This window comes from Streptomyces poonensis (assembly GCF_014650915.1).
Lineage (GTDB): Bacteria > Actinomycetota > Actinomycetes > Streptomycetales > Streptomycetaceae > Streptomyces > Streptomyces poonensis.
This window is the reverse complement of the sequence record NZ_BMVW01000030.1, coordinates 1-44,713: the sequence shown is the minus strand read 5'-3', so window position 1 is coordinate 44,713 and position 44,713 is coordinate 1. Positions and strand designations below refer to the sequence as shown.

The 44,713-nt window shown below is 72.4% G+C and carries 41 protein-coding genes and 3 pseudogenes; 17 read left to right on the top strand and 27 right to left on the bottom strand.

Annotated elements, in window-relative coordinates; genetic code table 11:
* Positions 1–960 precede the first annotated feature (960 nt).
* Entirely contained in the window at positions 961–2,427 is a 1,467-nt protein-coding gene (locus IE242_RS36770) for a non-reducing end alpha-L-arabinofuranosidase family hydrolase (RefSeq protein WP_189867328.1), read from the top strand.
* Between the two features lie 54 nt (positions 2,428–2,481).
* A complete protein-coding gene (locus IE242_RS38750) occupies positions 2,482–2,682 on the top strand; it encodes a non-reducing end alpha-L-arabinofuranosidase family hydrolase (RefSeq protein WP_268249546.1) in 201 nt (66 codons plus the stop codon).
* 69 nt (positions 2,683–2,751) lie between these two features.
* On the opposite strand, the gene IE242_RS36760 is transcribed toward IE242_RS38750, so the two are convergent.
* The 4 genes from IE242_RS36760 to IE242_RS36745 form a co-directional block, all read right to left on the bottom strand.
* Positions 2,752–2,922 (bottom strand): hypothetical protein, encoded by a 171-nt coding sequence (locus IE242_RS36760; protein WP_189867326.1) that lies wholly within the window; start codon positions 2,920–2,922, stop codon positions 2,752–2,754.
* A 146-nt stretch (positions 2,923–3,068) separates the two neighbouring features.
* Positions 3,069–3,206 carry a hypothetical protein gene (locus IE242_RS36755; protein WP_189867324.1) on the bottom strand — a complete coding sequence of 46 codons (138 nt, stop codon included), beginning with the start codon at positions 3,204–3,206 and terminating at the stop codon, positions 3,069–3,071.
* A gap of 171 nt (positions 3,207–3,377) precedes the next feature.
* On the bottom strand, positions 3,378–4,271 hold the full coding sequence (locus IE242_RS36750) for an alpha/beta hydrolase (RefSeq protein WP_189867322.1): 894 nt from the start codon (positions 4,269–4,271) through the stop codon (positions 3,378–3,380).
* A 42-nt stretch (positions 4,272–4,313) separates the two neighbouring features.
* Positions 4,314–5,537 (bottom strand): FAD-dependent oxidoreductase, encoded by a 1,224-nt coding sequence (locus IE242_RS36745; RefSeq protein ID WP_189867320.1) that lies wholly within the window; start codon positions 5,535–5,537, stop codon positions 4,314–4,316.
* A gap of 195 nt (positions 5,538–5,732) precedes the next feature.
* Here IE242_RS36745 and IE242_RS36740 point away from each other — a divergent pair, with 195 nt between their 5' ends.
* The 3 genes from IE242_RS36740 to IE242_RS36730 all read left to right on the top strand — a co-directional run bounded on the left by IE242_RS36740 (position 5,733) and on the right by IE242_RS36730 (position 9,504).
* Positions 5,733–6,632, top strand: a complete 900-nt coding sequence (locus IE242_RS36740; protein ID WP_229859981.1) for a LysR family transcriptional regulator — start codon at positions 5,733–5,735, stop codon at positions 6,630–6,632.
* A gap of 114 nt (positions 6,633–6,746) precedes the next feature.
* Entirely contained in the window at positions 6,747–7,346 is a 600-nt protein-coding gene (locus tag IE242_RS36735) for a TetR/AcrR family transcriptional regulator (protein ID WP_229859978.1), read from the top strand.
* Between the two features lie 667 nt (positions 7,347–8,013).
* Complete coding sequence (locus IE242_RS36730; protein WP_229859975.1) at positions 8,014–9,504, top strand: MFS transporter; 1,491 nt, start codon at positions 8,014–8,016, stop codon at positions 9,502–9,504.
* A gap of 268 nt (positions 9,505–9,772) precedes the next feature.
* Here the strand turns inward: IE242_RS36730 and IE242_RS36725 are convergent, their stop codons facing one another.
* The 14 genes from IE242_RS36725 to IE242_RS36665 all read right to left on the bottom strand — a co-directional run bounded on the left by IE242_RS36725 (position 9,773) and on the right by IE242_RS36665 (position 23,640).
* A complete protein-coding gene (locus IE242_RS36725; RefSeq protein ID WP_189867316.1) occupies positions 9,773–10,000 on the bottom strand; it encodes a carbohydrate-binding module family 20 domain-containing protein in 228 nt (75 codons plus the stop codon).
* Between the two features lie 213 nt (positions 10,001–10,213).
* The gene (locus IE242_RS36720; RefSeq protein WP_189867337.1) at positions 10,214–10,597 is read right to left on the bottom strand and encodes a TIGR03618 family F420-dependent PPOX class oxidoreductase; all 384 of its coding nucleotides are present in this window, start codon (positions 10,595–10,597) and stop codon (positions 10,214–10,216) included.
* 231 nt (positions 10,598–10,828) lie between these two features.
* Positions 10,829–10,966, bottom strand: a complete 138-nt coding sequence (locus IE242_RS36715) for a hypothetical protein (RefSeq protein WP_189867314.1) — start codon at positions 10,964–10,966, stop codon at positions 10,829–10,831.
* 40 nt (positions 10,967–11,006) lie between these two features.
* The gene (locus tag IE242_RS36710) at positions 11,007–12,764 is read right to left on the bottom strand and encodes an ABC transporter ATP-binding protein (RefSeq protein WP_189867312.1); all 1,758 of its coding nucleotides are present in this window, start codon (positions 12,762–12,764) and stop codon (positions 11,007–11,009) included.
* A complete protein-coding gene (locus IE242_RS36705) occupies positions 12,761–14,500 on the bottom strand; it encodes an ABC transporter ATP-binding protein/permease (RefSeq protein ID WP_189867310.1) in 1,740 nt (579 codons plus the stop codon). Before IE242_RS36705 ends, IE242_RS36710 begins: the two co-directional genes overlap by 4 nt.
* The gene (locus IE242_RS36700; RefSeq protein ID WP_189867301.1) at positions 14,497–15,621 is read right to left on the bottom strand and encodes a nitroreductase family protein; all 1,125 of its coding nucleotides are present in this window, start codon (positions 15,619–15,621) and stop codon (positions 14,497–14,499) included. The genes IE242_RS36705 and IE242_RS36700 overlap by 4 nt, the downstream gene beginning before the upstream one ends.
* Positions 15,622–15,659: 38 nt before the next feature.
* On the bottom strand, positions 15,660–17,042 hold the full coding sequence (locus IE242_RS36695; protein ID WP_189867299.1) for a YcaO-like family protein: 1,383 nt from the start codon (positions 17,040–17,042) through the stop codon (positions 15,660–15,662).
* Positions 17,039–18,529, bottom strand: coding sequence for a CocE/NonD family hydrolase (locus IE242_RS36690; protein ID WP_189867297.1), 1,491 nt, complete (start codon positions 18,527–18,529; stop codon positions 17,039–17,041). Before IE242_RS36690 ends, IE242_RS36695 begins: the two co-directional genes overlap by 4 nt.
* Complete coding sequence (locus tag IE242_RS36685) at positions 18,526–19,413, bottom strand: hypothetical protein (RefSeq protein WP_189867295.1); 888 nt, start codon at positions 19,411–19,413, stop codon at positions 18,526–18,528. Before IE242_RS36685 ends, IE242_RS36690 begins: the two co-directional genes overlap by 4 nt.
* Positions 19,414–19,506: 93 nt before the next feature.
* A complete protein-coding gene (gene amiA, locus IE242_RS38745; RefSeq protein ID WP_240661371.1) occupies positions 19,507–19,620 on the bottom strand; it encodes a streptamidine family RiPP in 114 nt (37 codons plus the stop codon).
* A gap of 57 nt (positions 19,621–19,677) precedes the next feature.
* A complete protein-coding gene (locus IE242_RS36680; RefSeq protein ID WP_189867293.1) occupies positions 19,678–20,499 on the bottom strand; it encodes an ABC transporter ATP-binding protein in 822 nt (273 codons plus the stop codon).
* Positions 20,500–20,519: 20 nt separating this feature from the next.
* On the bottom strand, positions 20,520–21,527 hold the full coding sequence (locus IE242_RS36675; protein WP_189867291.1) for a FecCD family ABC transporter permease: 1,008 nt from the start codon (positions 21,525–21,527) through the stop codon (positions 20,520–20,522).
* Complete coding sequence (locus IE242_RS36670; protein WP_268249542.1) at positions 21,524–22,561, bottom strand: FecCD family ABC transporter permease; 1,038 nt, start codon at positions 22,559–22,561, stop codon at positions 21,524–21,526. Before IE242_RS36670 ends, IE242_RS36675 begins: the two co-directional genes overlap by 4 nt.
* 101 nt (positions 22,562–22,662) lie before the next feature.
* Positions 22,663–23,640: an ABC transporter substrate-binding protein gene (locus IE242_RS36665; protein ID WP_189867289.1), complete on the bottom strand. Its 978-nt coding sequence runs from the start codon at positions 23,638–23,640 to the stop codon at positions 22,663–22,665.
* Between the two features lie 86 nt (positions 23,641–23,726).
* Between IE242_RS36665 and IE242_RS36660 the strand changes: the two genes are divergently transcribed.
* The 9 genes and pseudogenes from IE242_RS36660 to IE242_RS36620 all read left to right on the top strand — a co-directional run bounded on the left by IE242_RS36660 (position 23,727) and on the right by IE242_RS36620 (position 32,241).
* On the top strand, positions 23,727–24,944 hold the full coding sequence (locus tag IE242_RS36660) for a YncE family protein (RefSeq protein WP_189867287.1): 1,218 nt from the start codon (positions 23,727–23,729) through the stop codon (positions 24,942–24,944).
* Positions 24,945–25,166: 222 nt separating this feature from the next.
* On the top strand, positions 25,167–25,997 hold the full coding sequence (locus tag IE242_RS36655) for a class I SAM-dependent methyltransferase (protein ID WP_229859973.1): 831 nt from the start codon (positions 25,167–25,169) through the stop codon (positions 25,995–25,997).
* 51 nt (positions 25,998–26,048) lie between these two features.
* A complete protein-coding gene (gene rpmF / locus IE242_RS36650; protein ID WP_189867285.1) occupies positions 26,049–26,219 on the top strand; it encodes a 50S ribosomal protein L32 in 171 nt (56 codons plus the stop codon).
* Positions 26,216–26,705, top strand: a pseudogene (locus tag IE242_RS36645) (CobW family GTP-binding protein); the annotation flags it as partial. The gene rpmF and the pseudogene IE242_RS36645, both read left to right, overlap by 4 nt.
* 56 nt (positions 26,706–26,761) lie before the next feature.
* Positions 26,762–27,070: pseudogene (locus IE242_RS39415) on the top strand (Fur family transcriptional regulator); the annotation flags it as partial.
* Positions 27,071–27,166: 96 nt separating this feature from the next.
* Positions 27,167–28,663 (top strand): ABC transporter substrate-binding protein, encoded by a 1,497-nt coding sequence (locus IE242_RS36635; RefSeq protein ID WP_189867332.1) that lies wholly within the window; start codon positions 27,167–27,169, stop codon positions 28,661–28,663.
* Entirely contained in the window at positions 28,660–30,507 is a 1,848-nt protein-coding gene (locus tag IE242_RS36630; protein ID WP_189867283.1) for an ABC transporter permease subunit, read from the top strand. The genes IE242_RS36635 and IE242_RS36630 overlap by 4 nt, the downstream gene beginning before the upstream one ends.
* Positions 30,488–31,528 carry an ABC transporter ATP-binding protein gene (locus IE242_RS36625; protein ID WP_189867282.1) on the top strand — a complete coding sequence of 347 codons (1,041 nt, stop codon included), beginning with the start codon at positions 30,488–30,490 and terminating at the stop codon, positions 31,526–31,528. The genes IE242_RS36630 and IE242_RS36625 overlap by 20 nt, the downstream gene beginning before the upstream one ends.
* On the top strand, positions 31,525–32,241 hold the full coding sequence (locus IE242_RS36620) for an ATP-binding cassette domain-containing protein (protein WP_189867281.1): 717 nt from the start codon (positions 31,525–31,527) through the stop codon (positions 32,239–32,241). The genes IE242_RS36625 and IE242_RS36620 overlap by 4 nt, the downstream gene beginning before the upstream one ends.
* Before the next feature lie 262 nt (positions 32,242–32,503).
* Here the strand turns inward: IE242_RS36620 and IE242_RS36615 are convergent, their stop codons facing one another.
* Positions 32,504–33,352: an alpha/beta fold hydrolase gene (locus IE242_RS36615; protein ID WP_189867280.1), complete on the bottom strand. Its 849-nt coding sequence runs from the start codon at positions 33,350–33,352 to the stop codon at positions 32,504–32,506.
* 46 nt (positions 33,353–33,398) lie between these two features.
* Between IE242_RS36615 and IE242_RS36610 the strand changes: the two genes are divergently transcribed.
* Complete coding sequence (locus tag IE242_RS36610; protein WP_189867279.1) at positions 33,399–33,680, top strand: type 2 periplasmic-binding domain-containing protein; 282 nt, start codon at positions 33,399–33,401, stop codon at positions 33,678–33,680.
* 365 nt (positions 33,681–34,045) lie between these two features.
* On the opposite strand, the gene IE242_RS36605 is transcribed toward IE242_RS36610, so the two are convergent.
* The 6 genes from IE242_RS36605 to IE242_RS36580 all read right to left on the bottom strand — a co-directional run bounded on the left by IE242_RS36605 (position 34,046) and on the right by IE242_RS36580 (position 40,988).
* Positions 34,046–37,414 (bottom strand): MFS transporter, encoded by a 3,369-nt coding sequence (locus IE242_RS36605; protein ID WP_189867278.1) that lies wholly within the window; start codon positions 37,412–37,414, stop codon positions 34,046–34,048.
* Positions 37,407–38,150: a trehalase-like domain-containing protein gene (locus IE242_RS36600; RefSeq protein ID WP_308436813.1), complete on the bottom strand. Its 744-nt coding sequence runs from the start codon at positions 38,148–38,150 to the stop codon at positions 37,407–37,409. Before IE242_RS36600 ends, IE242_RS36605 begins: the two co-directional genes overlap by 8 nt.
* A 118-nt stretch (positions 38,151–38,268) precedes the next feature.
* Complete coding sequence (locus tag IE242_RS36595) at positions 38,269–38,739, bottom strand: cation-transporting P-type ATPase (RefSeq protein ID WP_189867330.1); 471 nt, start codon at positions 38,737–38,739, stop codon at positions 38,269–38,271.
* A gap of 19 nt (positions 38,740–38,758) precedes the next feature.
* The gene (locus tag IE242_RS36590) at positions 38,759–39,787 is read right to left on the bottom strand and encodes a polyphosphate kinase 2 family protein (RefSeq protein ID WP_189867277.1); all 1,029 of its coding nucleotides are present in this window, start codon (positions 39,785–39,787) and stop codon (positions 38,759–38,761) included.
* 99 nt (positions 39,788–39,886) lie between these two features.
* Positions 39,887–40,348: a DUF7144 family membrane protein gene (locus IE242_RS36585; RefSeq protein ID WP_189867275.1), complete on the bottom strand. Its 462-nt coding sequence runs from the start codon at positions 40,346–40,348 to the stop codon at positions 39,887–39,889.
* 85 nt (positions 40,349–40,433) lie between these two features.
* Positions 40,434–40,988: a DUF1269 domain-containing protein gene (locus IE242_RS36580; protein ID WP_189867273.1), complete on the bottom strand. Its 555-nt coding sequence runs from the start codon at positions 40,986–40,988 to the stop codon at positions 40,434–40,436.
* A gap of 646 nt (positions 40,989–41,634) precedes the next feature.
* Here IE242_RS36580 and IE242_RS36575 point away from each other — a divergent pair.
* Together IE242_RS36575 and IE242_RS36570 are read left to right on the top strand one after the other, a co-directional pair.
* Positions 41,635–41,898, top strand: a complete 264-nt coding sequence (locus tag IE242_RS36575) for a hypothetical protein (protein ID WP_189867271.1) — start codon at positions 41,635–41,637, stop codon at positions 41,896–41,898.
* A 251-nt stretch (positions 41,899–42,149) separates the two neighbouring features.
* Positions 42,150–42,821 carry a CPBP family intramembrane glutamic endopeptidase gene (locus tag IE242_RS36570; protein ID WP_189867269.1) on the top strand — a complete coding sequence of 224 codons (672 nt, stop codon included), beginning with the start codon at positions 42,150–42,152 and terminating at the stop codon, positions 42,819–42,821.
* A 360-nt stretch (positions 42,822–43,181) separates the two neighbouring features.
* Here IE242_RS36570 and IE242_RS39410 read toward each other — a convergent pair whose 3' ends face one another.
* Positions 43,182–44,165: a transposase gene (locus tag IE242_RS39410; RefSeq protein WP_189867267.1), complete on the bottom strand. Its 984-nt coding sequence runs from the start codon at positions 44,163–44,165 to the stop codon at positions 43,182–43,184.
* A gap of 134 nt (positions 44,166–44,299) precedes the next feature.
* Positions 44,300–44,713, bottom strand: a pseudogene (locus IE242_RS36560) (MFS transporter); the annotation flags it as partial.

Here is a 44,713-nt window from a genome sequence, read left to right as displayed (position 1 = left end):
AGCAGACCGCGGACCTTCGGGCGCATAGCGGGTCCGGGAAGGGCGTACAAGCCCATGACTGTGCCTCCAAGGTAGGAATTACGGAATGACTGAAGCGCAGGGGGCAGCGTCGTCCGCTCCCACTCGGCAGACGGACGGGGCAGGCCGGAACCTGGGCAGCAGGGAATCACCCGACACCGCGGTCATGGGACCGGCAGGATCGCAACTGGCACGGACGGCACCCGGTCGGCCGCCGGGGTGACGTACGGCGGACGGCCACGGTCTTTGGGCACAGGCACGGAAGTACTCCATCGCGGCTCAGCCGGGGGACCGTCACGCGGCGTCGCGTACCTCTCCGACTGCACGGACAGCCAGGATGCGCCGGGGCGAACCTCACCGGAACGAAACGGGGTGACGCAGGTGCTTCGGTGCACGGATCTGTCGTGCAGCCGATGCGTGGATCTGCCGTGCAGCACAGTCCACTCAAGACCAACGCGTTCGAAATTTCGATCTGTAGTCGGTACTCCAGACAGGGATGATTGAGGGATTGACGGTGGCCCGTCAATACTCCTCGCAGGAAAAGTTTCCGTTCACGTCCCGAAACATTCGAAGCCCGTCGAGCCGGACGGTGCATTTGCACCCGCCGCCGTCGGCGGATGCCGTAGGGCCCGAGGCCGGGACCGGGGCGAGTGTGCGGACGCCGCTCACGCGCCTTCCTCGCCGACGCAGACCCTTGGATGGCGAGCCGCACCGCGAACTTCCGGAGTGTTCCCGGTCGGCGCGACAGCTTGTCAAGCCCGAAGGGGAGAAACCGTTTGCGGACAGATCTGCGACAGATCTTGACCGGGGGGCCTCACATTCCTAGCTTGTGACGTCGAAGGATTCGGAGACCGTTCGAAAGTTTCGAGATCGTCTCTGTCCCGGCCCGGCCGCTCCGCGGTTCATCGGCGCCACCTCCCCCGCCCCCAAGGAGGCCCTCTGATGTGGTTTAGTCACGCGTCCCCAGTCCGTCCAAGACGCTTGCTCGCCGTCCTTTCGCCCTTGCTGCTCCTGGCCGCCTTCCTCGGTGCCCAGCCCGCCGCCGCGGCGACCGTAGACCCCAACGCCTCGTATGTGCTGGTCAACCGCAACAGCGGCAAAGCCCTGGACGTCTACAACATGGCGACCGGCGACGGCGCCCGCATCACCCAGTGGACCAGGAACGATCAGAACCAGCAGCAGTGGCAGTTCGTCGATTCCGGGGACGGCTACTACCGCATCAAGTCCCGCCACTCGGGCAAGGTGCTGGACGTCTACAACTGGTCCAGCGCGAACGGCGGCTCGATCGTCCAGTGGGCCGATCTGAACGCCACCAACCAGCAGTGGCGGCTGGCCGACAGCTCGGACGGCTACGTGAGGCTGATCTCGCGCCACAGCAACAAGGCTCTCGAAGTACAAGGCGCCTCCACCGCGGACAACGCGAACATCGTCCAGTACGACGACTGGGGCGGCACCAACCAGCAGTGGCAGCTCGTCAAGGTCGGCGCCGACACCCCCGGCTCGTGCGCTCTTCCGTCGACCTACCGCTGGTCGTCGACGGGCGCGCTGGCGCAGCCCAAGCAGGGGTGGGCCTCGCTCAAGGACTTCACCGTCGCCCCCTACAACGGCAGGCAACTCGTCTATGCGACCACGCACGACACGGGGACGAGGTGGGGTTCGATGAACTTCGGCCTGTTCACCGACTGGTCGGAGATGGCCTCGGCCAGCCAGAACACCATGTCCCATTCCACCGTCGCACCCACGCTCTTCTACTTCGCGCCGAAGAACATCTGGGTGCTCGCCTACCAGTGGGGCGGGACCGCCTTCTCCTACCGGACGTCGAGCGACCCCACCAACCCGAATGGCTGGTCATCCGAACAGGTGCTCTTCTCCGGAAGCATCTCCGGCTCCGGAACAGGACCCATCGACCAGACGCTCATCGGTGACGGGACGAACATGTACCTGTTCTTCGCCGGCGACAACGGCAAGATCTACCGGGCCAGTATGCCGATCGGGAACTTCCCGGGCAGCTTCGGCTCGACCTCGACCGTGGTCATGAGCGATACGACGAACAACCTGTTCGAAGCCCCCCAGGTCTACAAGCTGCAGGGCCAGAACCGCTACCTCATGATCGTCGAGGCGATCGGCTCGCAGGGCCGCTACTTCCGCTCGTTCACGGCCACCAGCCTGAACGGCTCATGGACACCCCAGGCCGCGACCGAGAGCAACCCCTTCGCAGGCAAGGCCAACAGTGGCGCCACCTGGACCAACGACATCAGCCATGGCGAACTGATCCGCACCAGTGCCGATCAAACCATGACCGTCGATCCCTGCAATCTGCAGTTGCTCTACCAGGGGCGCAGCCCCAACTCAGGCGGCGACTACGGACTCCTGCCCTACCGTCCGGGCCTGCTGACACTGCGGCGCTGACGGCATGAAACGGGCCGGCTCCGGTATGGAGCCGACCTGGGCGGGCTCGGCGGAGTGCCGAGCCCGCCCGGGTCGGGCGACAACGTCTCCCACCACGCCCTGTTCGAAGCGAGCGACGTCCACAAGGTGCGGGAAGCCAACCAGCATCTGCTGCTCGTCGAGACCGTCGGACCGGGCGGCAGGCGCTGCTTCTGCTCATGGACCTCAACCAGCCTGGTGGGTTCTGGGAGATCGCCCACGCGGGCGATGCCGTGACCCGGACTCGGCGGGAGGCGCCCCGCTGACCGACTGCGGGCCCCCGACGAGCCGGGGGCCCGCAGTCGGTCAGCGAGTCGACCTGCTCCGGCGCGGCGAGGCGACGGGCAGCAACTCGCTCACGTCCTGTGTTGCCTGCTCGCCGAGCCGCTCGTTCGTCCCGGCCTCGCCGACCCGCACGTTCGTCCCGGCCCCGCCGGCCCGCTCATCCGACTCGGCCTCGCCAGTCCTCTCGCTCATCGCAGGACCGCCTTTTGGTACACCGGGTCCGACGCGGCGAGTTGGGTGTGGGTGCCGGTGCGTGTCGCGCGCCCGCCTTCGATCACGACCACCCGGTCGGCGCGGGCCAGCAGCGCGGCTGATCAAGCAGCAGTACGACCAGACGGTCAAGTACGCCACCGCGGTCCGGCTCGAAGAACGACCCTGTCGCGGGCGAGCTGTCGAGCCACGTAGCGAACGGCGACGCTGAGGATCGTCTCGTTGAGCACGACGAGGAACGCACCGCCGGCCAGCGGCAGCAGCACCTTCCTCCACTCCCCCGGTGTGGGAGCCGGCTGAGCGGGCTGGGACACGTCCTGGGGTCCTCCCGGCGGGTCGACCGCCCGGTGGCGGATGGACGCACGGGGCGGAACCGCACGCCCGGCCGGGGTACGGGCCGGGCGTGCGGCGGCGGTAACGGTGTGCGGTGCCCGGTGCTACCTGGCGAGCGTCTCGGCCATCCACTTCGCCGAACGGGCGATGATCTCGCCGAAGTGGTGGGAGAGGATCTCGTAGTGCTGGCCCGGATACTCGATGAGTTCCTTCGGCTCGGGGATGCGCTCGAACATCTCCCGCGCCTCCTCCACCGGCGCCACGGTGTCCTCGCCGGCGAGGATCATCAGCGTGGGCTGGGTGATGCGCTCGGCGTAGGCGCGGACCTCCACTTCGAAGAGGTGGTCCAGGGTCGAGATGGTGATGGCGTTCCTGAAGCTCGGAAGGTTGTGGATCATGTTCTCGACGAACTCCAGGCCCTCCTCGTCGCTGAACATGACCGGGTCGCCGGGCGCGGGCTCACCGTGCAGCCGGATGGTCCTCGCCGGCTCGCCCTTGGCCTGGGCCTGACGGTCGACGGGGATCAGCGCCTCCAGCTCCGCGAGGGTGTCGGCGGGCTGGAGCTTACGGGCGCTCCAGCCGCTGACCGGCGGGATGACGGCGGAGACGGCCTTGACGCGGGTGTCGGTCGCGGCGACGAACATCGAGTTGGCACCGCCGATGCTCACCCCCCACAGGCCGATGCGGTCGCCGTCGATGTCGTCGCGCAGGGTCAGGTGGGTGATGATGTGCCGCAGGTCGCGGCACTGCTGCCAGGGATCGAACAGCTGGCGGGGCTCGCCGCCGCTGTATCCGGTACAGCGGTGGTCGTACGCCAGACAGACCAGGCCCTGCTCGGCGAAGCCCTGGGCCTGGAACTTCATCGACTCGGCCGGGCCGCCGAGACCGCCCTGGAGGATGACGACGGGCAGCGGGCCCTCGGCGTCGTCCGGGCGGGTCAGCCAGCCGCGCAGGGTGATGCCGTCAACGGTGAACTCGATGTCCTCGACCACGGGCATGGTGCTCTCCAGAAGTTGTGTGTGTGCGGGGTTCGGGGAGGGTCAGCGGCCGGCGACGGGAACGTAGTCCGGCAGGAAGTCGGCCTGGTCGAAGGAGCGCGGGTCGGCCGAGGCGCGGAAGATCGGCCAGACCTCGGCGCGCATGCCTTTCTCGTAGGCGGCGATCTCCTGCAGCAGGTCGCCGTCGCCGTTGACCGCATGGTTGAGGGCGGCGGCCAGGGACGCCGCGTCGCGCAGGGCGGTGTTGGCACCGGAGCCGAACGAGGGCGGCATCGCGTGAATGGCGTCGCCGAGGAAGGTGACGCGGCCGGTCTCCCAGGTGTCGACGGGCTCCAGGCGGCGTACCGACATCGGCGCGAGGGTGGACATGTCGACGCGCTCGACCAGCTCGACCACGCCGGGGTGCCAGCCGCGGACGGCCTCGCGCATCACGGGACGCAGTTCCTCGGCAGTGGCGTTCCACAGGTCCGGGATGCCGGCGAGGTAGGGGCTTCCCTCGCTGAAGCCGCAGTGAACCATCATGTACGGCTCGACGTGGTCGATGTCCGCGCCCGGGGCGAGTTCCGCGACGGCCTCGGCCACGGGGCGGCGGGGCTGCCAGGCACCGAAGGAGAGATTCACCCCGTCCGCCGAGCGGGCCAGCACGAAGCCGTCGAACAGTGCCTCGGGCAGGGCGGTGACCAGGTCGTCCGTGAGCGGGACGCCGGCCGCGACACCGCGCATGCCGGTGTCGACCGTGGGTATCTGCGGCAGCCGTTGACGTCGCACCGAGGAGTGGAGTCCGTCCGCGGCGATCAGGACGTCACCGGTGGCGGAGGTGCCGTCGGCGAAGAGCAGCCGGATCTTGTCGCCGTCCTCCTCGTAGCCGGTGACCGTGTGGCCGAAGTGAACGATGTCCTCCAGCCCCGTGTTCATGATCTGGCGCAGCGTGCGCCGGTTGACCGCGGTGTGCGGGCGGTCGGGGTCGTTCGGCGGTCCGATGTGAGGGCGCGCGCCGATCTCCTCGCACTGGTCGTCCAGCATGACGAACACCTCGCGCCGCGGCCTGACGCGGGAGGTCTGCATGTACAGCTCGTAGAGATTCTCCGGGAGGCACTCCTCGAGAGCACCGCCGCCGGTGGCATTCATGTGCAGCCGGTATCCGGTCCGCACGACACCGTGGGCCGCTTCGTAGACGGCGCAGCTGATTCCGGCTTTCTTCAGTCCTTGCGCCAGACAGAGGCCCCCGATTCCTCCACCGGCGACGAGAACGTGAAACGACGACATCGGCGTCCCTGCCCTTCTTGAACCTTCAACGCGTCGATGCGGCGGGCGAAAAGCCCTGCCGAGAACGCGGAGCCCGGTGCGGCTACGTCTCTGGACTCGCGGTGCCCTAGTCTTGCCGCACCGAAATTCATCAGGGAAGCTGAATTCGATGATGTCCGTTATAGATGAAGCTGATACCCCAGGCAGGGGTCGCACGTGAGCCCGGACCTCAACCTCCTCGTCTCCATGGACGCCTTGCTGCAGGAACGCAGCGTCACGCGCGCCGCCCAGCGCCTCGGACTGAGCCAGCCGAGTCTGAGCGCCGCCCTGGCCCGCCTGCGCAGGCACTTCGACGACGAACTCCTGACCCGCGTGGGCAACTCCTACGAGCTGACCGCCCTGGGCGAGCGCCTCGCCGAGCAGACCTCATTGGCTCTGAGCTGGACGGACCGGGTCTTCCAGACGCGCGCCGACTTCGACCCCGAGCATTCGGAGCACGAGTTCACCCTGGTCGTGGCGGACTGCCATCTGCCGGTGTTCGGGCGGGTGCTGGCCGATCTGATCCAGCGACAGGCTCCGCACGTACGCCTGACGTTCCAGCACAGCACCGCACAGTTCGTGCACCGGGCCTCCGACCAGCTGCGGGCCGTGGACGCGATCGTGCTGCCGCAGGGCGTCCTGGTGAACATGCCCACACTGCAGCTCTACCGGGACCGCTGGGTCTGCGTGATCTCCTCCGACAGCGCCGGCCGGCCACTGGACCGCGAGCAACTGTCCGGCCGGCCCTGGGTCTTCGCCTACCAGCACCCCTTCTCGGCGCTGTCCACGATGCCGCGCCTGGCCGAGGAGGGCGTACGTATACGGTCCTCGATCACCACGGAGGACTTCCTGGCCGTGCCCCACCTCGTGCGCGGCACCGACCGCATCGGCCTGATGCCCGAGCGCGTCGCCCGCCTGCACCCCGCCGGCGAGGGCGTCACCATCGCCGACCTCCCCTTCGAACTGGGCGACCTGCTGGAATCCCTGTGGTGGCACCCCGCCCACGAGCGGGACCCCGCCCACACCTGGCTGCGCCACATGGCCTCGCAGGCGGGACGCATCGTGGAACGGTCCTGAGATCCGTGCGCTCGGTGACGTGACCAGGGGCGGTACTCGATGAAACATTTGCGTTTCATCGAGTACCACCCTAGTTTGCGTACGGGACTGTTCCGATTCATCCAGGAGGCGTCTGTGGCGACGGACGAGGCCGCTGCCCCCGTCAAGCGGCCGCGGGTCACCGCGGAGCGCGAGCAAGAGGTGCTGGCCGCCACTCTCCAGGCGCTGAGCGACACCGGTTACGAGGCCCTGTCCATGGACGACGTGGCCGCGCGCGCCCACTGCAGCAAGGCGACTCTCTACCGGCTCTGGCGGAACAAGGCCGGCCTGGTCTCGGCCGCGATCCGCAGCAGCGGCCCGGTACGTCCCACGGAGGTGGACACCGGGAGCCTGCGGGGTGACCTGATCACGGTGGCCGAGCGCCTTGCTCAGCACGCGACCCAGGACAGTCGGCTGTACGCGGCTCTCAGCCACGCCATCCTCACGGACGACGAGTTGGCCTCCGCCGTACAGACGGCCCTGTTCCAGCCGGACACCGAGCACGTCATGCGATTCATCGACCGAGCGGTCGAGCGCGGGGAGCTCACCCACCGGCCCGCGGCAGCCGACTTCCTGCCGCAGGCCTTCAGAAGCCTGGTGATGAGCCGCTCCGCGCTCGACGGGACCCTCCTCGACTCGGACCACCTCTCCCGGTTCATCGACGACTGGGTGTTGCCGGCCCTGCTGAACACCTGACCGGCGGCCCGGCATCCCTCGGACGGCCAGGGCCGACACCGACTTCTCCCGCACACCGCGCAGCAAAAGGACGGCGACGCACGCGACGCCGACGCCAAGGACCGCCGGCACGAAAGCGGAGATCCTGGTCCGGTCCCACCGCACGCCCCAGCCCGGAGGCGATCGGCGCCGACCCCACATCGCCAGCAGTAGAGCGGCCGATCCGGCCTCGCCGAACCGGTCGCCGGGTGGGCCGGCACCGCCCGCATCTTCGTCGTCGCAGGAGTTCCAGTGGGCGGCACTGTGGATTCGGCACCAAAACACACGTCAATACGTCGACGCGGCCCTTTTCCCCTCCGCCGAGTTCCGGGGAGCAGAAATAAATAAGTGACCGGCCCGAGCGAATGGCCAGGTCCGCCGCGCTGCTCCCCGTCGTGAGCCGCACGCCCTTGAAGGACCACGCGAGCCGGCCTTCCCGTCCCACTTGGCCGGTCGCAACGGCCACTTGGAGAGAGAGACCCCCGACATGGAACGTTTGCGTTTCATCCACGGCGGTCGCTATGGTGGATGAAACGGACCCGTTTCATCTCTGTGCTGGGCCGGCGGCCCCGGAGCCGATCCAGGCCGGTCCGACGGGCCTCGTTCCCCCACACCACCACTCACGCACTTACGACTCCAGGAGCACTCCGTGTCGCAGTCCACTGCAACCCGGGCACCCGCCCCGGCGGGCGCGCGCCAGACCGACCACCGCTGGTGGATATTGGCGTTCGTCGGTATCGCGCAGCTCATGGTGGTGCTCGACGCGACCATAGTGAACATCGCACTTCCCACCGCCCAGGCCGACCTGGACTTCTCCGACGGCGCCCGGCAGTGGGTCATCACCGCCTACTCGCTCGCGTTCGGAAGCCTTCTCCTCCTGGGCGGGCGCATCGCCGACCTCTTCGGCCGCAAGATCACCTTCCTCGTCGGTCTCGTCGGCTTCGCCGTCGCCTCCGCCATCGGCGGCGCGGCGCCCAGCCTCGAACTCCTCGTGGCCGCCCGCGCGCTCCAGGGCCTCTTCGGCGCCCTGCTCGCCCCCGCCGCCCTCTCCCTGCTCACCACGACGTTCACCGCCCCCAAGGACCGCGCCAAGGCGTTCGGCGTCTTCGGAGCCATCGCGGGTGCCGGCGGCGCGATCGGGCTGCTGCTGGGCGGGCTGCTCACCGAGTACCTCACCTGGCGCTGGACGCTCTACGTCAACGTCGCCTTCGCCGTCGTGGCGTTCATCGGCGCCTTCGCCCTGCTGAAGCACGACGGACGCAACCGCGACGCCGCCCTGGACGTGCCCGGCACCGTCCTGGTCTCCGCCGGCCTGTTCGGCGTCGTCTACGGCTTCGCCAACGCCGAGTCCCACAGCTGGACCTCCGTGCAGACCTGGGGCTTCCTGGCGGCGGGAGCGGCGCTGCTCGCCGTGTTCACCTGGTGGCAGACCCGGGCGAAGCACCCGCTGCTGCCGCTGCGTGTCCTCGCGGACCGCAACCGCGGCGCGTCCTTCGTCTCGGTGCTGCTCATCGGCGCCGCGATGTTCGGGGTGTTCCTGTTCCTGACCTACTACATGCAGATCATCATGGGCTTCACGCCCGTCAGGACGGGCCTGGCGTTCCTGCCCATGGTCGGTGCGATGATGACCGGCACCATCCTGGCCACCAACGTCCTCGTGCCCCGCGTCGGACCCAAGCCCGTCGTCCCGGCGGGCATGGCCATCGGTGCCCTCGGCCTGCTGTGGATGACCACGCTCGGCGTCGACAGCTCCTACGCCACGCACGTCCTGCCGCAGCTGATCGTCACGGGCCTCGGCATGGGCCTCATCATGGCCACCGCCATGAACCTCGCGGTCTCCGGTGTCGCCCACCACGACGCCGGTGTCGCCTCCGCCGGGGTCAACACCATGCAGCAGGTGGGCGGTTCCATCGGCACCGCCCTGCTGACCACGATCGCCTCCAGCGCATCGGCGGACTACCTGGCCTCCCACCCGGACGGCACCCAGGCCGTGATCGCGCAGGCCTCCGTCGAGAGCTACTCGGCCACCTACGCCTGGACGGCCGCCATCTTCGCCGTCGGAATCGTGGCGACCGTACTGCTCTACAAGCGCGGCGTGCCCCGGCACGACGAGTCGGCGGCACCCGCCGTCCACATGTAGGCGCAGGCCCGCAGGACCGCGGCGACGGCCACGGGAAGTCGAGTGGGTGCCCGGTCAGCCCGACCGGGCACCCACCGCCGTTCACCAGACGACTGTCACTCCACACCTCGACCCGTACGGGCCCGACCGGACCGACCGGCTTCATGGGCTCGACGTGTCCAGGTTGCAGAGCTGTCCCACGTGCCGTCACCAACGTGTCCGAACAGCACGTCTGGCGCCGCCGGAGGAGGGCCGGGCGGTACGCCCGCCCGGCCCTCCTTGCGGGCGGTCAGTTACGGAAGGCCTCGTGGGTGATGTAGGTGCCCGTCGGCGGGGTGACCGTGGTGCGGTTGGGGCCGCTCTCCCATACGACGGGGGTGTTGGCGGCCTTGACGATGTACTTGTACTCCACGCCGGTGTTGGCCGGCAGGATGACGGTCGCCGACCAGGTCGGGTAGGAGGCCGAGGAGAGCGGCACCGCCTTGTCCGGGTGAACGAACCGGGGAGTCGCTACCACACCTCACGTGCCATTCACCCCGAAGCACCCCGAGTCGACCGGAGTGTCCAGCCGTGAGCACTCCGGCTGCCGGCCGAGCCGGTCAATGTCTTGATCTGCACGCGAAGGTCATCCCCAGGTTTTCAACCCTGGTGGGTTCGGCCCTCCACGAAGTCCTACCTCCGCTTCAACCTGCCCATGGAGGTCTCACCCGTCCCGGGTCGGGGCCGGGGATCACCACCCGGAGGGCTTCGCGGTCCCCATGACCCGACTGACGGTGATCTCGATGACGACCCGGTTCGGATTGACCCGCGGGATCTTGTACCGCTCGGCGTACCGGCGCTCGGCATCGGCGACGGATACGGGGTCGTCCTTGATCACGGCGGTGCCTTCGAGAGTGCACCAGCGCCGGCCCTCGGCCTGCCCGACGGACACGCGTGCCTCGGCACCGGCGGCCAGAGCGGCGCGGACGTTGCGCGCCTTCTTGCTTCCGCCGTCGGTGATGACGCGGGCGATCCGTGCCTCGGGGTCGTACGTGACACCGACCGGGGTCAGATGCGGAGTGCCGTCAGGCCGGAGAGTGGTCAGGAAGCATGTGCGGCGCTCCCGCCAGAACATGTCGTCCCCGCCGTCAGCCTGCGGTGCGCTGATGTCCAACGTCGGTCTCCTTGGTACGAAAGGCTCGGCTCGGCGCCCACGAGCCCGAGGAGGCGAGGAGGCCGGCGGTCAGACCGTAACGCGGAGCTCTGCGGGTTCAGACGCCGGGTTCGCGTTTCTCAGAGGACGGTTCGTGAGTCTTTGAATGGTTGTGGTGTCGCCTGATGGTGTGGGCGGGGTGAAGACCGCTGGTCAGTGGACGGTGTCCTGCCGCAGTGGCGGGGTGAGCGAACGGAAGCCGTGACCGAGCCCCCTGCCGGACGAGCAGTGGTCGTTGATCGAGCCGGTACTCGTGGCCTGGAAGGACCGGCACAGCCGTACGTTCGACATGGTGACGGGTGCGGACGCTGTCCGTGATGACGTGCCGCCCTCAGGAAGGGATGTGGGCGAGGCTGCGGTTGAGTGCGCTGTCGGGGCGTCCGGTGAGCTCCTCCCAGGTGCCCTCCTCGGCGATACGGCCGGCTTCGAGGACGGCGATGCGGTCGGCACGGCGGATGGTGGCGCGGCGGTGCGCGATGACGACCGTCGTACGGTCCTCCTGCTTCAGTGCGGCGGCGAGCCGGGCGTCACTGGCGTTGTCCAGGTGGGCGGTGGACTCGTCGAGTACGAGGACCCGCGGCCGGGCCAGCAGCGCGCGGGCGAGGGCGATGCGGGCCCGCTGGCCTCCGGAGAGGGTGGATCCGCGCTCACCGACCGGGGTGTCCATCGGGGCGATCCGGTCGACGCCGCACAGGCGGGCCGTCTCGGTGAGCAGGTCGTCGTCCGCCTCGGGGGCGGCGAGCCGCAGGTTCTCGGCCAGGGTGCCGTGGAAGAGGGGCGACTCCTGGCCCACCAGCGCGACGGCGCGCCGGAGTTCGGCATCGCTCACCTCGCGTACGTCGACGGGCTCCCCGTCGGCGGGTACCAGCTGGACCGCTCCCTCGGACGGGTCCCAGAACCGGGCCAGCAGGTGGGCGCAGGTGGACTTGCCGGCGCCCGAGGCGCCGACCAGGGCGAGGGTCTGACCCGCGGGGACGGTCAGTTCGACGCCGTCCAGTACGGGACCGCCGCCGTAGTCGAACCTCACCCGGTGCAGCCGGACGCCCAGCGGACCGGACGGCAGGGAGCGGGGTGCGGCGGGCGGCGGGGCGAGCGCGGGAGCCTTGACGGCCGCGCCGACCCGGGCGGCGGCGGCGCGCAGTGACACGGCCTGGCTCAGGGAACGGGCCGATTCCGCGACCGGGCCGAGGACCGCCAGGGCCAGCGCCATCGCCGCCGGAGCCCATGCGCCGTGCAGCCGCCCCGCATTCACGGACTGCGCCGCCGCGGCCACCACGCCGAGCACCGCGACCACGATGAGGAGGTCGCGGACCGCGGCGGCGACGGCTTCCCACACGGCCTCGGCACGCTGGGCGTCGCCTACCTGCCGTCCCCTCTCGGCCAGTCGGCGGCGCCGTTCGGCCAGGGCTCCACAGGCGAGCAGTTCCCGCAGCCCGTCGACGGTGTCCACCGTGTCGGCCGACAGCCTGGCGACGGCCGTCCGGGTGCGGCTGCCGCGCGCCGCGCGTCCGCGCGCGTCGGCGAAGGGTGCCGCGGCGAGCAGTACCGCGACCGGCAGTACGGCTGCGAGCAGCCAGGGCTCCACCGTGGCGAGGACCGCGGTGCCGCCGGTGAAGACCGTTCCCGCTGCCAGGAGCTGGGCGGTGGTGTGGGCGTAGAAGAACTCCAGTGCCTCCACGTCCGCCATGGCCGTGGCGGCGAGGTCCCCGCTGCGCCGGCCGGCGACCCGGGCGGGTGCGCTGCGGGCGAGCCCGTCGAAGACCCGTACGCGCAGGACGGCCAGGACCCGGTAGGCCAGGTCGTGCGAGAGGTCCATCTCACGCCAGGTCATCAGGGCGCGTAGGAGAACGAGGGTGACGAGTGCGGTGACGGTGGCGGCCGAGGGGGCGTGTCCTTCGAGGACGGCTGTTCCCACGGTGTGCGCGGCCAGCGTCAGCAGTGTGACCAGGGAGCCCTGTTCGAGGAGAGCGGCGGCGCAGGTGCGGACCGTCATGGCGCGGTGCCCGGCGAGGGCGGGGAGCAGGGCGCGCAACGAGCCCCGCGCGGGAACGCCCGCGTCGATGGTGGCGGTGTCGGCGGCGCTGCTCATGCGGGGGCTCCTTCTCGGTGGACGTGGCCGGCCTCGACGAGGCGCGTGTAGACGCTCCCGGCCTCGGCCAGGCCGGTGTGCTCGCCGACGGCGTCCACCCGTCCCGCGTCGAGGACGACGATGCGGTCGGCGTGCCGGACGGCGGCGAGCCGGTGGGCGACGACCAGGACGGTCCGGCCGCTCGCGGCCTTCGACAGCTCCCGGACGATGTCCGCCTCACGGCGTTCGTCGACCGAGCTCGTGGCCTCGTCGAGGACGAGCACCGGGGCGTCCGCCAGCAGGGCCCGGGCGAGCGCGAGCCGCTGGCGCTGGCCGCCGGAGAGGGTGGCGCCCCGTTCACCGAGGACGGTGGCGTAGCCGTCGGGGAGGGCGGCGATCTCGGCGTGGACGCCGGCGATGCGCGTCGCACGCGTCAGGTCGTCGTCCGTCGCGTCCGGCCGGGCCAGGCGCAGGTTGTCGGCGATGGTGGCGTGGAAGAGGTACGTCTCCTGCGAGACCACGGCGATGCCCTGCCGCAGTGAATCCAGCGCGTACTCGGTCGTGCGGCGCCCGTCGAGGGTGATCCGGCCCTCCTGCGGGTCGTGGTGGCGCAGGAGCAGGGCGAGGAGCGTGGACTTGCCCGCGCCGGACGGACCGACGATCGCGGTGGTCCGGCCCGCCTCCGCGGTGAAGGAGACATGGTGGAGGGCGGGTGCCGGTGCGCCGTCATACGTGAACCCGACGTCCTCGAAACGGAGTTCGGGCGGTGCCGCCCAGTGGGCGGGCGCCGTTCCGGTGTCGCGGACGGCAGGCTCGGCGGTGCGCAGCGCGGCGAGCCCGTCCGCGGCCGACACCCCCAGGTATCCGGCGTGCCACTCGCGAGCGAGGTCACGGACCGGCCGGAAGCACTCGGAGGCCAGCAGCAGCACCAGGTAGGTGCCGGTCGCCGTGGTGGATCCGGTGACGGCCGACCAGCAGGCGAGGAGCGCGGCGGCGGCGGTGCCGCCCTGGACGGCGAGGTCGGTGATGCCGGTGTCGACCAGGGAGACCCGCAGTTTGGCGACGGTCGCCCGGTGCAGCGCCGCCGAGCGCTCCTCCAGGCGGGCGCGGGTGCGGCCGACCGCGCCGGCGGCGCGCAGGGCGGGCATGCCCTGCAGGGCCTCCAGGTAGTCGGCGCCCAGCCCCTCGTAGGTGTCCCAGTGCTCCTTGCCGCGGGCGGCGAGGAGCCGGTCCCAGACGCGCGGGCCGCACAGGGCGAGCAGCAGGGCGGGGACGAGGCCGAGGAGGGCCCGCGGTTCCACCGCGGCCAGGACGGCGAGCACCAGGGGCGGCAGGGTGACGGTGATCAGGAGCTGGGGCAGGTAGCGGGAGACGTACGCGTCGACACCCTCCACTCCGTCGACGAGAGTGGTGCGTACGGCCCCGGCACGCGCACTGGTCAGGTGCGCGGGCCCCAACCGCCCCAGGTGGGCGAGGAATTCGTCCCGCAGGGCCACCCTGACCTGGGCTCCGGCGCGGGTGGCGGTGCGCCGCTGCCCCATGGCGAGACCGGCACGGGCGGCGACGACGGCGAGCACCGCGGCGAGCAGCCACGGGAGCCGGCCGGTGTCGCCGCGGGCCAGGTCGGCGAGTGCGACGGCGAGCAGGGCGGCCTGCGCGAGGTGGGTGAGGGTGACGGTGCCCTGCAGGAGGGTGGCCGTGAGCAGGGGGCGCCGTGCGCGGCGGGCGGCGCGGCGCAGCTCGGGGTGGACGATCACGTGGTGTTCTCCTCGTCGGCGTGGCGGGTGCCGAGGGCCAGTCCGTGGACGATCCAGTCGCGGCCCGGCGCGGCACCGAGCGCGGCGCCCAGGTCCGCCTGCTGCCAGGAGCCGACGGGCCGGGCGCCCAGCCCGTGGCGCCGGGCGGTGACATGGGCCAGGTGGACGGTGAAGCCGGCCCGCAGGTGGGTGCGGCGGATGTGCGGCGCGTCGGCGTCCGCGGGGCAGCCGTGGGCGAGCAGGACGGCGCCCGCCTCCGCGATCCACGCCTGACCCGCGGCCCAGGCCGCGAGCGTCGGACGGGCCTCCCCCACGGCGCGCCGTCGCAGTGTCGTGCCGTCGGCGGCCAGTTCGAGCAGGCCGGGTCGTGGTGCGCCGACGGCGACGCACCAGCGCAGCTCACCGGCGCTCGCCCGGGCGGCGGTGGCGAGGACCGCCCGCAGCGCGTCCGGGGGCGGAGTGCCCGGGAGCGGTGGCGGGTCGCTGCGGCGTGCCAGCAGCTCGGCGGCCGTGGGCACGCCCGCCGGCGGTTGCGGGCGGTGCGTGCCGTCGAGCGGGCGTCCCGGGACCTGCCCGCCCGGCGAGGCGATGCGCACGGCGGCGAGTGGGCTCTCGGCGAGTCCGTCCAGCCGTACCTCGGGCTCGCCCGCACCCAGCGCGCGGGCCGCGAGGAACAGCGCCGCGGCGGCGTGCCCCGTGTCCAGCAGCAACAGCGGCCAGGCACGGTGGCCGTAGTGGGAGACCGTGCGCCGTGCGGTGACGGAGAGTTCGGCGGTCACGCCCGGCGGTGTGCCGTCGGGTTGCCGGCCGAGGCGGTGGACGTGATGCTTCAGCGGGTCGTAGCCGTAGCGGCCCGGCGGCAGGGAGCACCCGGCACCCACGACGAGTTCGGTGTCCACCGGGTGCAGGGCTCCGGCGGAGGACGCGGGCCGCAGCCGTCCGGAGTCGTCCGAGGCCGCCAGGGAGAGACGCAGCAGGGCCCGCAGGTCGAGGTCTTGCCGGCCGGCCTCCGGGACGGGACGCGATGGTCCCGGCCAGGCCCGGACGGCGGGCCCGGCGGGTGTGTCGGGACCGGGACGCTCCGGGGAGCGGGCGCGGGCGAGCGCGGCGACGAGATTCACCGGACGGTCTCGAGGGGCGTGTTCCACGTCGGCCGCCCTCACATGTGCGGCGGAGGCGCCAGCGTGAAGTCCTCCGGCGCGCCCGGTGCGCCGGCCCGCCAGCCGCGTGCGACGGCGGTCTCGGCCAGGCGCGGGCAGCCGAAGTACCCGAAAGCGGCGGGGGCGTTGGGGAGGAGACCGGAGACCAGGACGCGGGCGACGCGCAGCGGGGTCTCGGCCACGTCCTCGGTGGTGAGGTCGAACGTCATGACGCGGTGGCCGCCCGCGTGCAGTGCGCGCTCCAGCCGGTCCCGGCTGCCGGGCCGGACCGCGTCGAGGGACACGGTCCCGAGCGCCGGCCCGGTGAAGCGCCGGGCTTCGGGCGCCATCCGTTCGTCCAGCCAGACCTGCACATGCGCGCCAAGGTCCCGGACGTGCTCGAACTGCTCGCCGCACGCGTCGAGATAACGGCCGTCGGCCCGGTGCTCCAGATAGAGCCCGCGGGCGAGCAGACCGGCCTCGACGGCCTGGAACACCCAGCCGTCGGGGTCGGTCAGGCCCTGGGTGAAGACCCAGGTGTGGACCGCCTCGAGGACGGCCTTGCGGGCGGCCTCGGCCGGGTCGTACTTGCAGGCGAATCCGGCGGCGTACAGGCCGAGCCGGGGATCGTGGACGAGTGCGGCCATGCAGGGGGCGAACTCCGAGGGCATCTCGACGAGGTGGACGTCGAGCGCGGATCCGGCGAGGTCGTCGGCGAGGCCGGGCACACTGGCCGGGTCGATGCCGCGGGCCGGGCCGTCGAGGTGCCACCACAGTTCCAGGGCGTCGCGTTCGACGATCTCCAGCAGACCGCGCTCGGCCGCGTCGTCGAGGCCCTGCCCGGTGGCGATCCCGGCGTAGTTGAGGTGGTGGGTGCGGGGCAGCGAGCGCAGCTCTCCCTGTCGCCAGTTGAGGTGGGTGAGTGCGACGGGCGCCCAGACCTCGGTGGTCGTGCCGTCGGGCAGCCGCTCGGCGCCGCGCGTCCACAGGGCCGGAGTGTCGGCGGTGAGGGGGCGGTAGGGGAACTTCTCCCGGTCGTACTGCCACTGCGCGTAGGCGGGCAGATCGTCGGGGCCGTAGAGCCGCAGGCCCTTCTCGGCCAGCTCGGCGGCGGTGGCGCGCAGGGGGGCGTCGGGGTGACCGGGCGGGGGCACGCGGTTGCCGCAGTACCGCTCCACCCCTTCCGCTATCGCGGCGACACGGGCTTGCCCGGGGTCGCCGAAGGTGGTGCCGAGGGAGACCCGGTCGGCGGGCCACAGGCCGAGCCTGCGGGCATCGGATATCTCGGCGGTGAGTGCGGTGTAGCGGGGCGGTGCGCCCACGGGGTGCTCGACGGGCTTGACCTTGCGGACGATGCCGCAGACGGGATCGACGAGAGCTTCCAGCGGCAGCAGCGCCGTCATCGCAGGATCTCCTTGGCGGGATCGGTGGGGGTGGGACGGGACGTGAGCACGGGCAGCCGCAGCGCCACGCTCCGGGGGTCGACCGCCCGCCCGGAGGGGATCAGCCGGTCGGCGGTCACCGGGTCGTCCCCGGTGTGGGGATTGCGGGCGTGGGCCGGGAAATGGTGTCCGGCGATCTCCAGGCGGAGCCGGCTGCCCGCGGGCAGCCGCCGGGCGAGCCGGCCGAGCTCGACGGTCAACTCGGTTTCCCGGCCTGCCGGTTCCTCGCGCCGGACGACGCCGACGGCGAGTCCTTCGGCTCTCCCTTCCGGCGTGAGGGCGACGAGCCGGGCGGCCCAGTCGGCGGACGGGGTGTGGGCGGTGGCCCGCAGCCGTACGCGCACGGGTCCGACCACGTCGAGCGGACGCGGCAGTGGCGGGGTGACCAGCACGCAGCGGTCGGGCGGTCCGCCGGTGGGAACGGTGGGAACGGTGAGGTCGTCGGAGCGGACGGGACGGTCGGGGTCGGCGGTGAAGGCGGAGCCGTGCAGCAGCCGCAGCCGCTGCGTACGCGGCTCGCCGTGGGCGTCGGCGGGCAGCCACAGGTTGCCGCCGCCCAGCGCCACCGCGCCGTGGCGCCCTTGGGCGAGCTCGCCGGCGAGGGCGCGGCGGACCCAGCGCACGTACAGTTCGCCGAGGCTCACCCGGTGGGCGGGTCCGGCGTCGGGTCCGGGCGCGGTGACGAGGCCGTGTCCCCAGGGGCCCAGCAGCAGCCGCGCCGAGGGGCCGCCCCAGGCGCGCCATAGTTCGACGGTGTCCTCGGTGAAGTGATCGTGGTGGCCGCCGACCGCGAGCAGGGGCACATCGGCGTGCGCCACCCGCGACACGAGGCGGCCGCGCTCACGGTGCCGCCACAGGGCCGCCCAGGAGGGCAGGCTCCGGCCCAGCCGCTCGGGGAGGCCGGTCAGCGGCAGGTGGGTGAGCAGGCCGGGGTCCGCGGCGAGGGCCTTGTCCAGCGCGCTCTCGTCGGAGTCCCGCCGGTCGCCGTGGGCGGCCCACCATCCGGCGCGGGTCAGCAGCCGTTCCACGCCGGAGGGTTCGCGTGCCGTCTCGGCGGCGCCGAGCGCCGGTACGGCGGCGACGACGGCGTCGGGCCGGGCGCCGCCGGGTGCGTCGAAGGCGAGCACGAGCGCGCAGTGCGCGGCGTAGGAAGCGCCGACGGCGACGATCCGTCCGTCGCTCCACGGCTGTCGCCGGATCCAGCGGACGGTCGCCGCTCCGTCGGCGGCCTCGTTCTGGTACGGGTGCCACTCCCCCGGTGACGCGAACCGGCCCCGCACGTCCTGGACGGCGGCGGCGAACCCGTGGCGGGCCCAGCCGCGTGCCTCGGCCCGGTACCGGGCGCGGTCGTAGGGGGTGCGGACGAGAACGGTCGGGAAGGGGCCGTCGCCGTCGGGGAGGTGAACGTCCGTGGCGAGACCTTCGACAGCCTCACTGAACGGCGTCATCCGTCCTTCTTCGGCTTGGTCTTCGGCTTGGTCTTCGGCATGGTCGCGGCCTCGGGCACCGGGAGGACGGGGTGCTCCGTGACGGTCAGCGTGCGCAGGTCGACGCGTCGGAGCCGGCGCCGTGCCGGAAGGCCGCCTGAGCCGGGGGCGTCGGGCGCGTCGATGGCCCACCGCCTGAGATCATCGGCGAGCAGGGCGGCGAGCAGCCCGGCGGCTGGGACAGTGAGCCGGACCGGTGCGCCGGACGTACGCGGACCGCTCCAGTAGGCGGCCAGCTCGCGGTGCGCGGGGGTGGCGGCGAGCCGGCGGGCCCGGATGTGGGCCGAGGTGACGTCTCCGGGAGCGGCGGCGAGCGGCTCGACGTACGCCTGCCAGCCCTCCCGGTGGCAGCGCAGCCAGGCGACGCCGCGCTCGGGCAGCATGTCGGCGGCGTCCCACAGTCCGTCGGGCACGGGTCCGTCGAGGCACCACACGACGGCGGCGGGGTCTTCGTGCAGCAGGTCGTCGAGGTCTCGCGGCGACGCCTCAGGAGCAGGTGCCGCCGAAGTCGTGTGCGGTACGGCACCCAGGGCGGCCAGGTGCGCGGCGAGCGGCTCGGTCAGTACCGGGTCGCCCAGCAGCCGGATGCCCCGGCGGGCAGCGGGCCACTCCGGGTGCTGCGGCTCGTCCGTCAGGTAACCGGCCTGCTCGAACGCCCGCACGACACGGTGCAGTTCGTCGTCCGCCGGGGCCGTGGTCGCGCCCGCGAGCCGGGACAGCAGGGCGTCCTTGTCGGCGTCCTGTGTCCTGACGCTGAGGAACTCCCCTTCGGCGGTACGGACGGCAAGATCCCGCCCGGGTACGGCGACGACCTCGACACCGGGTGCGAGCTGGCTGCGGGACACAGTGACCCTCCTGGGACGGCAGGACGTGGAACGGGCGTGGGCCCGCCCGGAAGGCAACGGGCGGGCCCACGGTCTGAAGGGCTGACCCCTCGCCTACTCCTCGGTGTCGTCGAAGGGGTTCTCGACGAGCGCGTTGGAGTGGGAGGCCGAGTCGTGGGCCAGCTGACCCGGGTCGGCGATCGGCGCGAAGACCTGCTCGTTGTCCATGAACTCTCCTTATTCACCAGGGAGATGCGGCGATCGGGTGAGCACCGCACCCCCACACTAATGAATCTGATTTTCATATTCTAGATCGGCGAGGGGGTGATCTGGGTAACACACCGGCCATCCGCTCTCCGGATCCCGGCCGACCCGGCCCGCCACCTTCAGCACATCGGCCAGCAGTCCCGGCGTGACGACCTCCTTTGGCGTCCCGTCGGCCACCACACGGCCGTCCCGCAGCGCGACGATCCGCTCGGCGAAACGGGCCGCGTGGGCCAGGTCGTGCAGCACCATCACCACGGTGAGTCCGCGCTCCTCGCGCAGGCGGACCACCGTCTGCAGCACGTCGAGCTGGTGGTGCAGGTCCAGATAGGTGGTCGGCTCGTCGAGCAGCAGGATGCGGGTGTCCTGGGCCAGCGCCATCGCGAGCCGCACCCGCTGCCGCTCGCCGCCGGACAGCGCGTCGACGTCACGGTCGGCCCACTGCTCCACACCGACGTCGCGCAGCGCCCGGTGCACGACGGGGTCGTCGCCCTCGCGCAGCATGCCCAGCGGGCCACGTGCCGCGTACCGCCCCTGCCGCACCAGATGGCGCACCGTCATGCCCGGTACGGCGGGCGCGGACTGGTGCAGCAGCGCCACCCTTCGCGCCGCGGCGCGCCGGGAGAGCCGGGCGAGGTCGTCCCCGCCGAGCAGTACGCGCCCCCGGTCCGGTCTCAGCAGCCCGGCGGCCAGGCGCAGCAGGGTCGACTTGCCGCAGCCGTTGAGGCCGATGAGGGCGGTCAGTTCGCCCGGCCGGACGGTCATGTCGACGCCCCTCAGCACGGGGCGTGCGGGGTAGCCAAACCGGACCCCCTCGACGTGAATCCCCATGGACTCGGTCATGCTTCGTCCTCCGTCGGACTTCAGAACGTACGGCTCGGCGTGCGGCGCACGACGACCAGCAGCAGCGCGGCGCCGAGGCAGGCGGTGAGCGCCCCGACCGGCAGCGTGAGCCGGCCGGAGCCCAGCACTTCCGCCAGCAGCCGCGAGGACAGCTGCGCCGCGGCGTCCGCCCCGCACACCACGACCGCGCCCACCAGGGCGGCGCCGGGAAGGCTCGCCCGCAGGTCCGCGCCGAAGAGGGCGACGGCCAGATGCGGGGCCAGCAGCCCCACGAAGCCCAGCGCCCCGACGGCGGCCACCGCGCCCGCCGTCAGTGCCACCGCGCACAGCAGGGCGAGGGTCCGGGCCCGCCGGGCGGAGAGGCCGGCGGCGAGGGCGATGTCGTCCCCGCAGCGCAGCAGGGTCAGCGGCCCGGCCAGCAGCCAGGCCGCGGCCCCCCAGGCCAGCGCCCACGGCCACAGCAGGTGCCAGTGCTGCCACACCCGCCCCTCGGTCGTGCCGACGAGCCACTGGACGACGCTGCCGAGTTCGCCCGGCTCCACGAGGAGCACCATGGCGGTGAGCCCGCCGAGCACCGCCGACACCAGCACCCCGTGCACGGCGGTCTGCGCGGCATCGCCACCACCACGGCCGGCGAGCAGCCAGAGCAGCGCCGCTCCGGCGCAGCCGCCCGCGCAGGCGGCGAGGACGACGGCCAGGGGCGAGTCCCAGCCGGCGAGTCCCAGGGCTGTCGCGGTGACGGCCCCGAGGACCGCCCCCGGCGTCACGCCCGTCACCTCGGGCCCGGCGAGGGGATTGCGCAGCGCGGACTGCAGGACCAGTCCCGCCACGGCGAGGCACGCGCCCGCTCCGAGGGCCACCAGCAGTCTGGGCAGGCGCAGTTGCAGGAAGATGTGACGTTCCGTCGCGTCACCGCCACCGCCCAGGACGTCCCAGACCACGGCCGGGGACATGCCGCGCCCGGCCACCAGTTCCACTCCGGCGCAGACGACGGCCAGGGCCGCGAGCGCCGCGAAACGCCGGCTCATCGCGCGTCCTCCGTTCCGGTCGCTTCACCGGGGCGAAGGGAAACCCCGCCGGGTCCGGAACCCGCCGTCCCGCGCCGGACTCGGCCGAGGCCACGGCCACGGCCGCCCGCCCGCATCAGGGCGACCCCGGCCGGCACCCCCAGCAAGGCCGTCCAGGCCCCGACCGGCGTCTCCACGGGCGCCAGCGCCAGCCGGGCCGGCACATCGGCGACGGTGACGACGACAGCACCCCACGCGGCGGACCAGGACAGCCACCGCACCGCCCCCGCCGCGGGGTTGAACCACCGAGCCAGGTGCGGGGCGAGGAAGCCCACCCACGCCACGGGCCCGCACACCGCCGTCACGGGCGCGATCAGCACCACGGCGATGGCCAGCGCGGCCAGCCGGGCCCGCTGGGCGCGCACGCCCAGCGCCTCGGCGTCCTCGTCGCCCAGCCGCATCACCGAGAGCACCGGCGCGCACAGTACGAGGGCGGGCGCCGCGACGAGCAGCCACGGCCACAGGCCCGCGACGTCGTCCCAGGTCCGGGCGGAGAGGGAGCCGAGCAGGTAGCGGTAGATCAGCTGGAGGTCGAGCTGGTCGGCCATGACCATCAGCACGAGCAGCGCCGCCTGCAACGCGGCCGCGACCGCGGCGCCGGTCAGCAGCACGGCGGACGGACTGCGGCCCAGCCCCGCGGCGAGCAGCGTGAGTCCGCCGCCGAGCGCGGCACCGCCGATGGCCAGGAAGGGCTGGACGGCGGCGGGCAGCGACAGCGTCAGCACCAGGGGCGCGGCCACCCCCAGCGCGGCCCCGGACGACACACCGAGCATCTCCGGCACCGCCAGGGGATTGCGCAGCGCCTCCTGGAGCACGAGTCCCGCCGCCCCCAGACAGGCGCCGGCGACGAGCGCCAGCACCAGGCGGGGTACGCGGAGTTCGGTGACGACGATCCCGGCGAGCGTGGTGTCCCCGTCCAGCACCGTACCGGCGAGCCGGTGCGGCGGGACGTAGGGGGTACCGAGGCTCAGGGCGCACACGGACGAGACGGTCAACAGCGCGACAACCAGGAGCGGTTGCCACCCCCCTGCACGACGTGCGGGCCGCCGGGCGCCCACCGTGCCGTCCGCCGCGGCGGGCGCCGAGAAGAGCGCCTTCACCGCAGCGCGGCCGTGGCCTCGTCGAGGACGATGCCCAGCGAACGGGTGCCGCGTCCCTTGGCCCACACCTCTGAGTTCACCTCGTGGACGTCGCCGTTCTTCACCGCAGGGATCTTGCTCCAGAGGGGGTTCTTCGCCAGTTTCTCCGAGAGCTTGCCGTCCGCGTCGCCGAAGCTCATCGTCTCGACGAACAGCACGTCCACGCCCTGAGCGAGGATCTCCTCGAGGCTGTAACTGCCCTCCACGCCCCGGGACTTCCAGGGGTAGTCGGCGATCTTGGGGAACAGGCTGGCGGTCACGTCCCCCTCCGGGGTGGCGACGCCGAAGTTCTCGTCACTGCCGTAGATGATGAGCGCGGTCCTGTCGCTCGGGGTCTTCTCGGCCTCGGCGAGCTTGGTCCGGAAGGTCTTCTCGGCCTTCTCCCCCTCGGCGGTACGGCCGGTGAGGGCGGCGACATCGCGCAGGTAGCCCACGCTGTCCTCCCACGTCTCGGGCTGCATGGCCCAGAACGTGGTGGCGTCCTTCAGCGCCGGGGCCAGCTTGCCGTGGGTGTCCCCCAGGCCGATCACGAGATCGGGCTTGTGGGAGAGGATCGCCTCCACCTCCGGGGCGATGAACCCGCCGGGGACGACGTCGACCTCCTTCGCCTTCTCCTTCCCCAGGAAGCCGGGGTGGGCGAGCAGCGTGCTGTTGGTGGCCGTCGGGACGATACCCAGTTCGGTCAGGATGTCGTCGCAGAGCGCGAACAGACAGACGATCCGCTCCGGTTGCTTCTTCAGTGAGATCTTGACGCCGTTCGTGTCGGCCAACTCCGTCGCCGCCTTGATGGGTTCGACGGTGACGTCGGTCTTCGCGGCGGGCTCGGCCTTGTCACCGGCGGGTTCGTCGGATGACGAACCACAGCCGACCAGGACGGAACCCACCACCGCCGCAGTGATCCAACGGCGGACGAATCTCGACGGTGAGCGCAGCATCGATGCCCTCGCTTCTTCTCAGGGACTCGGAACGCACTGAAGATACATGATAATCATTTTCACCAAATCGGTTTCCTGGAGGCCTCATGCCCGCTGCCGCCCCCACGCCTGCCGCCACCCCCTTGCTGCTCGTCTCCGACCATGTGGAGGGATCCGTACATGTGCTGACCGTGCCGGACGGCACCGTCACAAGCCGCCTCACCGGCCGTCATCTCTCGGAGCACGCCGGGTTCTTGGCGCTGCCGGACGGACGGGTGGCGTGCGTCGACGACCGCCGCGGGGAACTCCTGGTGCTCGATCCCTTCGGCGACGAGCTCGTGGAACTCGCGATCCCGGTCGCCGTGCCGGCCGAGCACCTCGCCTGCGACCCGTCCGGCCGCCGACTGGCCGTCACCACCGGCCTGGGCAAGAACACCGCGCCGTGGTCGGACCTGTTGACCGTGATCGACCTGGCCACGGGAGAAGCCGCCAGGGTGCGCACACGTGCCGGCGAACCGGGCGTCACGGTGCTGGGCGGCGGCGATCCGCTGGTCGTGCTGCGGCACCGGGAACCCGGCGCGCTGGCCGTCCACCGGTTCGCGGACCTCCTCTCGGCACCGCCCGGCTGCCCCCCGGTCACGCCTCACGCCCTCCTGCCACTGCCGGACGACGGACACGGCGACGCCCAGGAGCCCCGCTGTGGGCAGGTGTTCGCGGCCACGGGCGCGGGAGTGCACCGGGCCCGGCGGAAGGGGGACGCGCTCGTCGCCGAGACGGTGATTCCCTGGGGATCACCCGCCCGGGGCTGGTATCTGCGCCTCGACACCCGCCGACGGGCACTGTGGTCCACGCTGCGCGGTGGCGCTCCGGACCCTCTGCGGTGGCCGGAATGGACCAACCAGGCATGGCGCCATGACCTCGAGACGGGCCGCACGCTCCGCACGGAGCTCGGTCCCGGCCTGGTCTTCCGGCTGGCCGTCGCCCGCCGCCACACCGCCTTCACCCGCATCCACCCCGACGGCGACGAACTGGTCCTCCTGGGCCCCGACGACACCGTCCGCCGCTCCCCCCTGCCCGCCATGGAGGGCGCTCCTCGTCGCGGCGGCACCCCCTGGGAGGGAGTCCAACGCCGAGCGGTGGGCGCCTCACCGGACTCCGACTGGGTCACCGTCACTCGCGGCGGCCACGGCGAAGTGCACATCATCGACGCGGAGTCGGGCCACGAGGCGACCCGTCTGCGGTTGAGTACGCCGCTGCATCACGGCGGCCACGTGATGCTGCGCATGCGGAGCGACGGTGCCGACGGCGATCCGGTGGGCCGGTGACGACGCGTTCAGGCCGGCGCCGTCCAGGCATCCGGGGCAGCCTCGACGACCCTGCTCCGGGACGGGCGCCTTCGGAACAGGACCGGCCCGACCAGGTCCTCACCACGTCGGCACACGCCGAACCGCGGTTGAGAACAGCCCTATGAGCAATGAACACTGCCATTAGTAATGAACACCGTTTTCATGTAGCGTCATGGTCTCACTCACTCACTGGAGGCAGCCATGACGGCACGGCCCGAGGTGCCCTTGGGCACGGTCCAGGAGACCCTGCTGATACCCCTGTACGGACGCGCGGTGGAGAACCGCAAGCCGGAGCCCGCACTGCGCGATCCCCGCGCCGAGGAGATCGTCGCCTCGATCGACTACGACTTCGCCCGCTTCGACGACTCGCCGAGCCTGGTCGGCTCCGTCCTGCGCACCGCCCTGTTCGACCAGTGGGTGTCGGACTTCCTCACCCGCCACCCCGAAGGGACGGTGGTGGAGCTCGGCACGGGACTGAACACGCGCTACGAGCGGACCGACAACGGCCGGGCACGCTGGTTCGAGCTGGATCTGCCCGACGTCGTCGACGTACGGCGCGCCTTCTTCACCGACACTCCGCGCCGGACGACGATCGCCGCCTCCGTGACCGACCGGGCCTGGAGCGACATGGTCGCCTCCGGGTCGAAGGCCCCGTACTTCTTCGCCGCCGAAGCCGTCCTGCCGTTCCTCACCGAGGACGAGGTCCGCGGTGTCGTCGACGTCATGGCCGAACGGTTCCCGGGTTCCTTGCTGGCCCTGGACACGGCCGGTGCCGGCATCGTCGACGCCCAGGACGGGCACGACGCGCTCGGCAAGGTGGCGGCCCGCATGCGCTGGGCGTGCGCCGGTCCCGCCGAGATCGCCGCATGGCACCCGGGGACCGAGGTGCTCGCCTCGTGCCGCATCACCGAACTGCCGTCGCCCCTGAGCGACCACCTGCCCGGCGCCTACCGGGACATGCTGTCCGGCCTGGCCGGACAGCGTCTGCCGCAGGTCGAGGAGTACCGGCTCAACCTCCTGCGGCTTCCGTAGCACCCGCTCACCGTTCCCTCACCCTCATCCCCTCATGGAAGGACCCGTCTCATGGCCGTTCCCAAGCGCAAGATGTCCCGCAGCAACACCCGTCACCGTCGTGCCCAGTGGAAAGCGAGCGCGCCGAACCTGGTGTCCGTGACGGTGGACGGGGTGACCCACCGGGTCCCGCAGCACCTCGTTCCCGCCTACCGGCGCGGCCTGCTGCGTCCGAAGGACTGACGCGGACACCCTTGCGACGCCTGCCCGTCACCGTGCTGTCGGGCTTCCTCGGCTGCCGGCAGGACGACACTCCTCGACCACGTCCTCACCAACCGCGAGGGTCTGCGCGTGGCGGTGATCGTCAACGACATGAGCGAGAACAACATCGATGCCGCGCCGGTGCGCGGCGGCGAGGCCGCGCTGTCCCGGACCGAGGAGCGGCTGGTGGAGATGACCAACGGCTGCATCTGCCGCACGCTGCGCGACGACCTGCTGGAGGAGGTCGACCGGCTCGCCCGTGAGCGCCGGTTCGACTACCTGCTCATCGCGTCCAGCGGCATCTCCGAGCCGATGCCGGTGGCGGCCACCTTCGCGTTCGCCCGCGACGACGGTGCGACCCTGGACGCTGTGGCGCGCCTCGACACCATGGTCACCGTCGTCGACGCGGCCAGCTTCCTGGCCGAACTGGGCACCGGGGACGACCTGGCGGAGCGCGGACTCGCCCCTCACCCGGCCGGGTCCTGCGCTCCAGGGGCTTCTTCACCCTGGCCGGCCGCGACGGCGTGACCGGCCTGTGGTCCCAGGCCGGTTCCGTCGCCCGTTCCGAACCCTTTGGGACCCGCGGCGAGTGGCGCCCCACCCCGCAACGGGCCGCCGTTTCGCGGGCGTTGACCGCCTGCGACGGCTTCGCCTCCGCCCCGGCCCTGCACGCGGCGCTCACGGCGGACGGCGCCGAGGTCGGACCGGCCACCGTCTACCGCACGCTCCACCTGCCGGAGGCGTCGGGCCAGGTGGACATGGTCCGCGACAGTGACGGCGAAGGCCTCTACCGGCCCCGCCCCGCCAACGGCCACAAGCGCCACCTCCTGTGCCGACGAGAATCCAAACTTATGAAAATGATTGTCATCGTGTTACGGTCATCGCGCTCCCGCCCGATCTTGTCCGAAGTACTGCCCCGGAGTTCTCCCGTGCGCCTCCCCGCCCGTCTTCTCCCCCTCACCGCGGCCGCCACCGCCTCCGTCCTGCTCACCGGCTGCTTCTCCGCGGCGTCGGACGCCGACGGCTCCTCGGAGGGCGAGAGCCGCCGCATACGCGTCGCGATGATGCAGCCGCCGCGCTCGGGGCTCTCCCCGCTCTCCGACGACGCGTTCAAGCTGTCCCGCTGGTCGACCGCCGAGACACTGGTGAAGCTGGACGCGGACGGCGACGCCGAGCCCGCCCTCGCCACCGAGTGGGAGCAGTCCGGGCGCGACTGGACCTTCACCGTGCGGGACGGGGTCACCTTCCACGACGGCACCAACCTCACCGCCGAGGCCGTGGTCCGCTCCCTCACCCGGGCCGCCACCGCCTCCCCCAAGCCGCGCATCCTCGACGGCGTGGACCTGACGGCGAAGGCCGACGGGAACAAGGTCACCGTGACCACCGCCGAAGAGGATCCGCTCGTCCCGCAGCGCCTCAGCTCCCCGCAGCTCGCGATCCTCGCGGCCAAGGCGTACGAGGGGAAGACCGTGAACCCGGTCGGCGCGGGCACCGGCCCCTTCGAGCTGACAAAGGTGAACGGCACCTCCTCGGCGACCCTCGACCGCTACGACGACTACTGGGGCGGCGAGGCCAAGGCCCCCGGCATCGACGTCCGCTTCGTGCCCGACGGCACCGCGCGGGCCGCCGCCCTGCGCAGCGGCGAGGCCGACATCGTCGAGGCCGTCCCCGTCTCGCAGGCCGCCGTGCTCGACCAGGACCTGATCACCGAGGTCCCCATGCCCCGCACGAACACCCTGTACCTGAACACGGAGAAGGGCGTCTTCAAGGACGCCTCACTGCGTGCGGCGGCACGGGAGGCGATCGACGCGAAGACGATCGTGGACGGCGTGTACGAGGGACGCGCCGACGTCGCCGAGGGCCTGCTGGGCCCGGCGCTCCCGTGGGCGGCCGACCTGCGCAAGCCGGTCCAGGCGCGGGCGAAGGCCGGCGACCCCGCCGGGAAGACCATCACCGTCGGCACCTTCACCGACCGCGCCGAGCTGCCCGAGGTCGCCGCCACGCTGCAGCAGCAGCTGCAGAAGGCCGGCTTCGAGGTGAAGCTGGACGTCCGCGAGTACGCGAACATCGAGTCCGACGCGCTGGCCGGCGAGTTCGACGCGTTCGTCCTGTCCCGGGCGACCGTCCTCGACTCCGGTGACCCCGCCGCGTACCTCTATAGCGACTTCGGCTCCGAGGGGTCCTTCAACATCCCGCAGCTGGCCGACCCGGCGGTCGACGAGGCGCTGGACAAGGCGTCCGCGGAGAAGACCGGTGACACGCGCCGCGAGGCGATCGTCGAGGCCGAGGCCGCCGTGCTCGCCACGGACGCCGCGGTGCCCATGCTGCACGAGCGCGTCATCCAGGGCGACGCCGCCGGGGTCACCGGCGCGGCCCACGACCCGCGTGAGCGGGAACTCGTCACGATCGACACCCAGGTCAAGTGAGGCTCCGCGCGCGCGGGCCGGCCGGTGCGGCCGCGCTGACCCGCCTTGTCTGTCTCACCGCCGTGCTGGCCGCCGTCGGCCTGCTGCCCTGGCTGTCCGGCCGGGACCCCGCGCTGACCGTGCTGCGGGCGCGGTCGGCCGAGCAGGAGCCCACCGCCGAGGCCCTGGACGCGGTGCGCCGCGACCTCGGCCTGGACGCGGGTCCGCTGTCCCTGCTGGGCGACTGGCTCTCCGGGCTGCTCCGCGGCGACCTCGGCATCTCGTGGGTGTCGGGCACCGACGTGCTGCCGTCCGTGCTGTCCGGCCTGCAGGTGTCGCTGGGTCTGATGTCCGCCGCCCTCGGGGTCGCGGTGCTGCTCGCGTGCGCGCTGGTCGCACCCGTGCTGGTGCGCGGACGGGGGTCGGCGGGCGCGTTCGGCGCCATGCTCGCCGCCGTGCCCGAGTTCCTCCTCGCCACGGTCGCGTTGCTGGTGTGCGGGGTGTGGCTCGGGGTGCTGCCGACGTCCGGCTGGCAGGGCCCCGAGTACCTGGTGCTGCCCGCGGTCGCCCTCGGTGTCCCGGCGGGCGGGCTGCTCGGCCGGCTGGTCGCGGACGCGCTGCCGGCCGTGCTGGACGAGCGCTGGGTGGAGCTGTGGCGGGAGGCCGGAGTGAGCCGGGCGCGCGTCGCGGCGGCCGCCCTGCGGCGTGCGCTGCCGCCGCTGGTCCCGCAGTTCGGCATGGTGGCCGTCGGCCTGACCGGCGGGGCCGTCGCCGTGGAGACGGTGTTCGCGGTGCCCGGCATCGGCCGTACGGCGCTCGGGGCGGCGAAGTCCCAGGACCTGCCGCTGCTCCAGGGTTGCGTGCTCGCCCTGCTGGTGCTGGGACTGGCCGCGGGCGCGCCGGCCGCGCTCGTACGGCGACGCCTGCTCGGCCCGGCACTGCGCGACGCGGGGCTGACGCTGCCGGCGCCGCGGCCGGTACGCGCGCACCCGGCGGTCCCCGTGGCACTGGGCGCCGTCCTCCTCGTCACCATCGGCTGGGGGCTGCTGCGCGACCCGTACACCGTGGACGCGACGGCCCGGCTGCTGCCTCCGTCCTGGGCCCGTCCGCTCGGCACCGACGGGCTCGGCCGGGACGTCCTGGCCCGGCTCGGGCACGGTGCCGCCACGACGGTCGGCACGGCCGTCGCCGTGTCCCTCGCCGGTCTGCTGCTCGCGCTGGCCCTGGGGTTCCTGCCGCGCGTGGCCGCCGGGGCCGCCGACATCGCCAACGCGCTGCCGCCGGTGATCGTCGGCATCCTGGTCGCGGCGGCCACGGGCCCCGGCACGGGCGGTGCCGCGCTCGCGGTCGCGCTGGTCTCCTGGCCCCCGCTGTCCGCCCACGCGGCGGCCTTGGTGCAGGAGGTGCGCGCGTCGGCGTTCCTGACCGCCCAGCGGGCCATCGGCGCCACCCCGTGGTGGATCCTGACCCGTCACGTCCTGCCGTCGGTGGCCGGCCCCGTCGCCCGCCACGCGGTCCTCCGCCTGCCCGGCGTCGCCCTCGCCCTCGCCTCCCTGGGCTTCCTGGGCCTCGGCGCCCAGCCGCCCGCCCCCGAGTGGGGGCTGCTGCTGGAGGAGTCCCGCGCGTACGTGGAGCGGGCCCCGTGGGCGGCGCTCACCCCGGCGGTCGCCCTCGCGCTGCTGGCCGGCCTCGCCGTGGCGAGCGCGGCGTACACACAGGGGCGCACCGTCCAGCACGCCCGCCGCACCTCCCGGCGCGCCCGCCTCCTCCGCCGCCCGGCACCCGCCGACAGTACGGCCGCACGGCCCGGCTCCCCTTCTCGCTCCTCCCGGAAGGAGGTCTCCCTTGACGGCAACGCCACCTGACACCGACGCCCTCCTCTCGGTACGCGGGCTCGGCATCTCCCTGCACGGGCTCCCTGTCGTGCGCCGACTGAGCTTCGACGTCCGCGCCCGGGAGGTCCTCGCCGTGGTCGGCGAGTCGGGCGCGGGCAAGTCCCTCACGGCACGCGCGCTGCTGGGCACGGCCCCCCGGGGCGCCCGCGTGACGGGGAGCGTACGGCTGCGCCGCGCCCCGGGCTCGTACGACGAGCTCGTGGGCGCCCCGGCACCGGTGCTCGCCGCCCTGCGCGGCCGCCGCACGGCCCTCGTCCCGCAGGACGCCCTCTCCGCCCTCTCCCCCGTGCACCCCGTGGGAGACCAGCTCGCCGCCGCCGTACGGTCGGTGGCGCGCGTCTCGCGCACGGAGGCCCGCGCGCGGGCGGTCGCCGCACTCGACCGGGTGGGCATCGCGGACGCCGCCCGCAAGGCGCGGGCGTATCCGCACGAGTACTCCGGCGGGATGCGGCAGCGCGCCGTCATCGCCATGGCCACGATCAACGAGCCGGACCTGCTGATCGCCGACGAACCGACGACCGCGCTGGACCCGGACCTCCAGGAGCAGGTGCTGCGGGTCCTCGGCGAGCAGCGCGAGGCGGTCGGCGCCGCCCTCGTCCTGGTCACCCACGACCTGGAGGCGGTCCGCCACCACGCCGACCGCATGCTCGTGATGTACGCCGGACGCCAGGCCGAACAGGGTCCGGCCCGGCGGGTGCTGACCCGCCCCGCGGCGCCGTACACGGCGGGGCTGCTGGCATCACTGCCGCCGGTCGAGACCGGTGGGCACGGCGGCCGACGGCGTCTCCCCACCATCCCCGGTGCCCCGCCCGCCTTCGACCGGCTCCCGCCCGGCTGTGCCTTCGCGCCCCGCTGCCCGCTGGCCGACGAGCGGTGCCGGCGCGAGGAACCGGGCCCCCGCGCGATCGGTGACGGCCATGAGGTCTCCTGTCACCGCTGGGAGGACGTGCCCCACCCGGCGACCGAGTTGTTCCTGGAGCGGTCCGTATGAGCACCCCTGTGATCCCTCCGCCGCGCCGCGCCGCGGACGACCCGCTGCTGGACGTCCGTGACCTGGTCGTGCGCTACGGCCCGGTCACCGCCGTGGACCACGTGTCCTTCACCCTGGAGGCGGGCGAGACCCTCGCCCTCGACGGTCCGTCGGGCTGCGGCAAGTCCTCCACGGTCAGCGCCGTGCTGCAGCTGCGCCGCCCGGACGCCGGGGAGGTCCGCTTCGAGGGCCGGGAGCTGACCGCGCTCACCGAACGCGAACTCCGCCCGCTCCGCCCCCGGATGCAGCCGGTCTTCCAGGACCCGTACGGCTCGCTCAGCCCCCGTCACCGCATCCGGGACGCGGTGGCGGAACCCCTGCGCGTCCAAGGCCGCTGGGACGACGCGGGCGGCCCCGCCCGGGTCGCCGAACTCCTCGACCGGGTCGGCCTGGAGCCCGCCCACGGCGACCGCTTCCCGCACGAGCTGTCCGGCGGGCAGTGCCAGCGCGCGGGCATCGCACGGGCGCTGGTGTCCGAGCCCCGGCTCCTGGTCCTCGACGAGCCGGTCTCCGCCCTCGACCCGTCCGTCCGGGCCGGGGTCCTCAACCTGCTCGCCGGCCTCCAGGAGGAGCTGGGGCTCGCCTACCTGTTCATCTGCCATGACCCGGCGGTCGTACGTCACTTCGCGGACCGCACGATCGAAATGCGGGACGGCCGCCTCGTAGCGGGGTAGCCGTCCGCCTCCCCGCCAGACCGTCACCCCCGGCACCTTCCGAGCGGGAGCCAGGCATCTGCGCCCAGGCCCCCCGCCGCGGCGGTCACCAGGTCAGCAAGCCGGGACGCCTCCGCACCTCGCCACGTGTCCATGGGGCGATGCATGCTGCTGAAGGCACTGCTCTGCGCTGCACTGTGCTCGGGAGCGGCGAACCGGCTGCCCGCCCTCCACTTGACGGGCCACGTGTGGGTGGCGATGACGGCGAAGGGCGGGGTCGGGGTCAGGCGAAGGCAGCGTGGATGATCTCGGCGCTGGTCGCGGCATTGAGCGCCAGGCCCTGGTGATCTCCGGGGAAGGCGAGCGGCTCGGTTCCGAGCTTCTCGGCCAGCACCCGTGCCGCCAGGACGGGGACACCGTTGCCGGAGGCCTCCCCGACACCGACCGTGACCGGGACGGGCCCGGAGCGCAGCGCTGCGATGTCCGGTTCGAAGCGCAGCACGGGCAGCAGTACGTGAGCCAGGAAGTGGTCGAGGTTTCCCTGGATGCGGCCCATCATCTCCAGCGCCTCGGCCGGCATCTGCGAGGGGTCAGGCATCGCGGGAGGCGGGCTGTCGGGCCCGTCGACGGTGGCGATGAACTTGCCCATCGCCGCTGCCGCCCCGTGCTCACGGTAGGTGTCGTGCACGTCCTGGAAGACGGCCCGCCACTGCTCGCGATCCGGCAGCACTTCGGGGACGGGCGGCTCGTGCACGACCAGGGCGCGCACTTGCTCGGGGTGGCGTACCGCGAGGTCAAGGGCGGTGAGGGCGCCGCCGCTGTTGCCCAGCACGAAGGCCGGCTCATCGCCGAGGGCGGCCAGCAGCAGGGAGGCGTCCTGACTGAAGACCGTCACGTCCTGATCGGTGGGCGTGGTGGTCAGGGTGCTGCGCGACAGGCCGCGCTGGTCGTAGGTGACGACGGTGTACCGGTCGGCCAGGCACGCGGCCGGCCCGGCCAGTGCCCCGGCGTCGGCGGGTGCGCCGGCGATCATCAGGAGCAGCGGCCCGGCGCCCCGAACCTCGTAGTGCAGGCGCGCACCGGGCACCTGGAGCGACTTGATCTCGGTCCATACTCCCGCCGGCCGTCCCATCCCTCCCGGACCGCGCTCCGACAGCTTCAACGAGACCCTGACCCTGGTGGCAGCAGGACGCGGCGTCTTCCCCGTCGCCGCGAGCGTTCCCGAGTTCTACCCCCGCCCCGACATCGCCTACATCCCCTTCGACGACGCCCCAGCCATCGAGTGGGCACCGGTCTGGCTCAAGACCAACACCACCGCACGCGTCCACGCCCTGGTCCGAGCAGCCCATGCCGCCTGCCGCCCCACCACGGCAGCTGCCGAAGAACCTGCCGACGCACACCGGGCAACCGACCCGAGCCGCCCCCGCAGGTTATTGTCCGAAGACAGCGAACTCCCCTGAGTCCACCGATCGTGCGGGTCGCCTCACTTCAACACGCCGCACGTGACAGGGAACGGACCCGGTCCCGCGCGACACCGCCCACGCCATTCACGCGTCACAGAGTTGACGGGAGAGTCGCTGCGTGGCTGGGGGCGTGCGTGCTGCGGGCGTCGGCCTTGGCCGCCGACCTACCGGCGCCCGGCGGGGACGTCGCCGACGGTGGCTGAGGACGCCGCGATCCACGGCGGCGGCGCCTCGGTCATCCCGGCATGGGACGGCAGGGCGGCCGGCTTCCGGCCGGCCGGGCGGCGCGCCGGCGTGGATGCAGGACGGCGCTGTTGCACACGCGAGGAGACGCGGGACGTCGCACCGGACGTACGGCCGGGTCACTGGCCGGCCACGATGATGTCCCTCAGCCTGGCGAGGTCGTGGGCGGTGACGCCTGCGGGGCGCAGGACGGCGTTCCAGGCGTCGACGTACTCGCCGGTGTACTTGTGCCCGTGACCGTCGGGGACCTCGGTGGCGAACGGCAGGTCGGCGGTGACCTGCCAGAACGTTACGAAGGGCACCCAGAACATGCCCTGCATGACGTCCTGGCCGGCGGGCTCGCCGATCCAGTCCGGCCGGTGCAGGATCAGGCGCGGGCTCCACCAGACGATCGGGTCGGAGGGGTGCATCAGGTACAGGACGCGGCTGCCCTGCCAGGGCTGGTCCGCCGGCGGGATGTCCGCCCTCGGGTCGCTGGTGAAGCGTACGGTCCGCCCGTTCCTGTGGACGGGCTGGATCTCCGGGCTGCCGGTGTCGCGGTGGTCGCTGAACTCGCGGAAGAGCGTGTTGAAGTTGGGCGGGCCGGCGAACAGCGTGCCGGCTGTGCGGTTGCGCAGGTCGTACTCGCCGCTGAAGGCGGTCTCGCCGCCGAACGAGCCCAGGCTCTCGCCGGCGACGAAGAGCCTGGGACGCTGGTCGGGGGGCAGTTTCGACCAGCGGTCGTAAACGGCGTCGAAGAGCGCGCGACCCGCCTCTCGGGCCTTGCTCTGGTCGACCAGGTAGGAGATCCAGGACGGGAGGTAGGAGTACTGGATCGCCACGGCCGCCGAGTCGCCGCCACTGAGGTACTCGAAGGAGTCCACCGCCGCCGGATCGACCCAGCCGCTGCCGGTCGTCGTCACCACCAGCAGGTTCGCGCGCCCGAAGCCGCCCTGACGGCTCAGGTCCGCGACCGCCGCGGCGGCCCGGGACTCGGTGTCCTGGGCCGTCGCCAGACCCGCGTAGGAGCGGATCGGTGCCCTGGACGGACGGCCGGTGAAATCTCCGATGGCATCCGCCGTGGGGCCGGTGCCGGTGAAGTTGCGGCCCTGCATGCCCAGCGACTCCCAGGGAATCAGCGAGCCGGGCCCGCCCGACCGCAGGCTCGTCGTGGGTCGGTGTGCCCCTTCCTCGGTGGTCGTGTCACGTACCGAGAACGCCTCGTTCGCCACGGCGACGAAGCCGTTCAGCAGCACGCCGGTGACGACCACCCAGACGAGAGCGGCCACCGCGATCCAGCCGGTCGCGGTGGCCGCGCGAGGCCCGATCCGACGCCTGAGCAGATCCGCCGTCCAGCGGTACATACCGCGCAGGCCGCGCCCGGTCAGCAGGATGAGACAGAAGACCAGTACCGCGACGAAGGGCGAGAGCACCACCAGCAGGATGCTGTACTCGCTCACACCCATCAGGCTGCGGATCTCGTGCTGCCAGTACTGCCCGAAGCCGAAGGAGAGACCGAGCAGGACGGCCGCGGCGACACCGAAGGCGGTCCAGGACCGGTGTCGCGGCGGCCGGGCCTCCCGGTCGGCGAAGGCCCGCCACACGCACGCCGCGAGCACACCGAGCCCGTAGCCGATGGCCGCGGTGACGCCGCTGATCAGGCCCTGCACAAGGCCGCCGCGCGGGAGCAGCGACGGGGTGAAGGACAGACAGGCGAGAACGAGGGCGCCCCAGCAGCCGGGCAGCGTGAGGAACAGCAGTTCGCGTCGTTTCCGGGCCTGCGGTGACGGCCGGGGATCTTCGTCCGGTGCGGGGGTGCGGGCGGCTTCGGCTGCCGTGGACGGTTGATCGGCGGTGTCCGGCTCGGCGCGTCGGCCCTTGCCGTCGTGCGGCTTCCGCGGCGACGGGCCGGCCGGTGGACTCGATACGTTCCCCATCGTTCCTGCCTCCGCATCCGTCTCCGTCTCCGCATCTGTCTCCATCTCCGCATCTGTCTCCGTCTCAGCATCCGTCTCCGTCTCAGCATCCGTCTCCGTATCCGTATCCGTATCCGTCGAAAGGGTGCGTCGGTCGGGGTGGGGGCTGCCGTTTCGGCCGCCCGGGGTACGGGGCAGGAAGGCCGCGGCGGCGAGGCCGACCAGGCCGGTGGCGGCCAGGGCGGTCAGTGCGGCGGCATAGGCGTGCGTGGTGAGGCCGGCGACGAGGATGGTGCCGGCGATGGCGGTGCCGCAGGCCGAACCGAGATTGGAGACGCTGCGGGACAGACCGGAGATCTCGCCCTGCCGCTCCTCGGGAAAGCTGGACTGGACGACGTTCACCGAGGGGGTCAGCATCACTCCGAGGCCGAGACCGAAGAGGAGCAGGCCGGGGACAGCGGCCCAGTCGGTGGGGTGGCGGCCGGCCAGGGCGATCAGGGCGGCCAGACCCGCGAGGGCGACGGCGAAGCCGGTCAGGATGAGGGTGCGGGGCCGGCGCCGCTGCGCGAAGCGTTCGGCGGCCAGCGACGAGGTCAGCAGCCCGAGGGTGGCGGCGGTGAAGACGACGCCGGTCTTCAGGGCGTCGTAGTGGCGCACGACCTGCAGATAGGCCGCCACGGTGAACGAGGCGCCCATCAGCATCAGCCACTGCACGTTCTGGGTGACCAGTCCTAGGTCGGAGGTGCGGTTGCGGAACAGGGCGAGCGACAGCAGCGGTTCCCGGCCGGACCGTTCGCGGGCCCGGGCATGGTGGAGGAACCACCACAGCACCAGGGCCCCGAGGACGAGCAGCCCGGCCGTCAGCCGGATGTCGTTGTCGGCGGCCAGGATGCCCAGGACGACGAGGACGAGGCCGACCGCGGACAGGACGGCTCCGCCGGTGTCGAAGGGGCGGCCCCGGTCGGGCGGCAGGGGGTCGTCGAGACGGCTGCTGAGCACGACGATCACGGCGATGACCAGTGCCTGGAAGACGAAGGCGGCGCGCCAGCTGATGCCCGCGGTGATCAGTCCGCCGATCAGCGGGCCCGCCGCGGCGCCGATCCCGCCGAACGCCATGATGACGCCGAAGGCCCGGGCCCGGGCGGTCATCTCCCGGTACAGGAGCGTGGTGAGGATGTACACGGGCGGAATGAGCAGGGCGGTGCCGATGCCCTCGAGGATCGAGTTGCCCAGGATCAGCACCCCGAGCCCTGGAGCGGCGGCACTGACCAGCGCACCGACGGCGTAGACGATCAGGCCGGCCAGGAAGCAGCGCTTGCGGCCGAAGCGGTCGGTCAGCTTGCCGCCGGGAATCATCAGCGCCGCCATCACCAGCAGGAAGACGGTGATCGCCACCTGTACGCCCTGCACGGTGGTGTTCAGGTCCCGGCTGATGTCGTTGATCATCACGTTCATGTTGGAGCCGGCGAAACTGCAGACGAACTGCGCCAGGGCGAGCGCGGCGAGGACCCGTCGCTGTGCCGCCCGCTTCCCTGTCCGCTCACCTGCCTGCTGCCGTTGCGCCCGTTGTCCGGGCTCGGCCGTCTCAGCCACCCCCGACGCCTCCTGGTCCGGCCGGTCCGGCCGGCCCGGCCGGGCCGCGGGCGGCCGCATGCGGGGAAGCGCCCACCGCGGGTGCGCTTCCTGCCCGGCTCAGTTCCTCGTCCGAGGCCATCGCCGCGGTGACCAGCGCGAGATGGGTGAACGCCTGGGGGAAGTTGCCCAGTTGCTCGCCCGTGGGGCCGATCTCCTCGGCGAACAGGCCGACGGGGTCGGCGCCGTCGGCGCGCAGGGCGGCCCCGTCCGTGGTCTGTACGTGCAGGTCGGTTCCCGGTCCGTGGAGGACGGCGGAACGGCTGTCGGACTGTGTGAGGGTGTGCGGGGCCCGGCCGTAGTCGAAGCGGGGACGGCAGTCGAAGGCGAAGGGCAGGCTGCCGCGTACCACCCTGACGACCCTGACCAGACGGTGCCGGTCCGTCGCGGAGGACGAGGTCACGGGCGGCATGAACTCGGCCACCTCACCGACGCCACCGGGGGCCGTGAACCGGGTGACCAGGACGGCCGTGTCGGACAGGTACAGCTGACGCACCGCCGTCCCGTCGCCGTCCGGGACCTCCGCGGTGAGGCCGCAGTGCCCCCCGCGCTCGCTGTCCAGGAGCGAGGCGAACACACTGGGCGAGTCGAACCGGGGCGTGCGCCACCAGTCGATGGTTCCCCCGGACGACACCAGAGCCGCGGTCTGCGGGTCACCGGTCATGCCGTGCTCCGCAATGGGCGGATACCGGTCCACGAGCCCTCCTCCGACACGCCGCCACGCGGCCACGCCCGTCGGCACGGGAGAGACTTGCGGCCGCCGACAGGTACCCACCCGCGCCTGCCCAGCCTCGGGTCACGCCGTCGCTCCGGCATCACCCGCCGCGGGTGAGTGGCGCCGTGCCGCTTCCGGGACGGCGCGCGGTGCAGTGCCGTCCTGGCGGCGGTCTTCCGACAACGCGGGGAGCGCGAGTCCCGCCGGAACGGTGGGGCGATCCGACACGGGAATCTGCAGCTTCCGTGCGCGGGCGGCGACGACCGGGGCGTGAGTGCAGCAGCCCGGCAAGGCGGACGTCGCTCCGCAGGAAGTGCCTCGGCGGACGGGGACGGGGACGGCGGGCCGGCCCGGCACGCACCGGCGCCTCCTCGGGCAGCGCGTTCGGGCCGTTCTCCCGCAGGGCCCGCGCCGCCCGTTCGGACGACAGTCCCACCGCGGGGTTCACCTCCAGCGCCGCGGCGACCTCGTCCGGCGAGTGCGCGTACCAGAGTTCGCTGTCCGCCGTGCCGTGCGCGTCGGCGTATGTTCGTGCGGTCCCGGCACATGGCTCCGATCCGGCCCGCGGCAGCCGGCGGCGATGCCTTCCCTCACGCCTTCCGTCGGCCCTTCCCCGCCTTCTTGCGCTTCCCGTTTCCCTCGCCGCTCCCGGCTCCCTTGTCCTCGGCGGCGGTGCGCCGGCGGGCGGACGACGCGGTCGGGCCGGCCGGGGCGGCGTCGGGGGCCTGGCGTTCGAGCTCCCGTTTGGCCTTGGCCAGCTCGCGGCGGGCCGCGTTCCCGACGTCGGGGTACCGGGGGCCGATGTCCATCAGGGTGTGGGCCAGCACGGCACCGGCACACAGGCGCGCGAACCACTTCCGGTCGGCCGGTACGACGTACCAGGGGGCCCAGCCGGTGCTGGTGGCGGAGAGCATCTCGGAGAAGGCGTCCTGGTAGTCGTCCCACCGCGCACGCTCCCGCACATCGGCCGCCGAGAACTTCCAGTTGCGCTCGGCCACGTCGATCCGCTTGAGGAAACGGACACGCTGCTCCTCCTTCGACAGGTTGAGGAACAGCTTCACGATCCGGAACCCGTTGTCGGTCAGATAGCGTTCCCAGTCGTTGATCTCCCGGTACCGCCGGTCCCAGACGTCCGGGCCGCGCGCCGCCTCGGGCAGCTTCTGCCGGACGAGGTGCTGGGGGTGCACCCGCACCACCAGGACCTCCTCGTAGTGGGACCGGTTGAAGATGCCGATCTCCCCGCGCGCGGGCAGGCGGCGGACGTAGCGCCACAGATAGTCGTGGTCGAGCTCCTCGGCCGACGGCACCTTGAACGCCGCCACGCGCACGCCCTGCGGGTTGAGCCCGCTCATCACATGACGGATCGTGCCGTCCTTGCCGCCCGCGTCCAGGGACTGCAGGCACACCAGCACGCCGACCTCGCTCTCGGCGGCCAGCCGCCGCTGGAGGTCGGCCAGCAGTTCCATACCGTCGCGGAGGAGTGCGACGCCGTCCTTCTTCCTGCGGACGCCCGCCTTGAAGCCGGGGTCGAAGTCGTCGGCCAGGCTCACCTTCGACCCGGGTTCGACCCGCAGCGGCCGGATGAAGTCCGCTGTCCGCCCGGCCCTGTCGTCGACCATCACCACTACATCCCTTCACCGCGCGAGACGGCCCACCGTCCCGCGCCCGATCACCGGTGCCCGCCCCGGCAGCCTCCGCCGCGCCGCGCCGGAACCGACTCAGAGTGGGGCGCCGTAGACCTTGTGGGCGACCTGGTGCCCGTACCCGGCCAGGGACCAGATCACCAGGACGTCGAGCGCGATGACCAGCACGGACCACACCGCGTAGTACGGCGTGAAGAGGAAGTTCTGTACGGCGCTGAGGCTCGCGACCGCGATTCCGACGACGCGAGCCCAACGGGGGCCTCTGAAGAGGTTGAGGCCGGCGGCCACGACGATGACGCCGAGGCCCACGTGCACCCACCCCCAGGCCATGATGTCGAGTCGGTAGGCGTAGTCGCCCGGGGGCACGTAGAACTTCTCGTCGATGACCGCGGCAAGCCCCATGATCGTGTGGTACGCGCCGATGATCAGCAGGAGGCACGCCGCGAGGACGACTCCCTCGACGACGAGCGGCCGGACCTCGGGCTCCGGGTCCGGCCCGCCGCCCGGGGTCTGTCCCGCCGGTGGCTGCTCATCCATGTCCCGGCCTCCTCTCGTGCCTGGGCCGACCGGAGGCTGCCGTAGCGTTCCGCCCCGGCGCTGCTCAGTTCCTTGAGATCCGCCGTCAGGCCCTCCTCGAGTTGCAGGCGGCCGGCCGGCCCGCGCGCGACGGCGGCGCGACCGGTTCGCCCAGCCTCTCCGCCGCGACGGCGAGGTGCGCGGCCACTGGTCCGAGGGTCGCCGCGGTCAGAAAGCCCTCCGCGACGGGAGTACCGCCCGTGTCGAGGATCGCCTTCCGCAGATACTTCGCCCACGTGTGCTCGAGCAGAATGAATCCCGCCGCGGTGCCAGGATCCAGCGCTCCCGTCAGCTCCCTGATCTCGCCGACAGTGAGACCGGAGGCGTTGCCCTCGACCGGAGACGAGGACGCGGACTTGGTTCCGCGCAGCGGCTCGCAGGGGAGGCCGAGCAGCGCGGCGACCGTGTCGCCCATGCTCATGGCCTGGTGGTGCAGGGCGAACAGGGTGCCGTCCGGCTTCTTCTGCACGAAGAGCAGATCGAGGACGCGGATCTGCCCGTTCGACTCCAGGATGTCCAGCTCCTCGGTGATCCGCCCCACGAACTCGGCGTCGGGACCGAACGCGACCGCCAGCAGCTGCACCGGACCGACCATGACCATGACGGTGGCTCCCTTCGACGGAACGCATGTCCATCGAGCCGCAGACCGCGCGCTGCCGCGTCACCCGCCAGGGGTGAGGAGGCCGTGCGCCACGTACGTGACGGTGGGCGGTGGAGGTGCGACGCCCATGGCCCACGAGGGAGAGGCTCCCCTGGCCCGCGAACGCGGGAGCCCAGCGGGCCAGGGAGGAGAGGGCGGAGGGAACGGCCCCGGGAGCCGTGAGGCAGCGGGCGTCAGCCCCCGCGACGGCGAGGCGGGTGCCGGCGGCACGACCGCCGGGGAGCCCGCCGTCGAGAACGGACGGGAGCGTCTGCGGCCCAGGTCGGGGGGTGCGCGCCCGTGCCCGGACCGAGCACCGGCGGCGTGCCCGGCTGCCGGCCGTCAGACGCGCGGTCGCCGCCGTCCTGATCAGCCCTGATGTCCGTGAGCGCTGTCGGCGCGGTCATCGGAGTGTGGGCTGCGCGGACCACCTTCCACACCGGCCGCTGGGTCACCACGGTGGGCCCGTCGCCCGAGGATCCGGCCGTGGGCACGGCGCTCTCCGCCCGTCTCACCGAGTGCTGTTCGACCAGCTGCACGTCGAGCATCGGCTGTCCGACGCCCTGCCCGAGCGGGCGTCCAGGGCGCCCAGGCCATCGGCCTGCTGGTGGCCCGGATCGGTCAATGCGCCCGGTCGGCCGCGCGGTTGCGGCCGTGGACCCGCGCACACGCCGATGTGCTGCGGGTCGCGGGCGTCGTCATCGCGGTCGTCACGGCACTGTGGCTGTCCTCGTGGGCGGGACCGTTCGTAGTCGCGCCCGTCCTCGCCGCGTACGAGGGCACGGTCACCCTCCTGGCACGCGGCGGCACCCCGGCCCCGGCCGACGAGGAGCCTCCCGAGGAACTGTCGCCCTCCCCGGGGCACCGGTGAGCGGTCCGGTCACGGGCGGACGGCCGCAGCGATCCGGTTCCGCGGGCGGATCCGCCGGAGGGAGATATGCGCCCCGTAGCCCTGTACCCGGTTCGCGGTCCTCCGGTGACGGGCACCGCGACGGGGGACGCGACGCAACGGCATCCCCCCATCACACCGGCCCCTGCTCCGTCTCTGACAAGGCTTCCGCCATGACGTCGTACGGCTCACCGCGGACTGTGTGCAGGCGTCCGATCGGTACGGGCGCGGCGGTGGGCGGCACCCTTGCCGTGCTCGTCGTCACCCATGTGCTCAACCACCTCTGGGCGCCCATGGCCGGGGTGCCGGCTGCCGTCGTGGCCGGCGGACTGCTGCCGGCAGTGCTCTTCTGTGCCGGGGGCACCTGGGCGGACGCGGGCCTGGACCCGGCCGCGCTCGGGCGCGGCGCGCGCTGGGCGATGGTGCTGATCGCCCTGGTCACCGTGGTGTACGCGGCCGGCATGCTGGTGCCGTTGACCCGGGCCCTGTTCGCGGACGACCGCTACAGCGAGCTGACCGGCGGCCAGGTGGCCCTCCGCGTGCTGCTCACGGTTCCGCTCGGGACGGTGCTGCTGGAGGAGGTCGCCTTCCGGGGTGTGCTGTACGGGCTGGTGCGCCGGGCGCGGGGTGCGGTGTGGGCGACGGCTGTGTCGAGCGCGTTGTTCGGGTTGTGGCACATCCTGCCGTCGCTGGGCCTGGCGGCGGCGAAGCCCGCCCTGGCGCCTGTGTTCGGCGACTCCGCGCTCGGTGTCGTCACCGCTGTCGCGGCCACGGTGGTGTTCACCACGGGCGCGGGGGTGCTCTTCTGCGAGCTGCGGCGCCGCAGCGGCAGCCTGCTGGCCCCCATGGGCCTGCACTGGGCGGTCAACGCCCTCGGCTACCTGGCCGGCTTCCTGCTGCGGTGACCGGGTCCCTGGACGCGCGAGGTGACGGGTCAGCCCTGGCCTGCGGGCGTTCAGGACGCACAGCGGCCTGGGCGAGCCGTGCGAATCGGCGGGTTGCGAAGAGAACTGCGGCTTGACAGGAACGACGGCGGCGCTGCGAACAACGCGGAGACGACACGATGAACAGCGAGCCGGCGGAGAGCGGTGACACGGCGAGCAGCGAGTCGGCGGCCACACCTGTCACCGATCCTGCTGGCTTATTCGCTCACGTGGCGAGTTCGAAGACCGAGGCAGCGGGCGCGTCTTATCCCGGTGACCGCGACGGCCTGGTGGATGGTTCCTTCGACGCCCGCGCGGATTCCGTACGTGGCTCGCCACTGCTCATCGCCCTGCTGGAGGCGGGCCTGGTCGAGGACTTCTTGCAGCTCGCGGGGTTGCAGAGAGGGCCCGGCCGCCGGTCTTCGAGCGGGTGCACTGGTCGCGCACCGTGCAGGGTCGGCATGTCTCCTTGCCGAACTTGATGACGATGGCTTCGGTGCCACGCGGGGTGGCGGGGCTCCACCAGGTGCTGGTGTCCCCGCGTGGGCAGGTGGCCTGCCGCTTGTCCCAGTCGATGGCGAACGCGGTGCGGTCGAAGCCGGCACCGGCACGCGCCTGAGGTGAGCTGTTCATCAGCACCGGGATGACCAGAGTGACGCCGAAGTTCTTCCGCATGCCCACAATCAACTCGGCGGAGGCGTAACCGGAGTCGGGGAAGTGCTCGTCGGGCAGGAGATCGCGAGCGGCGAGCATGTGATGGACCGGTTCGGTCATTTCCGCGTCGGTCACTGTGGCATCGGTGGTCGCTATGTTGGTGATCAAGCGCGGCGGCGGTCCGTCGGCTCCGGGGATCAGCGCCTGGTCGCCGGCGGCCGAGTCCTGTTCATCGGGATCGTCGCAGGAGTCGCTGATGTGAATCTTGTAGCCGGTCCACCAGGAGCCCTGTTTGAGGCCGTAGCGTGCGGCGGTGTCGTACGGAGAGGCCAGCCGCAGCCTGCCGGGCGGAAGGTCTCTGCTCTCCCGCCGCTTCACCTCCGCCCCGGCCTCGGTCACAGTGCGGTGGTCGTTCTGCACCCACATCGTGCGCAGGACCTGCACCGCCGGGAGCTCTGCGATGTGGAGGCAGTCCCGCCTTCCTGTAGGCAAGTAAGGCTGGGGCCCAGTCATGTGTGGGCAAGTTCCGGGGAGTTGCGGTGCCAGGCAGGTTGAGATCGGCTCGCGAAGTCGGCATCCGACTTCGCGGGCAGCGAGGCCGGTGGCCTGTCGGTAGAAGGCCGCCAAAGGCAGCGGATCAGGGCAGTCGGGCGTTATCGCGACCAGCTTCATCTGTAGGGACTTGGCACCTCCGGACCGACCAGTGGACTTCCGCCACCACCCTGGAGACAGCTTTTTACGGTTAAGCGGGAAACCGACCGCCAACATCCCACTCAACCGTAAACACCGCTGGTCAAACGAAACCTCTACTCGGCGTGCTCGACTGCGGCTTTCGGGAGTGCGAGCATCACGAGTGCCGTGATGAGGTAGAGCGCGGCTGAGACGATCAGGACGATGCCGAGCGCGTGACCGTAGTCGGGCAGCGCCGGTGCTCCGCCGACGGCCGAACCGGTGACGGAGGTGAAGAAGACCGTGCCGAGCACGGCGATGCCGACGGCGCCGCCGATCTGGTTGACGGTGGACAGCACTCCGCCCGCGGCGCCCGCGTTGCGCCCGGGCACGCCGGCGAGGACGACGTTGACGAGAACGGGCGCGGCGAGCCCGAGGCCGAGGCCGCCGATGAAGAGGGCCAGGGCGAGGAGCCAGTATCCGGGATCGTTGCCGTCCTTGACGACGGACCACAGGACGAGCTGAGAGGCCGCGATGGTCAGCGAGCCGGT

Excerpts from the sequence above, each read along its gene's own strand:
- IE242_RS36620 (WP_189867281.1), top strand. The coding sequence starts at position 31,525 with ATGAGCACCCCTGTGATCCCTCCGCCGCGCCGCGCCGCGGACGACCCG.
- IE242_RS36680 (WP_189867293.1), bottom strand. The coding sequence starts at position 20,499 with ATGACCGAGTCCATGGGGATTCACGTCGAGGGGGTCCGGTTTGGCTAC.
- IE242_RS36715 (WP_189867314.1), bottom strand. The coding sequence starts at position 10,966 with ATGTCGAACGTACGGCTGTGCCGGTCCTTCCAGGCCACGAGTACCGGC.
- IE242_RS36720 (WP_189867337.1), bottom strand. The coding sequence starts at position 10,597 with ATGTTCTGGCGGGAGCGCCGCACATGCTTCCTGACCACTCTCCGGCCT.
- IE242_RS36655 (WP_229859973.1), top strand. The coding sequence starts at position 25,167 with ATGACGGCACGGCCCGAGGTGCCCTTGGGCACGGTCCAGGAGACCCTG.
- IE242_RS36710 (WP_189867312.1), bottom strand. The coding sequence starts at position 12,764 with ATGAGCAGCGCCGCCGACACCGCCACCATCGACGCGGGCGTTCCCGCG.
- IE242_RS36580 (WP_189867273.1), bottom strand. The coding sequence starts at position 40,988 with ATGGTCATGGTCGGTCCGGTGCAGCTGCTGGCGGTCGCGTTCGGTCCC.
- IE242_RS36665 (WP_189867289.1), bottom strand. The coding sequence starts at position 23,640 with ATGCTGCGCTCACCGTCGAGATTCGTCCGCCGTTGGATCACTGCGGCG.
- rpmF (WP_189867285.1), top strand. The coding sequence starts at position 26,049 with ATGGCCGTTCCCAAGCGCAAGATGTCCCGCAGCAACACCCGTCACCGT.
- IE242_RS36745 (WP_189867320.1), bottom strand. The coding sequence starts at position 5,537 with ATGTCGTCGTTTCACGTTCTCGTCGCCGGTGGAGGAATCGGGGGCCTC.
- IE242_RS36695 (WP_189867299.1), bottom strand. The coding sequence starts at position 17,042 with ATGACGGCGCTGCTGCCGCTGGAAGCTCTCGTCGATCCCGTCTGCGGC.
- IE242_RS36750 (WP_189867322.1), bottom strand. The coding sequence starts at position 4,271 with ATGCCCGTGGTCGAGGACATCGAGTTCACCGTTGACGGCATCACCCTG.
- IE242_RS36660 (WP_189867287.1), top strand. The coding sequence starts at position 23,727 with ATGCCCGCTGCCGCCCCCACGCCTGCCGCCACCCCCTTGCTGCTCGTC.
- IE242_RS36760 (WP_189867326.1), bottom strand. The coding sequence starts at position 2,922 with ATGAGCGAGAGGACTGGCGAGGCCGAGTCGGATGAGCGGGCCGGCGGG.
- amiA (WP_240661371.1), bottom strand. The coding sequence starts at position 19,620 with ATGGACAACGAGCAGGTCTTCGCGCCGATCGCCGACCCGGGTCAGCTG.
- IE242_RS36675 (WP_189867291.1), bottom strand. The coding sequence starts at position 21,527 with ATGAGCCGGCGTTTCGCGGCGCTCGCGGCCCTGGCCGTCGTCTGCGCC.
- IE242_RS39410 (WP_189867267.1), bottom strand. The coding sequence starts at position 44,165 with ATGAAGCTGGTCGCGATAACGCCCGACTGCCCTGATCCGCTGCCTTTG.
- IE242_RS36615 (WP_189867280.1), bottom strand. The coding sequence starts at position 33,352 with ATGGGACGGCCGGCGGGAGTATGGACCGAGATCAAGTCGCTCCAGGTG.
- IE242_RS36770 (WP_189867328.1), top strand. The coding sequence starts at position 961 with ATGTGGTTTAGTCACGCGTCCCCAGTCCGTCCAAGACGCTTGCTCGCC.
- IE242_RS36585 (WP_189867275.1), bottom strand. The coding sequence starts at position 40,348 with ATGGATGAGCAGCCACCGGCGGGACAGACCCCGGGCGGCGGGCCGGAC.
- IE242_RS36690 (WP_189867297.1), bottom strand. The coding sequence starts at position 18,529 with ATGACGCCGTTCAGTGAGGCTGTCGAAGGTCTCGCCACGGACGTTCAC.
- IE242_RS36590 (WP_189867277.1), bottom strand. The coding sequence starts at position 39,787 with ATGGTCGACGACAGGGCCGGGCGGACAGCGGACTTCATCCGGCCGCTG.